This is a genomic window from Tannerella forsythia, from assembly GCF_003860135.1.
Classification (GTDB): domain Bacteria; phylum Bacteroidota; class Bacteroidia; order Bacteroidales; family Tannerellaceae; genus Tannerella; species Tannerella forsythia_A.
In genome coordinates this window covers 1-57,671 of the sequence record NZ_RQYN01000006.1, presented here as the reverse complement: position 1 = coordinate 57,671, position 57,671 = coordinate 1, and the positions used below count along the sequence as shown (strand labels likewise).

General features: G+C 50.1%; 43 protein-coding genes, 1 tRNA gene, 1 pseudogene and 1 riboswitch (1 of these 46 running past the window's edge). Of the genes and pseudogenes, 21 read left to right on the top strand and 24 right to left on the bottom strand.

Annotation, left to right across the window (positions count from 1 at the left end; genetic code table 11):
* The 6 genes and pseudogenes from EII41_RS03140 to EII41_RS03115 all read left to right on the top strand — a co-directional run.
* Nucleotides 1–1,359 carry the 3' portion of a sulfatase gene (locus tag EII41_RS03140; RefSeq protein ID WP_124789384.1) on the top strand. 183 nt of this gene lie to the left of the window's left edge, so 1,359 of the gene's 1,542 nt are visible here — the last part of the coding sequence; its start codon lies off the left edge, out of view; it ends in the stop codon at nucleotides 1,357–1,359.
* 635 nt (nucleotides 1,360–1,994) lie between these two features.
* Nucleotides 1,995–2,198 carry a hypothetical protein gene (locus EII41_RS03135; protein ID WP_124751429.1) on the top strand — a complete coding sequence of 68 codons (204 nt, stop codon included), beginning with the start codon at nucleotides 1,995–1,997 and terminating at the stop codon, nucleotides 2,196–2,198.
* A 148-nt stretch (nucleotides 2,199–2,346) separates the two neighbouring features.
* Nucleotides 2,347–5,364: a SusC/RagA family TonB-linked outer membrane protein gene (locus EII41_RS03130; RefSeq protein WP_124789383.1), complete on the top strand. Its 3,018-nt coding sequence runs from the start codon at nucleotides 2,347–2,349 to the stop codon at nucleotides 5,362–5,364.
* A gap of 18 nt (nucleotides 5,365–5,382) precedes the next feature.
* A complete protein-coding gene (locus EII41_RS03125) occupies nucleotides 5,383–7,035 on the top strand; it encodes a SusD/RagB family nutrient-binding outer membrane lipoprotein (RefSeq protein WP_124789382.1) in 1,653 nt (550 codons plus the stop codon).
* 440 nt (nucleotides 7,036–7,475) lie between these two features.
* Nucleotides 7,476–7,979: pseudogene (locus EII41_RS03120) on the top strand (RagB/SusD family nutrient uptake outer membrane protein); the annotation flags it as partial.
* A 428-nt stretch (nucleotides 7,980–8,407) separates the two neighbouring features.
* Nucleotides 8,408–9,907, top strand: coding sequence for an arylsulfatase (locus tag EII41_RS03115; protein WP_124751435.1), 1,500 nt, complete (start codon nucleotides 8,408–8,410; stop codon nucleotides 9,905–9,907).
* 51 nt (nucleotides 9,908–9,958) lie between these two features.
* Here the strand turns inward: EII41_RS03115 and EII41_RS03110 are convergent, their stop codons facing one another.
* Nucleotides 9,959–12,934: a PEP/pyruvate-binding domain-containing protein gene (locus EII41_RS03110; protein ID WP_124789380.1), complete on the bottom strand. Its 2,976-nt coding sequence runs from the start codon at nucleotides 12,932–12,934 to the stop codon at nucleotides 9,959–9,961.
* A gap of 109 nt (nucleotides 12,935–13,043) precedes the next feature.
* Here EII41_RS03110 and gdhA point away from each other — a divergent pair, with 109 nt between their 5' ends.
* Nucleotides 13,044–14,378, top strand: a complete 1,335-nt coding sequence (gdhA, locus tag EII41_RS03105) for an NADP-specific glutamate dehydrogenase (protein WP_124751437.1) — start codon at nucleotides 13,044–13,046, stop codon at nucleotides 14,376–14,378.
* 40 nt (nucleotides 14,379–14,418) lie between these two features.
* Here the strand turns inward: gdhA and ruvC are convergent, their stop codons facing one another.
* Nucleotides 14,419–15,000: a crossover junction endodeoxyribonuclease RuvC gene (gene ruvC / locus EII41_RS03100; protein ID WP_124751438.1), complete on the bottom strand. Its 582-nt coding sequence runs from the start codon at nucleotides 14,998–15,000 to the stop codon at nucleotides 14,419–14,421.
* The gene (locus tag EII41_RS03095; protein ID WP_124789379.1) at nucleotides 14,997–15,311 is read right to left on the bottom strand and encodes a DUF4286 family protein; all 315 of its coding nucleotides are present in this window, start codon (nucleotides 15,309–15,311) and stop codon (nucleotides 14,997–14,999) included. Before EII41_RS03095 ends, ruvC begins: the two co-directional genes overlap by 4 nt.
* Before the next feature lie 72 nt (nucleotides 15,312–15,383).
* Here EII41_RS03095 and EII41_RS03090 point away from each other — a divergent pair.
* Nucleotides 15,384–15,457: transfer RNA gene (locus EII41_RS03090), tRNA-Ala, on the top strand.
* A gap of 174 nt (nucleotides 15,458–15,631) precedes the next feature.
* Here EII41_RS03090 and EII41_RS03085 read toward each other — a convergent pair.
* Complete coding sequence (locus EII41_RS03085; protein ID WP_124789378.1) at nucleotides 15,632–17,287, bottom strand: phospholipase D-like domain-containing protein; 1,656 nt, start codon at nucleotides 17,285–17,287, stop codon at nucleotides 15,632–15,634.
* Nucleotides 17,288–17,849: 562 nt separating this feature from the next.
* Here EII41_RS03085 and EII41_RS03080 point away from each other — a divergent pair.
* Both EII41_RS03080 and EII41_RS03075 read left to right on the top strand, forming a co-directional pair.
* The gene (locus tag EII41_RS03080; RefSeq protein WP_124789377.1) at nucleotides 17,850–21,614 is read left to right on the top strand and encodes a hypothetical protein; all 3,765 of its coding nucleotides are present in this window, start codon (nucleotides 17,850–17,852) and stop codon (nucleotides 21,612–21,614) included.
* Between the two features lie 190 nt (nucleotides 21,615–21,804).
* Entirely contained in the window at nucleotides 21,805–22,587 is a 783-nt protein-coding gene (locus tag EII41_RS03075; protein WP_124789376.1) for an alpha/beta fold hydrolase, read from the top strand.
* A 69-nt stretch (nucleotides 22,588–22,656) separates the two neighbouring features.
* On the opposite strand, the gene EII41_RS03070 is transcribed toward EII41_RS03075, so the two are convergent.
* The 5 genes from EII41_RS03070 to lptB form a co-directional block, all read right to left on the bottom strand.
* Nucleotides 22,657–24,045, bottom strand: coding sequence for an alpha/beta hydrolase family protein (locus EII41_RS03070; RefSeq protein ID WP_124789375.1), 1,389 nt, complete (start codon nucleotides 24,043–24,045; stop codon nucleotides 22,657–22,659).
* An 856-nt stretch (nucleotides 24,046–24,901) separates the two neighbouring features.
* Nucleotides 24,902–25,351 (bottom strand): YqaA family protein, encoded by a 450-nt coding sequence (locus tag EII41_RS03065; RefSeq protein WP_124751444.1) that lies wholly within the window; start codon nucleotides 25,349–25,351, stop codon nucleotides 24,902–24,904.
* A complete protein-coding gene (locus EII41_RS03060) occupies nucleotides 25,339–26,355 on the bottom strand; it encodes a DUF6427 family protein (protein WP_124789374.1) in 1,017 nt (338 codons plus the stop codon). The genes EII41_RS03065 and EII41_RS03060 overlap by 13 nt, the downstream gene beginning before the upstream one ends.
* Before the next feature lie 12 nt (nucleotides 26,356–26,367).
* On the bottom strand, nucleotides 26,368–27,642 hold the full coding sequence (gene purD / locus EII41_RS03055) for a phosphoribosylamine--glycine ligase (RefSeq protein WP_124789373.1): 1,275 nt from the start codon (nucleotides 27,640–27,642) through the stop codon (nucleotides 26,368–26,370).
* A gap of 178 nt (nucleotides 27,643–27,820) precedes the next feature.
* Complete coding sequence (gene lptB / locus EII41_RS03050; protein WP_124789372.1) at nucleotides 27,821–28,570, bottom strand: LPS export ABC transporter ATP-binding protein; 750 nt, start codon at nucleotides 28,568–28,570, stop codon at nucleotides 27,821–27,823.
* A gap of 97 nt (nucleotides 28,571–28,667) precedes the next feature.
* Here lptB and EII41_RS03045 point away from each other — a divergent pair, with 97 nt between their 5' ends.
* On the top strand, nucleotides 28,668–29,144 hold the full coding sequence (locus EII41_RS03045; protein WP_124789371.1) for a PaaI family thioesterase: 477 nt from the start codon (nucleotides 28,668–28,670) through the stop codon (nucleotides 29,142–29,144).
* 92 nt (nucleotides 29,145–29,236) lie between these two features.
* Here the strand turns inward: EII41_RS03045 and EII41_RS03040 are convergent, their stop codons facing one another.
* The 9 genes from EII41_RS03040 to EII41_RS14090 form a co-directional block, all read right to left on the bottom strand.
* On the bottom strand, nucleotides 29,237–30,244 hold the full coding sequence (locus EII41_RS03040; protein WP_124789370.1) for an electron transfer flavoprotein subunit alpha/FixB family protein: 1,008 nt from the start codon (nucleotides 30,242–30,244) through the stop codon (nucleotides 29,237–29,239).
* A gap of 21 nt (nucleotides 30,245–30,265) precedes the next feature.
* A complete protein-coding gene (locus EII41_RS03035; RefSeq protein ID WP_124789369.1) occupies nucleotides 30,266–31,048 on the bottom strand; it encodes an electron transfer flavoprotein subunit beta/FixA family protein in 783 nt (260 codons plus the stop codon).
* Nucleotides 31,049–31,052: 4 nt separating this feature from the next.
* A complete protein-coding gene (locus tag EII41_RS03030) occupies nucleotides 31,053–32,201 on the bottom strand; it encodes an acyl-CoA dehydrogenase (protein ID WP_124751451.1) in 1,149 nt (382 codons plus the stop codon).
* Between the two features lie 23 nt (nucleotides 32,202–32,224).
* Complete coding sequence (locus EII41_RS03025; protein ID WP_124789368.1) at nucleotides 32,225–33,583, bottom strand: aldehyde dehydrogenase family protein; 1,359 nt, start codon at nucleotides 33,581–33,583, stop codon at nucleotides 32,225–32,227.
* Between the two features lie 12 nt (nucleotides 33,584–33,595).
* Nucleotides 33,596–34,711, bottom strand: a complete 1,116-nt coding sequence (locus EII41_RS03020; RefSeq protein ID WP_124789367.1) for a 4-hydroxybutyrate dehydrogenase — start codon at nucleotides 34,709–34,711, stop codon at nucleotides 33,596–33,598.
* Nucleotides 34,712–34,742: 31 nt separating this feature from the next.
* Nucleotides 34,743–36,035 carry an acetyl-CoA hydrolase/transferase family protein gene (locus EII41_RS03015; protein WP_124789366.1) on the bottom strand — a complete coding sequence of 431 codons (1,293 nt, stop codon included), beginning with the start codon at nucleotides 36,033–36,035 and terminating at the stop codon, nucleotides 34,743–34,745.
* Between the two features lie 13 nt (nucleotides 36,036–36,048).
* A complete protein-coding gene (locus EII41_RS03010; protein WP_124751455.1) occupies nucleotides 36,049–36,354 on the bottom strand; it encodes a NifU family protein in 306 nt (101 codons plus the stop codon).
* Between the two features lie 4 nt (nucleotides 36,355–36,358).
* On the bottom strand, nucleotides 36,359–37,819 hold the full coding sequence (locus EII41_RS03005) for a 4-hydroxyphenylacetate 3-hydroxylase family protein (RefSeq protein ID WP_124751456.1): 1,461 nt from the start codon (nucleotides 37,817–37,819) through the stop codon (nucleotides 36,359–36,361).
* 266 nt (nucleotides 37,820–38,085) lie between these two features.
* A riboswitch (cobalamin riboswitch) is annotated at nucleotides 38,086–38,296 on the bottom strand.
* A gap of 109 nt (nucleotides 38,297–38,405) precedes the next feature.
* A complete protein-coding gene (locus EII41_RS14090; protein ID WP_185711813.1) occupies nucleotides 38,406–38,576 on the bottom strand; it encodes a hypothetical protein in 171 nt (56 codons plus the stop codon).
* A 6-nt stretch (nucleotides 38,577–38,582) separates the two neighbouring features.
* Between EII41_RS14090 and EII41_RS03000 the strand changes: the two genes are divergently transcribed.
* The 3 genes from EII41_RS03000 (at nucleotide 38,583) to EII41_RS02990 (ending at nucleotide 42,444) form a co-directional block, all read left to right on the top strand.
* Nucleotides 38,583–39,053, top strand: coding sequence for a hypothetical protein (locus tag EII41_RS03000; RefSeq protein ID WP_124789365.1), 471 nt, complete (start codon nucleotides 38,583–38,585; stop codon nucleotides 39,051–39,053).
* 439 nt (nucleotides 39,054–39,492) lie between these two features.
* The gene (locus EII41_RS02995) at nucleotides 39,493–40,143 is read left to right on the top strand and encodes an HAD family hydrolase (protein ID WP_124789364.1); all 651 of its coding nucleotides are present in this window, start codon (nucleotides 39,493–39,495) and stop codon (nucleotides 40,141–40,143) included.
* 81 nt (nucleotides 40,144–40,224) lie between these two features.
* Complete coding sequence (locus EII41_RS02990; protein WP_124752429.1) at nucleotides 40,225–42,444, top strand: RelA/SpoT family protein; 2,220 nt, start codon at nucleotides 40,225–40,227, stop codon at nucleotides 42,442–42,444.
* Here EII41_RS02990 and EII41_RS02985 read toward each other — a convergent pair.
* From EII41_RS02985 to EII41_RS02965, 5 genes are all read right to left on the bottom strand, one after another.
* Nucleotides 42,433–43,860, bottom strand: a complete 1,428-nt coding sequence (locus EII41_RS02985; protein ID WP_124789363.1) for a CCA tRNA nucleotidyltransferase — start codon at nucleotides 43,858–43,860, stop codon at nucleotides 42,433–42,435. The genes EII41_RS02990 and EII41_RS02985 overlap by 12 nt on opposite strands.
* A 114-nt stretch (nucleotides 43,861–43,974) precedes the next feature.
* Complete coding sequence (locus EII41_RS02980; protein ID WP_124752427.1) at nucleotides 43,975–44,448, bottom strand: GAF domain-containing protein; 474 nt, start codon at nucleotides 44,446–44,448, stop codon at nucleotides 43,975–43,977.
* Nucleotides 44,449–44,510: 62 nt separating this feature from the next.
* The gene (locus tag EII41_RS02975; RefSeq protein ID WP_260425456.1) at nucleotides 44,511–45,143 is read right to left on the bottom strand and encodes a class I SAM-dependent methyltransferase; all 633 of its coding nucleotides are present in this window, start codon (nucleotides 45,141–45,143) and stop codon (nucleotides 44,511–44,513) included.
* Between the two features lie 358 nt (nucleotides 45,144–45,501).
* Nucleotides 45,502–46,251: a nucleotidyltransferase family protein gene (locus EII41_RS02970; RefSeq protein WP_124789361.1), complete on the bottom strand. Its 750-nt coding sequence runs from the start codon at nucleotides 46,249–46,251 to the stop codon at nucleotides 45,502–45,504.
* Nucleotides 46,248–47,681, bottom strand: a complete 1,434-nt coding sequence (locus EII41_RS02965) for a phosphotransferase (RefSeq protein WP_124752425.1) — start codon at nucleotides 47,679–47,681, stop codon at nucleotides 46,248–46,250. Before EII41_RS02965 ends, EII41_RS02970 begins: the two co-directional genes overlap by 4 nt.
* A 595-nt stretch (nucleotides 47,682–48,276) precedes the next feature.
* Between EII41_RS02965 and EII41_RS02960 the strand changes: the two genes are divergently transcribed.
* The 7 genes from EII41_RS02960 (at nucleotide 48,277) to groL (ending at nucleotide 56,527) form a co-directional block, all read left to right on the top strand.
* Nucleotides 48,277–50,337 (top strand): dipeptidyl-peptidase 3 family protein, encoded by a 2,061-nt coding sequence (locus tag EII41_RS02960; protein ID WP_185711812.1) that lies wholly within the window; start codon nucleotides 48,277–48,279, stop codon nucleotides 50,335–50,337.
* 43 nt (nucleotides 50,338–50,380) lie between these two features.
* Nucleotides 50,381–50,878, top strand: a complete 498-nt coding sequence (locus tag EII41_RS02955) for a Fur family transcriptional regulator (protein ID WP_124752423.1) — start codon at nucleotides 50,381–50,383, stop codon at nucleotides 50,876–50,878.
* A 26-nt stretch (nucleotides 50,879–50,904) separates the two neighbouring features.
* The gene (locus EII41_RS02950; protein ID WP_124789360.1) at nucleotides 50,905–52,176 is read left to right on the top strand and encodes an adenylosuccinate synthase; all 1,272 of its coding nucleotides are present in this window, start codon (nucleotides 50,905–50,907) and stop codon (nucleotides 52,174–52,176) included.
* Between the two features lie 110 nt (nucleotides 52,177–52,286).
* A complete protein-coding gene (locus EII41_RS02945; RefSeq protein ID WP_124789399.1) occupies nucleotides 52,287–52,973 on the top strand; it encodes a zinc metallopeptidase in 687 nt (228 codons plus the stop codon).
* Nucleotides 52,974–52,976: 3 nt separating this feature from the next.
* Complete coding sequence (gene hisS / locus EII41_RS02940; RefSeq protein WP_124789359.1) at nucleotides 52,977–54,347, top strand: histidine--tRNA ligase; 1,371 nt, start codon at nucleotides 52,977–52,979, stop codon at nucleotides 54,345–54,347.
* 227 nt (nucleotides 54,348–54,574) lie between these two features.
* A complete protein-coding gene (gene groES, locus EII41_RS02935; RefSeq protein ID WP_124752420.1) occupies nucleotides 54,575–54,844 on the top strand; it encodes a co-chaperone GroES in 270 nt (89 codons plus the stop codon).
* A gap of 48 nt (nucleotides 54,845–54,892) precedes the next feature.
* The gene (gene groL, locus EII41_RS02930) at nucleotides 54,893–56,527 is read left to right on the top strand and encodes a chaperonin GroEL (RefSeq protein WP_124752419.1); all 1,635 of its coding nucleotides are present in this window, start codon (nucleotides 54,893–54,895) and stop codon (nucleotides 56,525–56,527) included.
* 720 nt (nucleotides 56,528–57,247) lie between these two features.
* On the opposite strand, the gene EII41_RS14500 is transcribed toward groL, so the two are convergent.
* Nucleotides 57,248–57,671, bottom strand: a 424-nt coding sequence (locus tag EII41_RS14500) for an Ig-like domain-containing protein (protein WP_260425455.1), incomplete at its 5' end; no start/stop codon positions are given.

Sequence of the window (57,671 nt, the reverse complement as noted above, 5' to 3'; positions counted from 1 at the left end):
AATATGGAACGCCTCGCACGGCAGGGCATGGTGTTCACGCAGGCGTATGCTTCGGCCATCAGTTCGCCCACGCGATGTAGCCTGCTCACCGGAGCCAACGCGGCACGACACCGGGTGACGAACTGGACGCTTCATCGTAACCAATCGACCGATGCTTCAAGCGATGTCCTCGAATTTCCGCAATGGAATGTGAACGGGATCTGTCAGGTGCCGGGCATCGAACAGACCTACTGCGCGACTTCGTTCGTGCAGTTGCTCAAAGAGCACGGATACCATACCATCCACTGCGGAAAGGCACACTTCGGCGCCATCGATACGCCGGGCGAAAACCCCGCGCATTTCGGCTTTGAGATCAACATTGCCGGCCACGCGGCCGGAGGGCTGGCCAGCTACCTCGGCGAACAGAACTTCGGCAATCGCATCGATGGCGGCGCACAATCGCTCTTTGCCATCCCGGGACTCGAAAAATATCACGGCAAAGACATCTTCGCCACCGAGGCGCTTACGCTCGAAGCCATCCGCGCCCTCGATAAGGCGAAGCGATACGGACAGCCGTTCTTCCTGTATATGGCACACTACGCCATTCATATCCCCGTCGATAAAGACATGCGTTTCTATGCCAAATATCTCGACAAGGGGTTAGACCCCAGAGAGGCAGCCTATGCCGCCCTGATCGAAGGGATGGACAAGAGCCTCGGCGATCTGATGGACTGGCTCGAAGCGAATGGCGAGGCCGACCGGACCATCATCCTCTTTATGAGCGATAACGGAGGGTTCAGTTGCGGAGCGAAATGGCGAGGCGGCACGCTGCATACCCACAACGCTCCCCTCAAAAGCGGAAAAGGCTCGGCTTACGAAGGCGGGATACGCGAACCCATGATCGTTGCATGGCCCGGGCAGGTGAAGCCTCAAACCCGTTGCAATGATTACGTCATCATCGAAGATTTCTTTCCTTCCATCCTCGAAATGGCCGGAATAAAGAACGATGAAATCGCACAACCCATCGACGGACGAAGCTTCGTCCCCCTCCTCACCGGCAAAGGCAAGAATCCTTCGGACGGCCGCGCGCTCTTCTGGAACTGCCCGAACCTGTGGGACGGCAGCGGGCCGGGAGTCGGCCCTTCATGTACCATTCGCGAGGGAGACTGGAAACTCATTTATTACTACGAGACCGGCAAGAAAGAACTGTTTAACATTTCCGAAGACATCGGTGAAGCGCAGGAATTGTCCGCCTCCTGTCCGCAACGTGTCACCGCCTTATCCGAAAAGCTCGGCACCTATCTACGCAGTGTCGATGCCCAACGTCCTTTGTTCAAGGCCACAGGTAAACCGTGTCCCTGGCCCGATGAAGAGAAATAACCATTAATGATCGATTTTGACCATTAAAAAGAGGCCATACATATAGTGCGGATCCGACCTTGTATCGTGTAATTGGGATAAAAACGGGAGTGAATTGCCTGAAATGCGAAAATTAGTGAATCGATGAATGAGCAAGCGGCTAAAATTGTTTGTTTTTAGGGCTGACAAATGCTGTGGGTTTTTAAAATCATTTATTTTTAAGGCTGACAAGTGGTATGAGTTATTAAAATCATTCGCTTTTTGGGCTGACAGGGAGTGTAAGTTACCAAAATCACTGCTTTTGAGTGCTAACCAATAAGCGTATTATCAAATTCGTTGATTTTAGGGGCTAACAAAGGGTGCGAGTTATTAAAATCATCTTCATTTAGCTTGTGCAGTCTTGAAAGTTCCAAAAATCATTGCTTTTAATGGTTGTCAAGCAATGAAAGCTATTAAAATCATCTTCTTTGAGTTCACGCAGTGATGAAAGTTCCTAAATTCAATAATTTTAATAGTAAACAAGTGATGAAAGCTCTTAAAAGCGTCTACTTTCAGTCCGCGCAATTGTGATGACCTCTAATGTCGTCTACTTTGAGTGCTAACAAGTAATGAAAGCTCTCCCAAACGCATGCTTTGCGTATTTATAAGCGGATAAGATGCTCGCGCAAGTTTGGGGCAGGCTGGAGCAAAGATCGTCAATGCTGAAAAATAAGTGTTTTGACGATCTAAAACTTTATACCGCAATTGAAAACCGGGATAAACATCAAGCAGAACCGGAAACGACTTTCGAAGTGCTTTCAGATTGCTATGAGAAAGGGCGGATGGCTTTCGGCCTGATACTTTTTTTAAATCCTCAATGACAAAATGACACTTTGTTATAAAAATTCTATTCCGAACGCCTTAAGCGAATTGTTAAAGGCAAGACAAAATGACATAAGATTGAAAAATGAATCTATCTTTGCGCGGTTTTTAAAATAAGTACATAATTAAAATTAATCAAAAGATCGTATGAATAAACATCTATTTATGTTTGTGCTGTTCTTTTTGTGCACAAACGTGCTGCTGGCACAAAAGAAAGTGAGCGGCGTCGTGAAAGAAGCCGATACGAACGAGCCGTTGATCGGAGCAACCGTTGTGGTGAAAGGAACGACGAACGGTGTCATTACAGACCTGGACGGTCATTATACTATTGATGTGAATGCGAACGATGTGCTACAGTTCGCTTATGTGGGTCTTGAAACTCATGAAGAAACAGTAGGAGAACGTACGGTGATCAATGTGTCGCTGGCTTCTTCGTCCATCAAAATTAACGAAGTGGTGGTTACGGCCATGGGTCTCGAGCGTAAAGCGAAGAGCTTGACTTACGCGACGCAGCAAGTAGGCGGCGGCGAATTGACCCGTGCTAAGGAGACGAATCTGATCAACAGCTTGCAGGGTAAAACGGCAGGTTTGGTCATCACTCCGAACTCTACCGGTGCGGGCGGATCGTCGAAACTGTTGATCCGCGGAAACAAATCGGCGCAGGGAAACAACCAGCCGCTGATCGTAATCGACGGAATTCCGATGGCCAACTCGACAACGACACAGATGGAAGGCGAGTATGGCGGACGTGATGGAGGAGACGCTCTGTCGAACCTTAACCCCGACGACATCGCGAGCATCAACGTCTTAAAAGGTGCTTCGGCTGCGGCTCTGTACGGAAGTATGGCGGCCAACGGCGTGGTGATGATTACCACCAAGAAAGGATCGGTAGGAAGCATGCGTGTAGACGTATCGAGCAATACGACGTTCGAAACAACCTTAGACGCTCCGAAGCTGCAAAGCACGTATGGAGCTGCCGTATCCGGTTCGGGCGCGCTGGCGCAAGACAGCTGGGGCGAGAAAATCAGCGGCGAAGCCAAAGGAGCGAACCGCCTCGATGAGTTCTTCCGCACGGGAATGACCACGATCAACTCCATATCCATCAGCGGAGGATCGGAAAAGACCCAAAGCTACATTTCGTATGCCAACACGTCGGCAAGCGGTATCATGCCGACTAATACGTTTACCCGCCACAACATGATGGCTAAAGAAACATTCAAGTTGTTTGACAACAAAGTAACGGTTAATGCCTCGCTGAATTACATCATCCAGAAAGGCCGGAACCGTCACGAGCCGGGACAATATCGCAACCCTTTGACCGGACTCTATACGTTCCCGGCTAACGGTGACTTCCGTCAATACAAAAACGAATTTGAAAAGTACGACGATGTGAAGGGTTATCCCGTTCAACAATGGTATCGCGAGGTAAATCAGGATTTCAGCGCCAACCCGTATTGGGTGCTGCACCGCAATCCGCATACCGAGAAACGCGACCGTATGATGGCTTCGGCAAGCATCCGCTACAACATTACGGACTACCTGAACGTTCAGGGACGTTTGAACTACGACCGCATTGCCGATCTTTATGAACGGAAGATTTACGCTTCTACTTCGACCACATTGCACAACGTAAACGGCGAATACCGTCAGGAACGCGACGACAGCCGCCAGTTCTACGGCGACTTGATGGCCAACTTCAACAAAACTTTCGATGCGTGGAGTGTGACAGCTTCGGTCGGAACGAGCTTTACAGACCTCAAAGAAACGGGAATCATCGCAGCCGGTGGCGGCGACATCTACATCCCGAACTACTTCCAGATCGCAAACGGATCGAAGAACGGATCGGAGAACAAACGTTGGAAAACGCAGAAACGTCTCAACAGTGTGTTCGGTACGGCACAGATCGGATACAAAGACATGCTTTATCTTGACGTGACGGGACGTAACGACTGGTCATCGACCCTTTCGTACACACCGAACGTATCGTACTTCTATCCGTCGTTCGGATTGACGGCATTGATCAACGAAATGACGACTCTGCCCGAAGCATTTAATCTGTTGAAGGCACGCGCTTCGTATTCTGTAGTAGGTAACGACATGCCTGCATATATCACCAATCCGACGCATAAGTTCCGTAACGGTTCGGTCGATTTCAACACAAGCGTTCCTTTTACCGAAATGAAGCCTGAGAAACTGAAATCGATGGAGTTCGGGTTCGATCTCTCGATGTTCGATAATCGCTTCGAGATGGATTTCACCTACTACAAGACGAACAATACGAACCAATACTTCAGTATGGAAGCTTCGTCCGCGACCGGATACAGCAACTACTATTTTAATGCCGGCGACATCCAGAACACCGGTTTCGAAACAACCATGAGCTGGAGACAACCCATTACAGCTGATCTCTCATGGAAAACTTCATTCAACCTCTCATACAACGACAACGTTATTAAGAAGCTGGACGACCGTCAAGACGTAGCGAAAGAAAACCGTCTGACTCACGTATGGCTCGGAAGCTTGAGAGGCTATGACATGCGTCTCGTAGAAGGCGGATCGTACGGTGACCTGTATTCGAAAACCGTCGTACGCGATGAAAATGGCGTGATTAAAGTAGATGAAAACGGTGTTCCTCTTGTTTCGAAAGATAAAGAGTTCGTCGGCAACGTGAATCCGAAGTGGAATCTGGGATGGAGCAACTCATTCAACTATAAAGACCTTCAACTCTACTTCCTCATCGACGGACGCATCGGCGGAAACTTTGTAGACCTGACGCAAGCTACGCTCGACGCATACGGTGTATCGCAGAACTCGGCCGACGCACGCGACAACGGAGGAGTAGACCTCGGTAACGGCACGAAAGTCGACGCCGGAGCATTCTATCGTTCCATCGGACAAAGAGAGAAAGGCGGAGCTTACTACGTTTATTCTGCTACGAACTTCCGCCTGCGCGAGTTGTCGATCGGTTACGCTTTCCGCAATCTGCTGGGTGCCGGCAAAGACCTTGGCGTAAGCTTGATCGGGCGTAACTTGTTCTTCCTTTACAAAGACGCGCCGTCCGATCCCGAAGTGTCGATGTCTACGTCAAACGGTTACTCCGGATCGAACTACTTCGCGCTGCCCGCTACACGCAGTTTTGGTATTAACTTGAAAGCAACATTCTAACATAAAGCAATCGTATATATGAAAACAATCAATAAATTCAATCTGAAGAACGGTCTGCTGGCAGCCGCCATCATGGTACTCGGCACAACGGCATGTACCAACAATTTTGAAGAACTCAATACAGACCCGACCGGACTGACCTCTTCGCAGGCTCAGCAAGTCGGCTCCTTCATGCAGGAAGCGCAGCGTTCCATCTATTACAATCAAACAAACGGAAACTGGGAATATCAGCTGATCCAAAACCTCAATGCCGACTTGTATTCCGGCTATCTGGCTATCCCGACTCCGTTCGCTGCGAATAATAACAACAGCCAGTACGTTATGGTGGAAGGCTGGAACAATCAGGGATTCAGAGATTATTTCCTGCACGTGATGAAACCGTGTGTGAATTTGCTGGAAACACAGACGGCCGATGATTACGTAGCCATCGCCAAGATCCTGAAAGTGGCCGGTATGTCGAAAGCCGTCGACACGTATGGCCCAATGCCATATTCGAAAGCCGTAAAAGGAGGAATCTTTATCGAATACGATTCGGAAGAGGCTATCTACAAATCGTTTTTCGAAGATCTGGCCGATGCGACACAACGCTTGACCGCATTTGTTCAGAAAAATGGCGATGTGGCTGCCCGTTTGAACTTCGACCTGATGTGCGGCAAGAGCCACACTACCTGGTTGCAGTTTGCCAATACGTTGCGTCTGCGTCTGGCTATGCGCGTCGTAAAAGTTGCGCCCGATCTGGCAAAGAAAGAAGCCGAAGCAGCCGTAGCTAACCCCTATGGTGTGTTGGAGAAAGTCAATATCGAAGTAAAAGACGAGAATACACGTAACCCGCTGATGGTAATCTGCCGCGATTATAACGACTGTAGCATTGGCGCTTCGTTCGAGTCGATCTTGAAGGGCTACAATGACCCTCGTCTGGTTAAAATGGCCTTGCCCGTAGGATGGATGAATAAGGGAGATATCAAAGACAAGGACGGCAAGGAAACGAACTCGATCGGCAAGATCTACGGCGTTCGCAACGGTTTCGAAGTTCCGTCGGCCGGTGAATATAAGATGTACTCGATCCCGATGGTTAGCACAGACGGAACCAACCCGATGTCGACCGACTATCCGCTACCGATTATGAAGCGTGCCGAGTCGTATTTCCTTCGTGCCGAAGGCGCACTGCGCGGATGGGCCATGAAGGGAACGGCCGAAAACTTCTACAAGGAAGGAATCCGTGTTTCGTTCGAAGACTATAAGGTTTCGGCCGATTATGAAACCTACGTTGAAGGCACCACACTGGCTGCCGACTACGTAGATCCGCATAACCCAGCCTTGAACATTAAAGGAATGAACGACGTTCCCGTGAAATTTATGGCCAACGGAACCAACGAACAGAAGCTGCAACAGATTATCACGCAGAAGTGGATCGCCGGATTCCCTGAAGGATTGAACGCATGGAGCGAATATCGTCGTACAGGCTATCCGAAGCTCTTCCCGATCATTGCGAACAAAAGCGCGTTCCCTGAGCTGACAACACTCGGTATCCGTCGTCTGCCGTTCTGCCAGAGCGAGAAAAGCTTTAACAGACCGGGATATGACTCGGGTGTAAAAATCCTCGAAGCACGTGGCGGCAAAGACAATATCGCTACGCGTCTTTGGTGGGATACCCCTGCAGGAAACTTCTAAAAGCTTTTTGGAAGTGTCGGAAATAAGAGAGCGGCCCCAAAACGAGGCGGCTCTCTTTTCTTTTTTCGTGACGGGGAGTGATTGTGAACGATCTGTTTTGAGGAAGTAGTAGAAGACCTAACAATTGCTATTTGTGTGAAGCGTTGCAGAGAGTAAAAAACACTTAAACATGATCGAGGTTAGCTGTTAATCATTCATGGCGATGCCCGATGCGCTCCTGTTTTTCTTCTATTTTTACGAATCAGAAACCTCAGGACGAATGGCAAACTCCTTGAAGTAAAATCAGAGATGATCAGTCTCTCTATTTGTAACACTCGTTTAAAATAACTAATATTGCATCTTATTTGCAATGGATCAGGTTCGTTTAACAAGTCTTTGTGTCGATACATTTGGCATTGTTTCTCTGACCGTTTCTAGGAGCCATGAAAGAGAAAGATACAATAGAAGAAGTACTCTTGAATTATGCCGAATGCAAATGGGAACAAGGGCAGTTTGATCAGGCGATTGCGGACAAGACGATCAACAAGCTTCGCAAAAGAGCCGGTGTGGCCGGTATGAACGTCGCCGAGATTGATGCGAACTTCGACCCCAAAAGAGATCCGAACGTGAATCCGGTTCTTTGGGAGATACGAAGAGAACGAATCATTGAGCTGATGGGCGAAGGATTCGGATTCGACGATATTCGTCGCTGGAAAGTCGCGCCTTGGTTCGTCAACAAACAACAATTGGGGATGTGGATCGAGCAATCACGGGTGAAAGAGTCGCTCTGGGACGAAAACACCCATCTGCCTACCAAATCGAAGACGGAAGGGTATATCTATCTTTGGGCAGACCCGCTGAAAGAAGGTAAAGGATGGTTAGACAAATATTACTTATATCAAGTGCCTACCGATGAGATCGTGTTAAATCCCGCGTTAGCGCCTAATAATCCCGGCTGGGAGTAGTCGGTCATTGCAAGAAGGTGAGGCTGTCTTTGCGACAGTCTCATTTTTTTATTCTTATTTCTTTGCCGCTCGATTATATTTCAGTCTCTCGGATACGGAATTTACGAGTTACGGAACGAGAGACCACACAACCGAGAGGGCGGTAAAAAGTGCCGTTGTTGTACAACAACAGGGTTAAAACTGCTGTTTAAGGGGCGTTGTTGTACAACAACGGGGCAAAAACTGCTGTTTAAGGGTCATTGTTGTACAACAACAGGGCAAAAACTGCTGTTTAAGGGTCGTTGTTGTGCAACAACGGGGGCAAAACTGCTGTTTTAAGGTCATTGTTGTACAACAACGGGTAAAATATGCTGTTTTGAATGCCGGAGACTCGGTTTCCGGAGCAAATTCAAGAAAATCCGCGATATTTGAATACAAATTTATTTCACATGCAAACAAAACTGAAAATATGGACAATGAGCTTCGCCGCTTGCGGTGCTCTTCAGGCTCAACAAAAGCCGAACATCATCTATATCCTCGCCGATGATCTGGGATATGGCGATTTAGGTTGCTATGGACAAACAAAAATTGAAACACCTCATATCGACCAATTGGCACGCGACGGCCTTCGTTTTACGCAACATTACTCCGGCTCACCGGTTTCGGCTCCTTCGCGATGCGTACTCCTGACAGGAAAACACAGCGGACACGCCTACATCAGAGGAAACGATGAAATGGGTGAACGAGGCGACGTCTGGAGTCACGAGGCGATGCTCGCCGACTCTACGCTCGAAGGCCAGCGTCCGCTACCGACAGGGACTGTTACCCTCCCCAAGCTGCTGAAAAAAGCGGGATACATGACAGCTATGGTCGGCAAATGGGGCTTGGGATATCCCGGATCCGAAGGTACGCCCAATAAAATGGGATTTGATTTTTTCTATGGGTATAATTGTCAACGTCAGGCGCATACATATTACCCTCCGTTCCTTTATCGAAACGAGCTTCGCGAATATCTACAGAATAAACTCTTATCGCCTCATACGCTGCTCGATGAAGGAACCGATCCGATGCTCGAATCCAATTACGATAAATATACCCAACAAGAATATGCTCCCGATTTAATGTGGAAGGAAATATGCTCTTTCATAGACGAAAATAAAAAGCAGCCGTTTTTCTTGATGTGGACAACTCCTATACCTCACGTACCGCTGCAAGCACCCCGCAAATGGATTGATTACTATGTAAAAAAAATCGGAGACGAAGAACCTTATTCAGGCAAGTCCGGTTACTTTCCGGCGCGTTATCCGAGAGCTACGTATGCCGCAATGATCAGTTATCTCGACGAGCAAATCGGCGAATTAATTACCGAACTGAAACGACAAGAAATTTATGAAAACACGCTCATCATATTTACCAGCGATAACGGCCCATCCTTCAACGGAGGAACCGATTCGCCTTGGTTCGACAGCGCACATCCGTTTAAAAGCGAACAGGGATGGGGGAAAACGTCATTGAGAGAAGGCGGTATCCGTGTGCCGATGATTGCGATGTGGCAAGGAAAAATCAAAGCCGGGACAATCTCCGATCATATTTCCGCCTTTTGGGATGTGATGCCTACGTTAGCCGAGATAGCAGGTGAAAAGCTCTCTGAAACAGACGGTATAAGTTTTCTGCCTGCTTTATTAGGTAAGAAGCAGAAAAAGCACGATTACCTGTATTGGGAGTTCCCTGAAAACGAAGGGTGCAAAGCTATTCGGATGGGAAAATGGAAAGGGTACATCGGTGACATCAAGAAGGGAAACCGCGGCATGGAAGTTTACGATTTAAGCAAAGACCCGTGCGAACAAAACAATATCGCCGACAAAAATTCGCGCATTGTCAAAGTGCTTTACCAGAAAATGAATGAAGCACATCGTGAGCCGGAAATAAAGAAGTTTAAAATGGAGTGAGTCTTCTCGCCCCCTGACTGAGACGGCAGGAAGATTCACTCCATGATGCTTTTAAGCTCCTTCCTCCGTGCAAGTCGGTTTCATCACGACGCCCAGCCCTTGGCGACCGTCTATTTTGATCGTTATCGGATGCTCGAAATGTACAAGCCGCAGATACTCTGTCTCGCGTACAGCCGGTTGCGCATTCAGAAACGCTTCGTCGAACGTCCCTCCGCCAAACGAGGGATGAATCGTAAAATAGCCTGCGCCGCACGATGTCAGATTCTGAAAGAAATGTGTTCCCTGACTCGGATCAATCCGGTAATGATCCAAACTGCACTCTACGATCACCCGCGCATGACTGATATGAGGCCATTTCACCGGAATACCGAGCCACGGGTCATGACTACCCCACCGACCGGGACCGACCAAGACATAATAGCATCCTCTCTCGGAGAATTCGCGATTGATCGCCTCGATTTGTGCTGCAATCGTTTGTGTCCGGGCCGAATCGAATGATGCCGTCTTGACATATAACACATCTTGCACATCGTTCGAGATACCGTGTCCCAGTGAGTTGGATGACCAGAGAATCGTATCTTCGGGTGCTACGCGCTTCAGGTCTTCGTCAATCATTTCTTTTTGATCGACAATCGGGCGGATTTGCAGCAGATAAAACGACGCACGATCACGTTTCTGCGGATGAATATTGACTGCGAATTCAATCTCGACCGGACGTCCCATTTCTTTCTGACCAATCTGGAGCAGGGTATCAAGCGTTTTAGCCAGCGGGAACATGTCATGTTGCAGAATATTCGCAAACGACAGGATTTTCCGTCCGCCGGGGTAATAGCCATCACGGATAATATGATCATGAGGCTCGTAAGTCGAGGTGATAAACCTCAATGCCCCGTCCTCATCGGCATCTTTAACTCCCAGACGCATCAAATTAAACGAGTCGTCGACCGAAAAACGGGTTGGCATATTCTTCATATCCAATGCCAGAAAACGCGTCTGCGTCTCCTTCAAGGCAAATTCGGTCGTGCTCATCTGCAAGATATTGCGAGGATGACGAGGCGAAAAGCGCAACGTAACGCCACCGTCGACGATGTATTTGCCCAATCCCAAAGCAATGTTGGCAATACCGTCTTCGGCCTTCTCCTTGCCGATGGGGTAAAAGTTCAGCGAGCGTGCCACTCCGCTAATCAACGGATAGAGACGGTCGTTAAACCGTACGCCAACGACTTCCTGAAGCACGACGGCCATTTTTTCCTGATCGATCAGGTTGCTGGTGGCTGTCATATAAGCCTTACTGTCACGATAAAACACAGACGCATAAACTCCTTTGACCGCATCGCTCACCGCCCGAAGCATCTCGTTCTTATCGTCCATATTAGGCACCATATACGTCGAATAGACACCGGCGAACGGCTGGTAATGGGCATCTTCGAGCAGACTTGACGAGCGCACCGCAATCGGACGCTTCACCACTTCGAAAAAAGCCATCAGATCGTCTACCAATCGCTGCGGAAGTTCCGCTTCCAAGAAACGGCTGAGGATTTCCTCGTTGCTGATATCACTTAATGCCAGCGGATATAGACGGTTGGTCTCCATAAACTCATCGAAAATATCGGTGCAGAGTACGACCGTTTTAGGGATGTTGACCGGAAAATTTTCTTGATCCAACATCGGATAGCGTTTGATCATCGCGCCAATAAAAGCCAGTCCGCGCCCTTTACCTCCCAGTGATCCTTCACCGATGCGCGCAAAGTTGCTGTACTCGTCAAACCGTTCTTTTTGATAAACAGCCACGACACCGGAGTTCTTCATCTGCCGATACTGCACGATGACATCGAAAATAAGTTGACGGGCGTCGTTCAAGTCCGTGCACATGTTCACATCAATATGTTTCAGCAGTTCAGCCGGTGGGAACATCGCGCGCGAATAGAAGAAACGAGAAAAATGATTGCGCGAAAGATGATACCGGAGCGAATGTTCCGGAATATTAAAGATCTGATGCTGTAATCCTTTCAGGTCTTTGATACGCATGATCTCCTCTTTCGTTTCAGGTTCCAGAATGACAAAATCGCCAAAGCCGAAGCGTCTCGTAATCTTTTCACGCAAATCCTGCGGATAGCTCTTGGAGTTCTTATCGATAAATGAAGCCCCCAGCTTCCGGGCGTATTCGCGATTGCTCGATTCGGACGATTCCATGATAATCGGCGTTACCGGCCCTGTTTCGCGCACATATTGCCCGAAACGGTACCCTGCCAGCGCATCTTTTTTTCCTTCACGGTTAAAGCTCATGTCGGAGACGATACCGAGAATATGTTCGCGATACTGGTCATAAATATGTACTGCTTCTTCGTATGTGCGTGCCAGCTTGATTTTCGGCCGCCCACGCATCCGGAGCGTCCGCTGATGGTCATTGAGTGCCTCCTTGGCAAATTCCTGACTTTGTTCCAGCACGAATTTGTAAAGATGCGGCAGCGCCGAAGAATAGAAGCGTATCGAGTCCTCGACCAGCAGAATGATCTGTACCCCCACACTGGCAGTATCGTCCGGCGCGTTCATATTGTCTTCAATCAGTTTGATGATGGCCAAAAGCAGATCCGAATTGCCCAGCCAGCTAAAGACGTAATCGATGACGCTTAAGTCTTCATTCGCCACACGCCTTGTTACTTCTTTCGAGAAAGGCGTTAAGACCACAATCGGGATGGATGGAAACTGTTGCTTAATTTCTTTCGGCGCTCCGAAGATATCGGCCTCCATCATATTCGGCATGAAAATGATCAGTTCGAATGTCCGATTGGCCAGCTCCCGCAAAGCCTCTTCTTCGGTCGAAACTTGTGTAAATCGCGGCGGATAACGCAGGCTCAGCGACATGTATTCATTAAAAATCTGCTCGTCTACTCGCCCGTCATCTTCGAGCATAAACGTATCGTATTCCGTTGCAATCAGCAATACATTATATATACGCTTATTCATCAGGTTTGCAAACGAAACATCTTTGAATGCAACTTTTTGAAAGTCCTTTATTTTACTCATACAATTGGGTTTCCCGACCTGTTGCGGGACAGCCCGCCAAAATTAAAGAAAAATATTTGGTATACCGTAAAAACTCCTTACATTTGTGGACTTTTAAAAATAAAAAAACATGAAGACCGAAGAAATCTTATTATCATTGGAAGCCAAGCATCCCGGAGAGAAGGAATACTTGCAGGCTGTCAAAGAAGTGCTTATTTCGATTGAAGATGTTTACAACCAACATCCGGAATTTGAAAAAGCAAAAATCATCGAACGGTTAGTAGAACCCGACCGTATTTTTACATTCCGTGTGCCCTGGGTCGACGATCAGGGCGAAGTACATGTCAACCTCGGTTACCGCGTACAATTTAATAATGCGATTGGCCCGTATAAAGGCGGACTGCGTTTTCATCCGTCGGTAAACCTCTCGATCCTGAAATTCCTTGGCTTCGAGCAGACTTTCAAAAATGCTTTGACCACACTGCCCATGGGAGGCGGAAAGGGAGGAGCAGATTTTGCATTCCGCGGACGTAGCGATGCCGAAGTAATGCGCTTCTGTCAGTCGTTCATGCTGGAGCTCTGGCGCAATATCGGTCCGGACACGGATGTTCCGGCGGGTGATATCGGTGTAGGAGCACGTGAAGTAGGCTACCTCTATGGTATGTACAAAAAATTAGCTCGTGAAAATACGGGAACGATGACCGGAAAAGGCATGGAATTCGGAGGATCGATCCTACGTCCCGAAGCAACCGGTTTCGGCGGACTTTATTTCGTACATCAAATGTTGCGTGAGCACGGACACGATATTCAAGGCAAGACAGTTGCGATTTCCGGCTTCGGAAACGTAGCTTGGGGTGCTGCCACCAAAGCAACCGAACTGGGTGCAAAAGTTGTGACGATCTCCGGTCCTGACGGTTACATTTACGATCCGACAGGGATCTCCGGCAAAAAAATCGATTATATGCTTGAGTTACGTGCTTCCGGAAATGACATCGTTGCTCCTTATGCCGACGAATTTAAGGAAGCGACGTTCTTCGCAGGCAAACGTCCGTGGGAACAAAAGGTTGATATCGCATTGCCGTGTGCTACACAGAACGAATTAGGGGCTGAAGACGCGCGTGCATTGATCGACAACGATACGCTTTGCGTGGCCGAGATCTCGAACATGGGTTGTACGGCCGAAGCAGTCGACTTGTTTGTACATAACAACCGTCTGTTTGCTCCGGGTAAAGCGGTGAATGCAGGCGGTGTGGCTACATCGGGACTGGAAATGACGCAGAATGCCATGCATATCTCTTGGCCGGCATCGGAAGTAGACGAGAAACTGCATCAGATCATGAGCAGCATCCACGAACAGTGCGTGCTCCACGGTCGCGAAGGCAAATATATCAACTATGTGAAAGGGGCGAACATTGCAGGGTTTATGAAAGTAGCCCGCGCGATGATGGCACAAGGCGTAGTATAACATTCACATCCGGTGATTGCGGAGGAAAGGAAGCAGCCGCTTATTTCCCCCGCACTTTGCCGGGATTTTTAGCAATGAAATCTTTCCAACCGGTGTATGCTTTTTCGGGCATGGGCCGGTTGGTTTGTAAATAGTGACAATAAGCCGCGGCCAGCCCATCCGTCGCGTCGAGTTGCGGAAGCATGTGCTCGTCGGGAATACGGAGGATATGCTGTAACATTCCGGCCACCTGTTCTTTCGCTGCTTGTCCGTTACCGGTGATGGCCATCTTGATTTTCAGCGGCGCATACTCGAATATCGGCACATCACGATTTAACGCTGCGGCAATGGCAGCACCCTGTGCACGTCCCAGCTTCAACATACTTTGTATATTCTTGCCGAAGAAAGGCGCTTCAATTGCCATCTCATCAGGATGATATTGATCGATCAGCGAAATAACACGTTCATAAATGCGGCGAAGACGTACATAGTGATCTTCATAACGGTCCAATTTCAACACGCCCATCGTTTCGAGAGATGCTTTTCGTCCGTTGATGGAAAGTACGCCATACCCCATCACGATCGTGCCCGGATCAATACCGAGAATAATCCGTTCTAAAGCCGTCGTCCCCTCTCTTTTCATATCAAATCAAGTTCTTCGAGCACAGTCGAGAACCCCGCCATCTCATGTCCGAATCGGGCGATAAGCTCCTGATGTAGCGCTGCCCCCTCGTCACACATCCAGGCTTGTAACGTCTTCTCATCGCTTACTCTGAACTGCACCGACACACTGACTCCTTCTGCACCTTCCACCTCATGAACGACTCGCTGCAAACGCGGCGATTGGAGTTGCCCGCTGCGCGTTGCCGCCGGAATGTAAACCGTCCGTAAATAAGCAAGTCCCTCCTCATATTTCTTGTGCGAGAGATGAAATGTCGTATAAAAAACAAGCATAGTCCGTAAATTTCCCGTCAAAGGTAGCGCTATTGTTGAAAAAAACGTTACCTTTGCCGCGAAATAATTCGAGGGGTATTAGCTCATCTGGCTAGAGCGCGACACTGGCAGTGTCGAGGTGAGCGGTTCGAGTCCGCTATACTCCACCTCTTTTGAAGGGTGTGTCAAAACATAAGGTTTGGGCACACCCTTTTTAGGTGTGTAAGAAAGGTGAAATTGGAGGGCTAAGGATAAGAGCGAGAGTGCATACTAAGGTGTGTGACCGAGCTCACATTCAGTAAGCAACGCAGCAGTTCGCCCGTTATGACACACCGCCTTTTTTATTCGCTGACCTGAGCGAAATATTTTCTCCGTGCTCCCCGTGCATTGTCCCGGAAATAGTCTTTCCACCAGTCGTCGGTTCTCAGGTACTTCGGTTTTTCGAGGGGGTCGCGCCATTGCAGCGATTCGCGGAACGAGTAGTGGCTGAACAGCCTCATGTATTCGCCCAGATAGATGTCGGCCACTCTCCGGTTGCCGCGGACGATCACCATATTCTCGTCGTTGTTCTTCGTGGAGGCGACGCTGAAATTGGCCGAACCGGTAACTACGATGGGATTCCTGCCCAGCGGATCGATGAGCATGAACTTGTTGTGGATGTATTTCACGTTGGAGTTCAATCCCGTGAGCCGCTCCCGGAGCCATCCGTCGAAACGATTCGTACGGATCGTATTGCCGATGGCGAACACATTCTCTTTCTTGCGCCGGATCGCTTCGATCTTCTTCTTCTCTCTTTCGAATTTCTCCCTGTCTTTCCCGGCCATGCACGCTTTCTCCATAAGTGCATAGCGCAATGAGGTGCGTGCGGTTTCATACACCTTCCTGAACTCTTCGTTCATCCCGAAAGCGAACGTCATAAACAACGCATGCCTGGCCGACCGTGCCATACCGGCATAATTCTCCAGCACCTCCAGGCCGGTGCGCGGGCTGAAGACCGCCGTTTCCTCCTCCCGGAGCGGCAAAGCGAACGCCGGCGTGATCTCTTCCACCCGTTTCTTCATCGGCCCGTTCTCGAGGTCGCTTCGCAACGCCTCCCAATAGCGTGCGTACCGCTCGGCAATGGCGGGATTGTTGACGACATGCGCCACGTTGGAATGTCCGAAAATGCCTCCTTCCGAAAAATTCATCCCGCCCGTCCATACCGACACCGGACGGCCTCTTTCGAGCTTCAGGATAAATTTATTGTGCGAGATGTAGGATTTGCCGTTGAGGCGGGGCGTGCAACAGGAGGCAAGCCCCGTTTCGCGGATGGCCGCTTCGTTGATCAGGCGCGGATACTCCTTCCGCCCGTCGTAAACAATCCGCACGTCCACTCCCCGCTCCATCGCTTTCCCGATCACTTCGAGAAAAGGCCGGTAATGAAACTCGTAGGCCGCAATCCGCAGGCTGTGCTCCGGCCCGCACGACTCCACAAAACCCACCAGCGCTTCGTAGGCCCCGCGCGAGAGCCATTCGAACGCCCGGTTGTCCGGCACATCCTTCGGCGACACATCGCCGAACCGCCGCACATATTCCTGCGAGGCGGCCGACCCTCTGTTGAAAAAGACATTGTGCCCCGCGCCCTCCTCTTTCTCCGTACGGACCGGCACCCGCACGGTGGCATAGACCGTTAAATCGGCCGGCGTCCCCTTCAGGGCAGATACCTCGTAGGTGTAGGCATATCCCGGCTTGGCCGAATAGTCGGCCCACTGGAAACTCTGAATGGGAAACTTGTGCGTGGAATACTGCGTGCCGGGTTTGAGCTTCGGGTCGGTCTCCTCAAAAACTTTCGACGCTTTCAGATAATACCTCTCCCCCTCGGTATGGTCTTCCCGCAAAACCGAAAAGCCGAGCAACCCCTCGCACTCCTCTTCGGGCAAATGAATGCCCAGCAAAACCACATGGCTTCCGGATACGGCATGTACCTTCAGCCCTCCTTTTTTTCTTTGTGCTCTCATAAGAATCTTTTTTTATCAAGTGATTTTCTTCAAAATATCATATTCAGCTTTTTTCGCTGTAAAAGTAAAAAAAAACAAGCAATTCGGCTTCCGTTCAAAATGAATTTTTATAGACAATAAAATTACGATTGCTTTTGTTCGGATTAACACTTTTAACCGGATAAGAGAAGCTCAATAACAACATATCCGTATACATCGTTTCCTTATTCCAATAAGCAAGAAAAATCTTAATTAGCTCTAAAGTTTGCGATTATCGCATTGAATAACTCTACGAATGAGTATAAACTGTATTTACCGAGATTGACCTCCCAAAAAGGCTTTTGAAGTCATTCAGACCTAATATGGCTTTCCGATAATGATAATAGTGTGCTCCCTCCATATTTTTACAACAGATTTATGCCTTGCATGTTAGATCATGCGAGCAAAGTGTGTAGAATAATATTGAACGTATACTATTTTTTTTGAAGAATATTTTTTTCTCTCATTATTTACTTCTAATTTTGTCGTGAAGCTTTAATGCTTTCAGTTTGCAAATCAGTTAAATTCTTCAGATGATAAAGACATGAAAACAAAATTACTTGGGATTCTTACTCTCTGCTTAGGGATAGTTTACACCGCACAGGCACAGTTCCGCATCGGAACGACGGACTACCCGACACTGAGCGCGGCCGTGGCTGCCGTCCCCACAACGGGAATCCCCACTACGATCGAAGCCACGACGAACCACAGTATGACGACGGCTGTAACCGTAAACAGCGGCCAGCACATCGTGTTGAAAAGCGCGGGAGGGAACTTTACGCTCAAACGCAGCGCAGCACTCCTGACGCATCTGGTTATCGTACAAAACAATGCCACCCTTATCATGGAGAACATTGTACTGGACGGAGGAGCCATCTGGGATAATCAGGAACTAACGGTACATGCAGATACAACCCGTATAAATAGCGGACTTATTGCAGAAAAACCACTTATCCTTGTGAATGAGGGTGCGACACTGACACTAAACGAAGGTACGGTATTACAAAACAACCACAACACCGGTTCGGGCGATTGTGCCGGTATACGAAACTCCGGAAAGTTAACTCTCAACAACGGCTCTATGATCCGGTTATGCTCTTATTATACATCCGGTCCGCTTTCAGGAACGGTCGCAGGTGGTATTTGTAGCATCAGACCCAACTCTATCGTCATAATGAATGGCAATTCGACCATCGCAGGATGTATGTCGAAATCAAGAGACAATGACGCCGGAGGCATCTTCAGTGGGCATGGATCAGAAGTAGTGATGAACGACAATGCTTCCATCTACGGATGTTACTGTACAAATGGAGGAGGAGGCATCACACAACGAGAAAGGAAACTGATCATGAATGGGAGTGCATCTATTCATCACTGTGCCGCAAACAATGGTGGCGGTTTTTTGGGCTATACCAACGCAACGATTGAAATGAACGGGAACTCGGCCATACATGATAACGAAGCGTTCGTGCTCGGAGGCGGAATCAGTTTATTCAGTAATAGCGCAAGTGGAGGTGCAAGCTCTAAACTTCTTATGAACAACAATGCTGCCATATACAACAATAAATCAAGAAAAGCGGCTGGAGGAGTTGCCAATCGGGGAGGATGGATTTATATGAACAATAATGCCTCTATCCACCATAATGAGTCCGGAACGTTTGGTGGAGGTGTCGCCCTCTCAGGAACATCGACGGCTCAAGGATATCTGTACATGAATGGCGGACGTATTAATCATAACGCAGCGAAAACGACACAGGGAGGTATTGCCATGGCATCGCACGCAACCCTACACCTCAAAGGCGGAGAAGTCAGTTATAATACAGCAGAAAGAGGCAGTGGCGGAATACATGCTTCCGGTCTGACCGACACCATCCGTATATATGGCGGACGAATTGCTTACAATAAGGCTCCGACAGCTGCCGGTATTGGTTTAAATAATCAGGCTGTGCTTTATATGACCGGTGGAGAAATCAGCGAAAATCAAGCCTTAAACAAGGGGGGAGGAATCTATATCGGATCACATGCAACAAATGCTCCGATCGTAAACATCCTCGGACGCGCAGCGATACATAACAACAAAGCAGCTGTGGGTAACGGCATATTCATGGCGGCCGACAAGAACGGCGGACCGGCCTCGGTGTTTAATCTCAGCGGTACGGCGCATATAAAGGATGAGATGTTTTTGGAGAAAGATTCCTTAAATCCTGCTCCTAACGGCGATCCATTGCGCAATAAGTTTATTACACTCATCAGTGAACCCGAACGGAAATTTAAAGTCAGTACGGACCCGCAGCATGACGCTCCTTACGGACGAATCGTCGTCGTACCGGGCACCGCAACCATAGACGGAACGACCTATACGCTGGCCGACGCGTCTTCTTATGCCGACAAATTCACACATCCGATAAAAGCTGTTGTCTCAGGACTTCCTACAACTCCTACAGCACAAAAACTTATCTTGGGATGTTACGACCCGGATATGATTACGATTCTCCGTACTCCTTTGGGCAAACCCGCTAAGATCAATGTGCCGCAGACTTTTGCCGTCAAAGATGCTTCATCGTCCATCTCCGGATATACATGGACATTCGCAGAAGGAACACCGGCCTCATCAACGGATGTCACTCCGAGTGTAACATGGACAACCATCGGCCAAAAACAGATTGAACTGAAAGTCTCCGAAAAAGGCGTCAGCTATGCTGCGGGCGACACGATGCGGTGCGAAATGATTGCGAAAAGAACGATCGCCGTACAAGGAAAAACAATCGACTTCTTCGTGAATAAACGATCAACCTCCGGACTACAGACCGGCCTTTCGTGGAAAGATGCCTTCCTGAACCTCGATACGGCTCTGGCAGCCGCCGGCAAGGGTGACCGGATATGGGTGGCCGAAGGTGTCTACACGCCCACCGGCGGATCGTATGTGATGGCTTATGACAGTGTGGAAGTCTACGGAGGCTTCGGTGGTACAGAGTCGGCGATTGAGGAGCGTAACTTTGTGGATCATCCGACGACCTTACAAGGAAAAGACTCTGCTGTTATCCGGATCAATGGAAACCGCTCTTATCCCGAAGGAGGCTGCGGAGTCAGTCGTGGTGCGCGCTGGGACGGTTTCATCATCACCGGAGGTATGGCTAAGCAAGGTGCGGGTATCTTTAACGACAACGGATCGCCGACGATTGTCAATTGTATCATCCGTGGCAATGCGGCGACACACGAAGGTGGCGGCGTATATACCTTGTCGCGCGGAACATGTGCAACAGGAAGCCCGTTATTTATGAATACCGAGATCAGTGGTAACAGAGCTCGTCGGGGGGGCGGGCTCTATAACGAAGGCGGAAAAACGGAATTACTGAATGTAACCATCTCCGGGAATCATGCTACAGAATCCGGAGCCGGTATATATAACGCTCAAACATCCGGAGTGAGATCTTTAAACACAATTATTTATGACAATCGTACGACGGCAGAGCAGATGTTGCCTAATATTGTGAATATGGGTGTTGGTACCGAATACCGCTTCTGTCTAATCGAAGGAGCGGATATTCCCAACGCATGGAACCTGATAGGTACCAATGCAGGAAGCAATGTCTACCAGAGACCATATTTTGTTAAACCGGGATTTAATAAGGAGGGAATCATGGTTGCTGGAAATTATCGGCTTGCGGATTCACGAAGCTCTGCTTGTAATGCCGGATGGAATCCTCCTGTGATTAGTGCCCGTCTAGTGAAAGATCTGGCAGGAGTTGAACGAATCGATGACAGTCGTGTAGATATAGGAGCCTACGAATTTATTCCGAGCAATATGCCTCCTATCCAATTGCCTCATAGCGTCATCGTGAGTGAATGTAAGCATGCGAAGACGAATCCTCCGAAAGGAATGTATTCGGTAATCTCAAAACAAGATTTTACGATAAAGATTACTCCTGACGAAGGATATACGCTCGAAGAACTGGAGATCACAACAGGTTCCAAATGGCAGGATAAAGAAGGCGGGATGAAGAAGACAAAGAACCCTGACGGTAGCATGACCGTCGTGTTCCGCTATGTAACGGAACCTCTGAACGTCCAATTCTCCGGTGTCAAGCCTACGGCGAACCAGTTGATCCAAGAATATGCGGCTGTATGGGCCAGCAAAGACGGTGTACATATTCGGACGGATCGGCCGGTCATGGTACAGATCTATACCGTAATGGGTACACTCTCTTACCGTCAGCAACTTTCGGCGGGCGAGATGATGCTTCCGCTTCCGAGAGGACTATATATCGTTAAGATCGATCAAATGGTACAGAAAGTTGTTGTTAAATAAGATTCAGAAATAAAGATGCTGTGTCACGGAAAGACGGGAGATCAATGTCTTTTCCGTGACACAGTTTGTTTTAGACTAAATGAGGAAAGAAAATAACACGGAAACGTATAAATCTGCTGAAGGCAGACGATTACTTCACAATTTATATCGTAAACATTTGCTGGCATTGGAAGTTCCCTTTTGGGAACAGATGGTGGAAACAAATTTCGGCGATACGCACGTAATGTACTACGGCTCTCCGTCCGGTATGCCCGTCTTGTGTTTCGGAGGAACGTGGATCACGAACCCATTGTCGATGCGTCCTTTTATTGAAGGTGTCGACTTAGACAAGATACGGCTTGTCGTGCCGGATGTGCCCGGAGGGATAGGATTTAGTGCGGAGCAGCAGCTTCATGCATCGAAAGGCGAATACGGACAGTGGGCTTTTCAAGTCATCGACAGGTTGGGGCTTCGGGAATGTACCGTATTAGGTTACTCCTTTGGAGCCAATATTGCGTTGCAACTTTGTCAGGAGGCCTTGCTATGCGTTCGTCGGCTTCTCCTTGTTCAGCCTGCCGGCATTGCAAAAGGTACATCCTCAAAAATTGAGAAGTTGATGCGTATGGCGGATAAAGAGGAGAAGCAACTAACGGAAGAATGGTTGAGAAAAAGCATGACACCGATGCTTTCGTTCGAACATGATGACCTGATGGAGATGGCTAAAATGTTCTTACTGCACGCGAAGATTGCTAAAGGAGATTGGAAAGAGCTTCGGAAGAAAGATTTGCATAAGTTTCGCGCACCCGTTGGCCTGATAGCCGATCAATCCGACAGTTTATTTCCGGGCGAAGAGATCATCAAACAGGCCCGTAAAATGATTCCATTCCTTGAAATGTCGAGTCTGACAAACCTCGGATGTCATTTCGGATTGTTTAAAAACGATGAACAGACAGCCGAAGTTATGAGCTCCGTCACCGATTTCCTGTTGCGGTAAGAGAGCATGATGAAAGTATTGTGTGAGATGAATCGTTATGGTGGAAGAAGCCTTTGTTGCCGACTTATTTCACCTCCGTTCCTTGATCCATGCGACGATGATTTCGAGTGCCGAAGGGGAAAACGTTTGTTCGATTGTAGCATATTCGTTGAGGGCTCCGGTCGTACACTCTTGGAAAAGATGATTCAACCCCGGGAGTTCGCGGACGGTGACATCGGTATTTCCTCCCTCTTCCAACGCTTTCCGGATAGCCGATAAATTGGATTGCGCGGCAACTTGCGTATCTTTCGTGCCATTGAGTGCCAGCACGGGACAGGTTACTTTTCGGAGCGTCGGGGCAGGATCATAGCGCAGAAAGTATTGCATCCACGGAGAGAGCATCTGTTTTACTTGGGATTGGATATACAAATCCTGCCTTTCCGGGGAAGAGCCCGGCAGAACGGTTTGCACGGATTGCTTCAGACAGGCTGTCAGACTGTCTGACAGATGCTCCTGATCGCTGCATGTAAGAATCAAGTCACATAGCCTTGCCATAAGGTCATTGCCTATCTTACGTGCGCTGTCCGGTACACCCGACGCTTTAGCCATATCCTCGACCTGTGTTTTCACTAATTCATGGCCGGGAACACCTACCCCGGCAAGCATCACGATAAACGACACGCGTTTGTTCCTCGCCGCGACCATCGGAGCGATGACGCCTCCTTCGCTGTGGCCGATCAACCCTATCCGGAGAGAATCTACCTCATGGCGGGTTCTCAAGTATTCGACGGCCGCTTCGGCATCGTTGGAAAAATCGGGCGAGGTAGCCGTAGAGAAACGGCCGCCGGACTGTGCCGTGCCGCGGTCGTCATACCGCAGCACTCCGATACCGTTTCGGGTCAGGTAATCGGCTATCACCAGAAAGGGTTTATGTCCCATCAACTCTTCGTCACGGTTCTGGGGGCCGCTGCCCGAGATCAGGACGACAACGGGATACTTCCCTTCCTTCGCAGGAAGCGTTAACGTGCCGGCCAGCGTGATGTTGTCGGTCGGGTTAACGAACGTGACCTCTTCGGTATGATACGGAAATGGCGGACGAGGCTCTTGCGGACGCTTGGACACAACTCCCGACGTATCGTTACGAACCATATCAAGCGGCATCTTCATCCCCATCTGTGAGAAGGTGCCTTTCAGCGTATCGTTTGCCAATACCGCATCATAAGAAGCTCCCAGGCTTCGCATAACGATACGAAGTGCAAAAGGATTGAATGTAACCGTATCGCACGGAATGCCTTTCGCTCCCTGATCGGGACTGTCGAGCGTGGCAGAAAGTCCCTGCTCGCTTTGCTGAATGTGAAACACGAGGCGCAGTTTGATACCACTCACGGAGATCCTTCCGCTCCATGATCCGGTAATCTCTTGTGCCGGGAGCGTGCCCGTCATGAGCATCGCTACCAGGCATAATATCATCTTTTTCATCGTAAAAAGTGTATTAACGTTTTAGATACAATTTCCGAATCAATCAGCCCGACCATAAAGCCGGCAATCCATTCTCCGTCCCGGCTTGCACCGACGACTTTCACGATATTCCATAATGCAACATCGTTCGGCAAGGCTTTTACGTTGAGAGGCGCCCAGCAGCCCGGACAGAAAACAGGCAACATGATTTGTTCTTCTTTTCGATTCGCTTTGCAAAAATAATGCTGTTTTTGAATAAAATGCGTGAATTATCGGATAATATGTATTTTTCAATTCATCTTCTTGTTTGAAAAGGCTCTTTGAAATGATCTTTTGCCATCAAACTCATTCATTGACGATAGGGGTTCTACGTTTTATCCGTATCGTAAGTTACGGACTTTATTCCGTGCGATATTTTCTCGACTTGAATAAAGAAACGCCTGATAACTTGTCATACAAAACCAGTCAACAAGACTTTTCCGTTGTCTCCGTATCACATTTTATGAGCTTCGACGAGTAAGATTGCGATAAATTGTCGCATGGAAGCAATCAACACAACTTTTTCTCTGCCTTCGTTTTAAATTTTGCCGACTCTGTAAAGAATTTTCTGACAACTTGTCGCACGGAGACAGTTTGCGCCATTTTGCAGCCCTCTCCGTGCGACATTTTACCAACTCCCACAAGCAGGTCGCTGACAACTTGTCGCAAGGAGGCTGTTCCGATGACTTCCCGATTGTTTCCGTATTGCATTTTGTCGACCTCCGGAGTGGTGAGGTTCATTTCATTGTTGATTTTTTGCCTGTGAGGATGTGTTCGATTGTCTCCGTGTGGTATTTTTTCGAGAAACGTGTTTTTTCAGTCCAAAGAAAGCGGAAATTCAGACAGCTCCCTGGACTTTATATACGAGCTCCATCCATACCCAATAGCGGATGGCTTTGCCAAGCAGCATCCAGAAAGCAACCCACCAGACGTTGGCGCGAAGAAAGCCCAGCGCCACGGCAATAAAATCGCCAATACCGGGTACGAATACGAAAAAAGCCGTCCACGAGCCTTTCCCACTGATCCACTGCTGTACTTTCAGCAACTTGTCGATATTGAGCCGAAGGTATTTCTTGATCCATTCCACCTTCCCGACTTTCCCGATCCAATAGCAGGTCATTCCGCCGAGAAAATTACCCATCGTCGCCGCGATCATACAGGGCAGATACGATGCGCCGCCCAGCAGCACTCCCGTGAGCACGACCTCGGAGCTGAAGGGGAGGATAGTTGCCGCGAGGAAAGAGGCAATGAAGACGCCGATGTATCCGTAATCGATCAGAAAGTCCATAAACGAACGAGCAGCAGGAGCACGAGAAAGATGACGATCAGGATATAGAACAAATACGTCAGCAGATTACGCCGGTCGGAGAAGAAATAGGCAATCAACATGGATGAGGGGACGTAGAAGAGGCAGAGGAAATCGGCCGAGTAGCCTTCGTAAAGGCCGAGCGGTACCAGCGAATAGAACGCGAAGACAATCAGAAAAGAAAGGTGTTGCCGCGTACGTATGGTATGCTCGAACTCATGCAGTAAGATATAGATATACGTGATGATGGTGAGGCAGACGACACATATCGAACTGAGCCATTCGATCCGTAGCGGGTCACGGAGAAAGACGGGGTTGACCGCCGTCAATTGTTCTTTTAGTATGGTGAAGAAGGTATAATCATGTTTCCAAAGACACCAGACAAGCACAAAGCCGAACGTGGTAAGGATGCCCAGGAGGGAGGTGAGCAGGTTTTGAAACGTCAAGGAATGGAGACGGTACATCCCAAACCAGAAAAGCGGTACCATCCAGAGCAGATGCGGCCAGATGAGGCTGCCCAGACTTAAATAAACGGACATGTTGAAGATACGTCCTGTCCGTTCGGGAGTTTGGTATGAGCGAAAAAGCTCGAAGAGCGCTCCCAACAGGAAGAAAAGTGCCAGTGAAGCGGGACGAAGGGGAAAGATGTCCGGATTCGTACTGACAAAGAGCAGGAAAAAGAGGAATGGCAACAGCGTTTTTCCTCGAACAATCACAGAGGAAAAATTGATGCGTTGTATAATAAAGGCAAGCAAACAAATCAAAGAGCATCCGATCAGGTAGGTGAAACGTTTTCCGGGCAGTATCGAACAGACGGCTTCCCACACGGGCGAGGCGCTCGCATCGCAAGCGACCGGATATCCGGCCGAGTATTGATAGCCTACCGTCCAACATACCAGACAAACCAGTACGGTAAGAATAAGGTTGGGCAGGCTCGACAGATGGATCCGTTTTTTACGCCGCAAGGCTTCTGATTCTCGTCCCATATCCGGTGATACTTACAGATCGAACCCGATATCGTGCCGATAGTATTTTTTTTCGAAATCGATGGCCTCTGCTCCGGCAAACGATTTCTCCAACGCCTCTTCTTTCGTTGTCCCATAAGAACTGACGGCAAGGACGCGTCCGCCCGACGTAACGACGGTTCCGTCTTTCCGGGCCGTCCCGGCATGAAACAAGATACGGTCGGGAGTATCGATTCTATCGAGTCCGGTGATGACTTTGCCTTTCTCATAGGCTTCGGGATATCCCCCGCTGACGAGCATTACGGTAACGGCAGCACGTTCATCTTGCGTCAGCTCGCATGTGGCCAGCGTGCCTTGCGCTACTCCTTCGAGGAGCTCGACCAGATCGCTTTTGATACGCAGCATCACCACTTCCGTTTCAGGATCGCCCATACGACAGTTGTATTCGATCACCATCGGATCGCCTTTGACGTTAATCAGTCCGAGAAAGATAAACCCTTTGTAGTCGATGCCTTCGGCGCGCAGCCCGTCGACCGTAGGGCGGATGATGCGCTCCTCCACCTTTTGCATAAAAGCGGCATCGGCGAAGGGAACGGGCGATACGGCTCCCATACCGCCGGTGTTCAAGCCGGTATTTCCTTCGCCGATTCGTTTATAATCTTTCGCCACGGGAAGGATTTTGTAATTGTGGCCATCGGTCAATACAAACACCGAGCATTCGATCCCGTCGAGAAACTCCTCGATGACAACCGTACGGCTCGCCTCACCGAACATGCCCTGCAACATCTCGCGCAATTCTTTCCGTGCCTCGTCGAGCGAATCGATGATCAGCACGCCCTTGCCGGCTGCCAGCCCGTCGGCTTTCAGCACGTAAGGAGGCGAGAGTGTTTCGAGAAAAGCCTCGCCGGCTGCCAGATCGTCGGCGGTAAAGCTGCGGTAGCGTGCGGTAGGAATATCATGTCGCATCATAAAGGCCTTGGCGAAGTCTTTGCTGCCTTCCAGCTGCGCTCCCTCACGACTCGGGCCAATGACCGGGATGCGAGTCAGCGCGTCATCGTCGCGGAAATAGTCATAAATCCCTGCCACCAGCGGATCTTCCGGCCCTACGACGACCATGTCGACGTGATTCGCCAATACAAACGTTTTGATGCCTGCAAAATCATTCGTCTGCAAGTCTACGTTTGTTCCCACAGTAGCCGTCCCCGCATTACCCGGGGCAATGTAAAGCTGACCGACTTTCGGGCTTTGCGCCATTTTCCATGCCAGCGCGTGCTCACGTCCTCCCGAACCTAAAAGTAATATATTCATCGTTCTTCGTGTTTATTCGTTTATTCATTCTCTTAACTCCGATGCTTTCTTCCCTTGTGCAAAGCCATCGGAAGGCTGTCTCAACAGCCTGATTTTCGCGGCGGCTTCGTACACACCTCCGATATTTCCCGCAAAGATACGGAAATATGACTTATGTGTTATAAAGCACGAAAGAATATCAGAGGTTTTTCTTGCGTAACTCAAAGTCTCGTCCCAGATACTTCTCGCGCACAATCTCGTTGGCCGCCAACTCTTCGGCCGTGCCTTGAAAGAGTACCTTTCCTTCGAACAGCAGGTAGGCGCGGTCGGTGATGCTTAACGTTTCGTGCACGTTGTGGTCGGTGATGAGGATTCCGATGTTCTTATGCCTGAGTCGGGCGACGATGGTCTGAATGTCCTGTACGGCGATAGGGTCTACACCGGCAAACGGCTCGTCGAGCATGATAAATTTCGGGTCGATGGCCAGGCAGCGGGCAATCTCCGCCCGACGGCGCTCTCCTCCCGACAGGCGGTCGCCCAGATTTTTGCGTACCTTCTGAAGACCGAACTCCTCGATCAGGCTTTCCATCTTCTCCCGTTGATACTCTTTCGGCTTGTCGGTCATCTCGAGTACGGAACGGATATTGTCTTCGACCGTCATCTTGCGAAAGATCGAAGCCTCCTGAGCCAGATAACCGATACCCAGACGAGCTCGCTTGTAGACGGGATAACCGGTGATCTCCGTATCATTCAGAAAGATTTTTCCCTGATTCGGTGTCACCAGCCCCACGCTCATATAGAATGTCGTCGTTTTACCTGCCCCGTTGGGGCCGAGCAACCCGACGATTTCCCCCTGCTTGACGTTGATCGATACGTGATTCACGACCGTGCGCGTGCGATATTTCTTCACCAAATCTTCGGTGCGGAGCATCATTTGTTGTTCATCCATCGGTTCTGTTTTTTTACCCGCTGCAAAGATAGAATATTTTTGTATCTTTCGGCCGTAAATCATACGTATCAACACGTATTCTATTGTAGGACTTATCATGACAAACCCCAAAGCATTTCAAGATTATTACCCCGAAGCCTTCGGGCACTGTTTCGGCTGCGGCGCGGAGAATCCCCACGGACTGCATATCAAAAGTTATTGGAACGACGATGCGGACGATGAGACCATCGCTTTCTACACCCCTCAGCCGTACCATACGGGCGGTTATCCGGGATATGTGTACGGAGGACTCATTGCCGCCATCCTCGATTGTCACGGCAACGGTACGGCGGCGGCAGCCGGTTACCGCTTTCACGGACGAGCGATGGGCAGTCAACCCGCACTCCGTTATGTGACGGCCTCTCTTCAGGTCGATTACGTGAAGCCTACTCCCATGGGGATGACGCTTGAACTCCACGCCCGCATCCTCGAAGTCACCGCCCGGAAGGTCCGCATGGAACTGTGGCTTACAGCAGCCGACGTGGTCACCGTTAAAGCACAAATGGTCTCGGTCGCCTTGCCGCCGAACTCTTGAAAAGTATTTGCCCCGGAAGCAGCAGATACGAACCTGTAAGTTCGTGTGCCGTCCCGGGGCAAAACCCAAATAAATAAAGAAGTCTACGGTTTTTACGTTTTCATCTGAGCCTTTTGCAGCTTCTGGGTAAGTAACGGCACGACCTTTGTCAGGTCGGCCACGATACCGAGGTCGGCCACGTGGAAGATCGGCGCGAACTTGTCTTTGTTGATGGCAATGATGTAGTCCGATTCTTCCATACCTGCCAGATGCTGGATGGCACCCGATATGCCGCAGGCGAAATACACGTCGGGGCGAACGGTTTTGCCCGTCTGTCCGACCTGTCTTTCATGATCGATCAAGCCGGCATCGACCATCGCGCGTGACGAGGAAACCTCCGCGCGAATGCACGAAGCCAGCCCTTCGAGCAATGAAAAACCATCCTTGCTGCCTACGCCCCGCCCGCCGGATACCAAGATTTTCGCTTCGGTAATATCTATCAGACTCTTTGGTTTCTTTTCTTTTCTGACCAAACGCACCTTGAACGCCGAGGTATCAAACTGCATGTCTACGTTTACGATCTCTCCTGTGCGGCTCTTGTCGGCCGGCCGGCGACGCATCACTCCGGGACGAACGGTCGATATCTGCGGACGATGCTCCTTGCAGACAATCGTCGCCATCAGATTTCCGCCGAACGCAGGGCGTGTCATCAGCAGGTCACGGTCGTCCGAAACGGCCAGCGCCGTACAGTCGGCCGTAAGCCCGGTCCTTACTCGTGCCGAGACACGCGGCCCCAAATCGCGCCCGATCGTCGATGCTCCGATAAGCAGGACTTCCGGCTTGTAGGTCCGGATCAGGTGGGTAACGGCTTGCGTGTAAGGCTCCGTCAGATAATCTTTCAGTTCGGGCGAGTCGATGATCAGCACCCTGTCGGCACCCGCCTCGATCAGGCTCTGTGCCAAGGGGGATACTTGATCGCCGAGCAACAGCGCCGTGACGTCTTCGCCCACAGCCTCGGCCAACTCGCGTGCTTTTCCGATCAGTTCAAAAGCAACGTTCTTGATTTCGCCTTCCCGTTGTTCGGCAAAGACGAAGATTCCTTTATATTCTTCCTTGTTCATGATGTAATCACAATAGCGGGGTTAGATGATGAATTTTTCCTGCAACTTCTCAAAAATAATCTGTGCGCCTTCTTCGGGAGATACTTCATGCAGCGCTCCCATCGCCTTCGCTCCCTTGGTGAACGATTTGGCCACCCTCGTCGGGGAGCCTTTGAGGCCGATCTGTTCTGCGTCCACACGGATGTGATCGAAGCCCCACACTTCAATTTCCCGCTCGTAGGCCGTCATGATGAGTCGTACATTCATATAGCGCGGCGGCTCGGCTGCCGAAATAACGGTGAACAGGCAAGGCTGTCCGACTTCGAGTATCTCGTACCCTTCTTCCGTGCTTTTGGTGACGGTGAACGTCTCGTTTCCGTCATATTCCACGTGTTCTACATAGGTAACCTGCGGCAATCCGAGATGCTCGGCAATCTGGGGGCCTACCTGAGCCGTGTCGCCGTCAATCGCCTGCCTTCCGGAGAAGATGACATCGAAAGGGATGTTTCGCAGAGCGGCAGCCAACGTGTAGGATGTCGCCCACGTATCGGCACCGCCGAATTTTCGGTCGCTAAGCAGGATGGCACGGTCTGCGCCCATGGCGTATGCCTCGCGAAGAATCGCTTCGGCCTGCGGTGGTCCCATCGTAAGGACCGTAACATGTGCCCCGAACTTGTCTTTCAGGAGCAAGGCCTGTTCCAGTCCGCACTTGTCGTCCGGGTTCATGATGCTCGGCACCCCGTCGCGGATAAGCGTTCCTTTCACAGGGTCGAGCTTGATTTCCGTCGTATCCGGAACTTGTTTGATACAAACAACGATATTCATAGTACTATTTTTTCTTTTTTAACAGGTTGGAGGCAATCACAAGTCGCTGTACTTCGGATGTGCCTTCGTAAATCTCGGTAATCTTCGCGTCACGCATCATCCGTTCTACCGGATATTCGCGGGTATAACCATATCCGCCATGATACTGGACGGCCTTGATGGTCATATCCATCGCTACCTCGGCACAATACAGCTTGGCCATGGCCGAGTCCATTGTATAATTCATCTTTTGATCTTTTTTCCACGAGGCCTTTCGTACCAGCAGGCGAGCCGCTTCGATGCGCGTCGCTAAATCGGCGAGCTGGAACTGCGTGTTCTGAAACTGACCGATGGACTTACCGAACTGCTTTCTTTCGGTCACGTATTTTACCGTTTCGTCCATGGCGCCCTGCGCAATGCCCAGTGCTTGCGAAGCAATCCCAATACGTCCTCCGTCGAGTGTCTTCATCGCAATCTTAAAACCGTTGCCTACGGTACCGAGCATATTCTCCTTCGGAACGATGCAATGCTCAAAGATCAGTTCGCATGTGGCCGACCCCCGAATCCCCATTTTCAATTCCTTCTTTCCAATGCTGAACCCGGGCATACCCTTTTCTACGATGAAAGCCGTGATACCTTTCGTGCCAAGACTTTTATCGGTCATGGCGAAGATGACATATACATGGGCATACTCGGCATTGGTGATAAATATTTTATTCCCGTTAAGGATGTAGTGATCGTCTTCCTCCTCGGCGAAGGTTTGCTGCGCGGCTGCATCCGTTCCGGCATTCGGCTCGGTTAGCCCGAAGGCGCCGATCCACTCGCCCGAGCAGAGTTTGGGCAGATACTTTTTCTTCTGCTCTTCGGTTCCGTGCTCGTAGATTGGGGCGGTGCACAGCGACGTATGCGCCGATAGTACAACTCCCGTAGTAGCACATACTTTCGACAGTTCTTCGACCGCCATGGAATACATCTGATTCGTGGCTCCCGCTCCGCCGTACTCCACCGGAAAAGGAATGCCCATCAGCCCGATCTTCCCCATCTTACGCACGGTTTCTATCGGGAAACGCTCCTGCTCATCTATTTCGGCAGCCAGCGGTTTCACCTCTTTCTCGGCAAAGGCGCGAATCATCTGGAGGAACAAGGCCTCCTCACGTGTCTGATTAAAATCCATACATTTATCTTGATCTGTTGATTTTATTTCATCGCCCAGATTTCATCGTCGGTCGGTACCTGAATATGCGGTGAGACTTGTGCCACGCGCGTGATATTGAGCAAATGTTTGTACGTAAAGTTTTCCGAGATGGAGTTATTTCCCCAGCTTCCGCATCCGAGCGTGGTAGTCACGGACAATCCATTCTGAATCGACCCGCCGGCTGTGATGGAGCAAGGCGCATTGACAATCAGGCGCGAGACGGAGATTTCCATTCCGGCTTTGATAATATTGGCCTGATCGTTCGAATGGATACCTGCCGTATGACCACTACCTTCGAGGTTCAGGTTTGTTTTGGCAATATCAATGGCTTCTTCAAAATAGTTGTAAGGGAAGCAGGCCATGACGGGACACATCTTTTCTTTACATATCATATCCGCCTTGCCGACTCCGTGAGCCTGCACGACTAGCACCCTTGTTCCTTCGGGGACGGAGATGCCTGCTTTGCGGCTGATCATTTCGACACTCTGCCCAACAATGTCACGACAAATGGCGCCGTCGTTAAAGATGGCATTCACTACTTTCTCACGGTCTTCTTCGGGTACGAAATATGCACCGTGCTTTACGAAAGATTCAAAAACTTCTTGTTTATCTTTCGCATGATAGATGAAGCTCTGCTCGCCCGAACAGATGATACCGTTATCGAAAGCACGCCCCGTGATAATCTTGTCGGCCGCTTCATCATAATCGATGTAACGGTCCAAGATCACCTGTACGTTGCCGGCCCCTACGCCGAACGACGGTTTTCCCGACGAATAGGCCGAATGTACCATCTGCATTCCTCCCGTAGCCACTACTACATCGACGGAAGCCATCAGTTCCTGTGTTTTTTCGATGCTCGGCTCTTCAATAATCTGGATCAGTCCCTGAGGCACATGGAAATTGCGCAAGGTCTCGATTATTTTGTTGACGGTGTAGGCGGAGCAATCCTTTGCCTTCGGGTGCGGCGCAACGATGATGGCATTCTTCGTCTTCAACGCGAAAGCGATATTAGCCATCGGCGTTACAATCGGGTTCGTCATCGGCGTGATGGCCGCAACGACCCCTACGGGTTTGGCGATTTTGATCAGCCCTGTTTGGTCATCGATTTCCATGACGCCCATCGATTTTTTGCCTTGCAGGTTACTCCATACGCCTTTCGCCTTGTTTCTGTTTTTGGCTACCTTGTGTTCGTACACACCCATTTGCGTTTCGTCGATTGCCATCCGAGCCAATAATTCGGCGCGGTCATACACGACTTTGGTCGCTGCTTTTACGACTTCGTCGACCGTGTCCTGATTAAATCTTTCCTGATACTCTTTCTGTGCCGCACGGGCGAGAGCAATCATTTCTTTAATTTCCATAGTGTTGATGATTTAGTATAACGTTTGATAAATGGTTGCTATTTCGTCTTGTGTGAGTGCCACGTAATTATTGACTAATAAACGTTGCTGTGTTTTCATGACCGATTCGGCGAAGCCTTTTATTTCTTCGGGTTTCATACCGTATTCCCGGAGTGGCCGCTTCTCGATCAGACAACCCAGCAACTTGTCTAACTCCTGAAATACTTCTCCCGGGCTACAGTTGAGTTGTTCCCCTATCTTTCGGTTCAGTTCCGCGATGCTTCCTTCCGGATTCTTTGCCTGATATGTTTTGAATACTTCGGTAAAGAACTGGTAATTCGCTTCGCCATGCGGCACATGATACGTGCCTCCGAGCGGATACGAGAGCGCATGTACGGCACCTACCCCGGCATTCCCGAAAGCGATCCCCGCGAAGTTACTGGCCATGATCATCTCGCCCATTTTCTCGAAACGGTAGTCCTGTCCTTTGGCTGCAATCTTCCGGAACACATCGAGGATGATGTTCCAGGCGGCCTCGCTGAAAATCCGCGTGTACGGGTTCGCTTTGGGAGAAACATAGGATTCGATGGCATGTATCAACGCGTCAATAGCACTGCACGCATAGAACTTGAACGGCAGTCCTCTCAGTAATTCCGGCAGGATAACAGCGTCGTCGGCCAGAATCGTATCGTCGGCCAGTCCCATTTTCGTATGACGGCTTTTGATTTCGGCAATGGAGAGATTCGTTACTTCGCTGCCCGTTCCGCAAGTCGTAGGAACGATGACCAGTTGTTTCTCTTTGATAAGCGGAATCTTACGGTCGAACGCATCCGATATGTCGTTGAGGCCTTGCAGCACGAAGAGCTTCGAGATGTCGATCACCGTGCCGCCTCCGATGGCAATGACGCGCGTATAAGGCAGGTTCGCTACTTCTTTCAGCATACGGTTCATCATTTCGTCCGAAGGTTCTCCCAAGCCGTACTTCTCCTGCATGATAAATCGGCAGGGAAGATTACACGATTTCATGTACGGTTCATACAGAAACTCGTTGGTAATAACAAGATCATTCTCGCCGAGGGCAAATGCCTTCGCAAAATCACCGAACGTTTCGAATCGGTGAATCGTTGTTTTTAATTTGAATAGTTGCATATTCGTAATATTTGGATGATACGTATCGGACTTAATGAAATCGTTGTTGATAAAATGCTTCCAATTCTTCCCTGAAATCGGGATGAGCAATCTTGATTAACGCCTTGGCGCGCTCACGGAGCGATAAGCCTTTCAGACGGGCGATCCCGTACTCGGTTACGACATAATCCACGTCGTTGCGAGAGGTCGTGACGGTGGTGCCCTCGGTCAGTGTGGCTACGATGCGGGAGGCTGTGCCGTTTTTCGCCGTCGAAGGCATCGCCATGATGCTTTTTCCTCCTTTCGACCAATTGCTGCCACGTACATAGTCGACCTGACCTCCCGTGCCGCTGATTTGTTGCAAGCCGATGCTTTCGGATGCCACCTGTCCGGCAAGATCGACCGAGATACAACTATTAATACTGATCATCCGGTCGTTCTGCGCGATCACTCGAGGATCGTTCACATAATCGGACGGATACATCTCCACGTCCGGGTTGTGATTTAAAAAGTCATACAGCGCCTGCGTTCCCATCAAGAATGTTGCCACCATCTTATTCGGATGTAGCGTTTTCGCTTTTCCGTTGATTACGCCGCTTTTGACCAGCTCCAGCACCCCGTCCGAGAACATTTCCGAATGAATGCCCAAATCTTTCTTGTCTTTCAGGAAAAGAAGCACGGCGTCCGGAATCGCGCCGATACCCAACTGAAGCGTTGCTCCGTCCTCGATCAGCGTGGCACAGTTTCTTCCGATGGCTTCTTCTACTTCGGTGATGCGAGGAGGCGCAATCGTATAAAGCGGATAGTCGGCCTCCACGATATAGTCGAGCTTCGACAGATGAATCAGGTTGTCTCCTCCGATATACGGCATCTGCTCGTTGATTTCGCCGATCACTAACCGCGCATGCTCGGTCGATGGCTTCGAATAGTCGGACGATATGCCGAAGCTGCAATTCCCGTCCTCGTCGGGAGGTGAGAGCTGTACGATGGCGACATCGACAGGAAGCAGTCGCTCACGCATCATCCGGGGCACTTCCGAGAGAAAAGCCGGAAGAAAATCGACTCGCTTCTCTTTGATCGCAGCCCGCGTATTCGCCCCGATAAAACTGGCGACATGGCGGAAAGCTTCTTCCATCCCGGGTTCCGTATATTTTGCTTCGCCCAAGACGAGCATGTGGTAAATGCTGACGTTTTTAAACCATTTATAGTTCCGTATCAGGGCATCGACACATCGCTGCGGTACTCCGGCGGCATGTCCCAACGATACCCATTCGTTATCGCGGATACGCCTGACAGCTTCATCGGCCGAGACGATTTTGTTACGATAGGTTGTTTTCCATTCCATTTGTTATATTCGATTAATGGGTTTTCCGAAGAATCCGTTTGGCTTCATCGAGCAGTGCCTCACTGACGCCATAGTCGGTTTCCACCCGGATCGTTTCGTCGCCCAGCGTTTCGCGAAGGATTTTCTGCACGACGTGTTCGAGCGTTTCGCAGGCCGAAGGACAATATTGGCAGGCTCCGGTGAAAGACACTTTGACGACCGACCGGGAGATCCCCGTCAAGGTCAAATCACCTCCGTGACTGCGCAGGAGAGGACTGATCTTCTCGCGCAGCACGGCAGTGACGGCCTCTTTTTCGATGAATCGTTCCGTTTCCTTCACGTTCTTATTGATCTAATGATTCGTCGATGCGGGCGATGGTACGCGCCATTTTCTTCTTGGCTTCCAAATCGCCTTGACGCGCAATCATGATGCGTTGCGCTTGCGGCGATCCGGCTCCGTGCAGCGACTCCGTACGATAGCCGACGGCGGCTGTCCCCAAAGTTAAATTCTCGATCAGACGCAGAATGCGCATCCGGTTGGTGGTGTCTTTTCCTTTTGCGCCGGCCAGATATTTGCGGACGATATCGCCCGTTTCTTTCGAGTGCAAGTCTCGTTCCGAGGGCATGGTGACCATCAGTCCTCCGGCAATATCTTCGGCCAGACGGGTGATTTCGTACGGGAAACGGGTTACATTCTGTTTGCAGACATTGGCCAGCAGCAGGTCGATCATATAATTCCCGGCCGGCATCTTTACACCTTCCGACGAGCAAGCGATCCCACAGGCATATAACGTCTCGTTCAGGTGAATCATCTCAATGAGTTTATCTTTGATATGCGAGGCTTTGGGTACGCCGTTATAATCGGCAGCCAGGGCGGCCGCACCGATCAGGACATCGCCCACACCGACCTTGCATCCTCCGTACGACTGGCGGTGATACCCGGCGAAACGTTCGACCATCATACCGGCAAACTGATATTCCTTACACATGAATACCCGTTCGTTCGGGACGAATACATGGTCGAATACGACGAGCGCTTCGTGTCCTCCGAACATCGGATTGCCGAGGTCGATATCGGCGCCTTCTTCCATCTTGCGCGTGTCGCACGACTGGCGGCCGTAGATCATCGTGATTCCTTCGGCATCGCTTTCGATGGCAAACGATACGGCGTAGTCGGCGTCGGCTTCTTTCATAGCGATCGTCGGCATGATCAGATGCTCGTGCGAGTTTACGGCTCCCGTCTGGTGGGCTTTGGCACCCGTCACCACGATGCCGTCGGGTCTTACTTCGTTGATATGAACGTATAGATCGGGGTCTTCCTGTTGCGATGGCGAGAGACTCCGGTCGCCTTTCGGGTCGGTCATCGCTCCATCGACGACGAGGTCGTTATCCTGTACATATTTCATGTATTCCACAAAGCGTTTGTGGTATTCCGTGCCGAGGGCTTGATCCATCTCGTAGGTCGTTGAATAGATGGCATTGAAGGCGTCCATTCCGACGCATCGCTGGAAGCAACTGGCTGTCTTTTGTCCGAGCAGGCGTTGCATTTTTACTTTGTTTTTCAAGTCTTCGGGGCTTTGATGCAGATGGCAGAACCGATTGACCGTTTTGCCGGTCAGGTTCGATGTCGCCGTCATAATATCCTTGTATTCCTCCATTTCGGCCAATTCATACGTCATGGCGATGGAGTTGAGCGACGGCCTGATTACCGGATGATCGACCGGATTATGAATCCGTTCACCCATAAAATAAACCTTCAGATTCAGCTTCCTGAGGCTTTCCACGTACTCTTCTCTTGTCTTCATGTATATTTCTTTTTATAAGTTAAAAAAATGTCCGGTTTGCCCAATGTTTCCATTGCGAAGAAGAACAAAAAGGATATACTTCGCCCCCCATACCGATTCCGGAACGACGCGCCACTTCTTTACGTCGACACAGAACAAGGTCTGTTGCGTTACACATCCCTTCGAAGACCTCGTGTACACACCACGAACCTGTCTTCTCGCAATAGATCTATCAATTACATCTATTTAAATACGTTGCAGTCTTTTCCATTCCCTATTCCCCAAGAATGAAAAAAAGTCGCCCAGGCAGGTCTTCTGACTTTTTCAAGGTTTTGCGATCTTCCCGTTGCCTTGATGCGGCTACAGTGATCAAAAAAGAATGCAAAACCATTCTACTGAAATTACAGCTGAGGGTACAGTTCCGGACTCGCACCGGATTCCCTTTTCAACCCATCATCCATGAACGGATGATGAATCACCTGTGACGGGGGCAAAGGAAATCAGTATTTTCTGATCGGACAAGAATAAATGAAAAAAAACGACATCCAACGCTCTCTTTTAGACCGATTCTATATTCGTGTTCTGTCTGAAAGAGGATGAAAATGTGTTAATAAACAGGCTTTTGTAAGCGGGTGTAACGGAGCGGAAGTTGCTCGTTGAGGATAGTGTCGGCCGGTGCTATCGTTGTTCCGGACTGTTCTTTGCGGTTCATCCGCCGTGTCCGGTAATATACGGCTCTGCCGGTTTTGCATCCGTCGGAAGGCGCTATATAAAGCACTGAGGTGTGGAAACCTCGCTTTCTATGGCGGAAACCTTGCTTTCCGTGGCGGAAACCTCGCTCTCTGCGACGGAAACCTTGCTCTCCGTGGCGGAAACCTCGCTTTCCGTGGCGGAAACTTTACTTTCCGTGGCGGAAACCTCGCTTTCCGTGGCGGAAACTTTACTTTCCGTGGCGGAAACCTCGCTCTCCGTGGCGGAAACTTCGCTTTCCGTGACGGAAACTTTACTTTCCGTGGCGGAAACTTCGCTTTCCGTGACGGAAACTTTGCTTTCCGTGGTGGAAACTTTGCTTTCCGTGGCGGAAACTTTGCTTTCCGTGGTGGAAACTTCGCTTTCCGTGGCGGAAACTTTACTTTCCGTGGTGGAAACTTCGCTTTCCGTGGCGGAAACTTTGCTTTCCGTGGCGGAAACTTCGCTTTCCGTGGTGGAAACTAAACAACTCAACAACTCAACAATTCAACCCCCGAAGGACTGAACACTGAATGACAATTAACCATTGACAATTAATTTAATGTCAGGCTTTCAGCCCTCTGCCGAGGAGATCGTCTTTTTTCCCAACGCTTCGCTACGCTTCACATTGGGCTGAATTAATACGCCCCTGCGGGGCTGTTACAGCGTTCAGCCATCAGCGTTCAGCATTCAGATTTAACCACAAGTTGCACAAGTTTATGACAAGTTTTACAAGTTTAATTTGCGTTGATTCGCGGTTATTCGCGGTTATTTGCGTTCGGATAAACAACTCAACATTTCAACAACTCACCGCCCGCAGGGTATCACTTTTCACTTTTCGTTTTTCACTTTTCGTTTTTCACTTCGTCGGCCTTTTCAGAGTAGAAAAGAGATAGGGGAAAAACCCGGAAAGCCATAAAAAATAATATCTTTGTACTCGGATTTTACGCGAAAACGTGATCAAGATGGACAAAACGAAACCGATAGCCGCCCTGTTCGATCTGGATGGGGTTATTTTCGACACCGAAACGCATTATACACGTTTCTGGGGAGAGCTGGCGCCGATACTTCAACCCGATATACCCGACTTCGGGAGCATTATCAAGGGGCAAACGCTGATACAGATCTTCGAGAAGTATTTCAAGGATCAGCGCGAAGCGCAGCAATTGATTCTCGATCGTTTGGCGGAGTTCGAGAGCGCCATGCGCTACGATTATATTCCGGGCATCGAGACGCTTCTCGAATCGTTGCGACTCAACGGGGTGCGTAAGGCGGTGGTGACGAGTTCGAACCATGCCAAGATGACGTATGTTCACCGGGCTCGTCCGGAGTTGCGGCAGACTTTCGAGCATATCCTGACGGCCGAGATGTTTGTCCGCTCCAAGCCCGCTCCCGACGCTTATCTGCTGGCTGCCGAGACGTGCGGTACGGTGCCGGAGAACTGCATCGTTTTTGAAGATTCGTTTCACGGTATCGAGTCGGGGCGCCGGGCGGGCATGAAAGTGGTCGGGCTGGCTACGACGAACCCGGCCGAAGCTATCGCCGGGCTGTGCGATCTCGTGATTCCCGATTTCCGCGGCTTCACTTACGAACAGATGCTTGCGCTGCTCGACTGAGAGGAGCGCGTTGCCGGTCGCACCGGCCATATCGGATTCTGATCCGAATCATTATTTTTACGAATTTACAGACTCATCGTTATGGATAAGACAACGCCTTTTTTTACGCCGGAAGAGAAGAAAGAGTTTTTCACGACCTATCGTCTGTTGTTTTCACATTTGTCGTATTGCCTGCAAAAAGAGGACGCGCCGAAGATGAAAAGCCTGATGAGAAGGGTCGTCGCACTCGACTGTTACGGACGCGACCGCAACGGAATCAACGGTTTGTTGCGCAATATCAACACGGCGCTGATCGCGACGAGAGATATCGGACTGAAACGGACGTCCGTCATCGCTCTGTTACTTTATCGGCCGGTCATGAAAGAGGCTGTCACGCTCGATGAGGTAGAACGTACCTTCGACGATGAGGTGGCGCTGATGATTCGCCGTCTGCTGAAGACTTCCGACCTCTATGCCCGTAATACGGCCGTCAACTCCGAGAACTTTCATCACCTGCTCTTCTCGTTTGCCGAAGACGTGCGCGTCATCCTGATCATGATTGCCGACCGTCTTTGCATGATGCGTATGGGCAAGCAGATCAGGGACGATAAGGATCGCATCCGATTGGCTACGGAGGTGTCGTATCTTTACGCGCCGCTGGCGCATCGACTCGGTCTCTATACCATCAAGAGCGAGTTGGAGGATTTGTCGTTGAAATACATCGATCCGAAAAAGTATCAGTACATCAAAACGAAGCTGAACGAGACGAAACGTTCGCGCGACGAATATATTGCCGAATTCATCCGACCCGTACAGGAGAAGCTCGAAGCGTCGGGGCTGAAATTCGACATCAAAGGACGCACGAAGTCCATCCACTCGATCAATAATAAACTGAGGAAACAAAACATCGATTTCGAAGGAATCTACGATTTGTTTGCCATCCGTGTCATTCTCGACTCGCCGCTCGACAAAGAACGTTCGGAGTGTTGGCAGGTGTTCTCGATCATTACCGATATGTATCAGCCGAATCCCAAACGGATGAAGGACTGGATTTCCGTTCCTAAGAGCAACGGCTACGAGAGTTTGCATATCACGGTCCTCGGGCCGAAGAACCGGTGGGTCGAAGTGCAGATACGGACACGCCGCATGGACGAGGTGGCCGAACGCGGGTTGGCCGCGCACTGGAAGTACAAAGGAATCAAGGAAGAGCATGGGTTAGACGAGTTTCTGAGCGATGTCCGCGCGATGCTCGAGACCCAGACATCGAACCCGATGGATATGATGAAGGAGTTCCGGATGGACCTTTATCAAGACGAGATTTACGTGTTCACCCCCACCGGCGAGCTTATTAAACTGGGAAAAGGTGCCACGGTGCTCGATTTTGCTTTTGCCATTCATTCGAAGGTGGGCAGTCGGTGCGTGTCAGGGAAAGTGAACGGCAAGAACGTGTCGATTCGTCACCTGTTGCGTAACGGCGACTCGGTCGAAGTCGTCACCTCTCAGACCCAGACACCGAAGCGTGACTGGCTCTCGTTCGTGACGACCTCGAAAGCGCGTTCGAAAATCAAACAGGCTTTGCGCGAAGAATCGGCCAAGGCCGTCGAATATGCGAAGGAATCGTTGCAGCGACGTTTTAAGAACCGGAAGATCGAGGTGGAAGAAGCCCTGCTGATGCGTTATATCAAAAAGAGCGGTTTCAAGACGGTGACCGACTTCTACATCCATCTGGCCGAAGGGAAATCGGACGTGAACAAAATCATCGACGATTACCTCGATTTCGGACGGAAAGAGCGCGAAGCGGCCGAACACATGGAGAATCGAAGCGCGGAAGAGTACATCACGACGACGGAGGCCGAAACGATCTCTTCGCATCAGGATGTACTTGTCATCGACAAAGATCTGACGGGTATCGAATACAAGTTGTCGAAATGCTGTAATCCGATCTTCGGCGATCCGATCTTCGGATTCGTCTCCACACGCGGTATCAAAATTCACCGCACGAACTGTCCGAATGCGCAGGAGATGTTCAGCAAGTTCGGGTACCGTGTCATTCAGGCGCGCTGGAGCGGCAAAGGAACCGACGGATACGCGGTTACGTTGCGGATTATCGGGAACGACGATATTGGGATCGTGACGAATATCACGTCGGTTATCGGTAAGGAAGACGGTGTTTCGTTACGTTCGCTCCAGATCGATTCGGTCGACGGACTGTTTCAGGGCAACTTCACCGTGATGGTCAAAGATACTTCGGCACTGAACATGCTGACGAAGAAAATCCGGACAGTCAAAGGGGTAAAGAACGTGGATCGGCTAAACACGTGAAAGCCCCATCTTGGCAGCTTTCTCGTGCATGAAACGTACCGCGGCCTCGTACTCGTTGGGGATGACCCCGTCGAGGATCGCGTTTTTAATCGCTTCCTTGAGCACTCCGACAGGCTGCGAGGGCGGTAGGCCGAACGTCGCCATAATCTCCTCGCCCGAAACGGGCGGCTGAAAGTTCCGTACCCGGTCTTTCTCCTCGATCTGCGCCATCTTTTCACGCACCAGACGGAAATTATTCAGGAAACGGCGCACTTTTTCGGGGTTCTTGCTCGTGATATCCGCTTCGCAGAGTTTCATCAGGTCGTCCACATCATCGCCGGCCTCGAAGAGTAATCGCCGGATGGCCGAGTCGGTCACCTCATCGTCTGCCAGACTGATTGGGCGCATGTGCAGCGAAACAAGTTTCTGTACGTATTTCATCTTCTCGTTCATCGGCAGTTTCATTCGCCGGAAGATGCCGGGTACCATTTTTTCGCCGATGAAATTATGGTTGTGGAACGTCCAGCCGAGACGGTTGTCAAAACGTTTGACAGCCGGCTTGGCAATGTCGTGCAGCAAGGCTGACCAGCGCAGCCACAGATCGTTCGTCGTACGACTCAGCCGGTCGAGTACCATCAGCGTATGAGCGAAATTATCCTTATGCCCGATGCCTTCTTTCGTTTCGACGCCTTTGAGGGCACACAGTTCGGGGAAGATCAGTTCCAGCAATCCGCATTTGTCGAGCAGTTCGAACCCGATCGAAGGCTTGGGCGACAGCACGATCTTATTCAGCTCGTCGGCGATACGCTCTCTCGAGATGATACCGATACGTTCCCTGTTGCGCGTGATGGCGTCGAACGTATCGGGATCGATAAAGAATCCGAGTTGCGATGCAAAACGCACGGCACGCATCATGCGCAGCGGGTCGTCGCTGAATGTCGTGTCCGGGTCGAGAGGCGTTACGATGCGCAGGTTTTCCAGATCATCTAATCCGCCGAAGGGATCGACCAGCTCGCCGTAGCGATCGCCGTTCAGACACAACGCCAAGGCGTTGATCGTAAAATCGCGGCGATTCTGATCATCTTCGAGTGTGCCGTCTTCGACAATCGGCTTGCGGCTGTCTCGCCGGTACGACTCTTTGCGTGCTCCGACGAACTCCACTTCCAGCTCTCCGTGCTTCACCTGCGCCGTACCGAAATTTTTAAACACCGACAGATGTGCTTTTCTGCCTAACCGTTTCGCAACGGCCTTGGCCAGCTCGATGCCGCTCCCTACCGTCACCACGTCGATGTCTTTCGACGGACGGCGCAGGAAAATATCACGCACATAGCCCCCGATAACGTATGTTTCCAGCCCCAGCTCGTCGGCTGTTTCCGAAATCAACGGGAAGGGCTGTCCGGAAAGGACTCTCTCTATATCTGCTTCGTAATAAAACATGATCCGGTTGCTTTTGAGCGTGCAAAGATAGTGCAAGTCGGTTGTAGAACAAAACCGCTTCTCTCTTTTTATGCTCCTGTCCCGAATGTTTCTTCTTCGACTCGCCGAGCGATATTACCACGGAAAAGCCTGCACGAGCTTCTCCAGCCAGACCACGTCGACGTTGTCGAACATCGCATACTCGTCGCTGTCGATATCGAGCACCGCCACGACTTCACCGTCGCGTATCATCGGAACAACAATCTCCGATTTCGAGGCGGAACTGCATGCGATGTGTCCGGGAAAAGCATCCACATCGTCGACCACCAGCGTGCGCCGTTCTTTCCAGGCGGTGCCACATACCCCTTTTCCGTGACGGATACGCGTGCAAGCTATCGGCCCCTGAAAAGGCGCCAATACCAACTCCTCTTCACGGACGACATAAAAACCAACCCAGAAGAAGCCGAACGTCGTTTGGAGAGCGGCCACAAAATTGGCCATATTGGCCACCCTGTCACACTCTCCCGAGAGCAAGCTTTTCATCTGCGGAAGTAACGTTTCATACTTCTCCGACTTCCCTCCCTGATGAATGATTATTTCTTCAGCCATAGTAAAATAGTCTTATAAACGGTTACATAATCGAGCTGCAAAAATAATTTTTCTCTTTCAAATTATGTTATAATGACACTGTAATCCATCACAAATCCGAAAAGACGGTTGCCTTTGATGGTGACGTTTTGAGCACCGGATTCCCGACACAAATCCATGATTCGTCTCTTCGACAATAAGTACATGTAGTCTCCTGCCGCCCATGATTTCCCGATACGCCTTAAATACCGGTCGAAAAAAGTCTTGGGTAGCCAGTGTAGAAACAGCGTCCGGGTGTGCAGTTCGACAGGAAAATAAACGTTCGGTGTCGTGAAATAAACCGTGCGACACGTACGCAGTAATTCTTTCAGGAATAAAAGTTGCCTGTCTTTTCCCCCGACATGTTCGATAACAGCGTTACTCCACCCGATGTCGAAAGTTTTCTCCGCAAAAGGGAAAACTTTTCCGTCATAAAGTACGGCCTCGACATCCGGATAGTTTTTTGTAAATTCGTCTTTGCCTCCTACACCGAGCGCCGTTATATTCGCCCGAAAGGGATAATGCTTTTCCAAGTAATTGTCGATCGGTGAGAATTCATGGTTGGCAAACCCTACATCCAACACTTTTGTGTCGGACGTAAATCCGATCTTCTCTTTAAAATACCTGTATTTGCGATCTCTGTTCTTTTTGCTGATAGCATTTGCGATTGATTTCATGATTTTTAGTAGGCTATAAACCTTTTAAAAAGAAACAAAGAGCAGTAAAATCGGTCTTTGTTTCTTGAAAAGCTTTATTTGCCGGTTCAATAATTGTTATACCTTATCCAAGATATTCTGCTTTAAAATTATACAAAGCTATATGTTTGGAATAAGAGAGCCAATGCAAAAATAGTTAATAATTGCTTTGGGCAAGTTTTGTGCAAATTGAAAGAGTCAGTTGAATTTTCTGAAATCTTACCTCAAAAGCATTCCGTTAAAATCGGTTTCGTTAGCCTTTTTCTCTAATGCGATACAAAAGACGATCCACACGAAAAAAAACTTAATCGTATTGTCCGCAATAAGGTGTTTTCTCGGCCTATAACAAACCGTTATCGCGTAACCATGTTGCTGCGTTGGCAAGCGCTTCGGGCTTGCCGATGTCCATCAGCCGAAGGTCGTCCTGCACATAAGGGCGGATCGGAGCTTTGGCACAGACCGAAAGATAGAAGTTGATGATCGAGAACTTGCCGGTCCATTCTTCCATCAAGTCGAAGATTCTTGGCGAGATCACATGGATGCCTCCGAAAGCATATTCCAAGTATTTCGACGGGTCGAACTGCGGATAGTGCGAGCGTATTTCGCCTGTGTTGCGGTTACGCCAGCCGTAGAGACGATTGTCTTTTTCCTGTCCGAAGAGCAGTCTTCGTGCGGCCTGGCGGTGACTTACCACAAGCGTGGCCAGCGCATCCGACGTCAGATGATGACGATAGAGCGCTCCCGGATCGATATTTGAGAAGATATCTACATTATGCACCAGAAACGGTTCGTCGCCTTTCAGAAACGATTGCGCCTGTTTAATTCCCCCTCCGGTATCCATCAGATAGTCGCGCTCGTCCGAGATGTCGATATGAAGTCCGAAATGATTTTTGGAAGCAAGGAATTCAATGATCTGTTCGCCGAGATGATGAATGTTCACGACGAGATGGGTGAATCCGGCAGCTTTCAGCTTCAGGATAATATGTTCGAGCATGGGCTTCCCGCCGACGGGCAGCAATGCTTTAGGAGTCTCGTCGGTCAGCGGTTTGAGGCGCGATCCGAGTCCTGCGGCAAAAATCATAGCTTTCATTTCTCTTTGGCTTCAAAAATCTCTTCGATGTTTTGCTCACGATGGATCAGTCGTACTTTGACATCGTACTTCTGATGCAAATGTTCGGCCAGATGTTGGGCTGAATAGACGGAACGATGCTGTCCGCCCGTACATCCGAAAGAAACCATCAAATTTGTAAACCCACGGTCTATGTATCGTTTGACGGATGCATCGACCAGCGAGTACACGTGTCCGAGGAAAGTGGTGATTTCGCCGTCATCCTCCAAAAAACGGATGACCGGCTCGTCCAGACCCGTGAAATGATTGAACCGTTCGTACTTACCGGGGTTATTGATTGCCCGGCAATCGAAGATAAAGCCTCCGCCGTTGCCGCTCGGATCGTTCGGGATTCCTTTTTTGTAGGCAAAGCTCACGATCTTTACTTCGAGCATGCGTTTGCGGCGTTCTTCCGAAAACTGTTTCAATTGGATCAGTTGTTTCAGAATGGAGCAGAGGTACGGATATTCCGGATAATCTTCGTGCAGCAGTTCGCGCAGATTCTCTAACGCATATGGTACGCTTTGGATGAAATAAGGTTTCTTCTCGAAATAGCCACGAAACCCATAGGCTCCCAGTACTTGTAGGGTGCGGAACAATACAAATTGTTTGAGTCGGTTACGGAATGCCGCCTCATTCACGTCCGTATATTTCCGGAGCGCCTGAATATATTCGTTGAGCAGTTCTTCCCGCAGCTCGTTCGGATACCGCGCCTTGGCCTGCCAGAGGAACGATGCGACGTCGTAATAGACCGGTCCTTTGCGCCCTCCCTGAAAATCGATAAAATAAGGCTCTCCGTCCTTGATCATTACATTGCGCGACTGAAAATCGCGGTACAGAAAGGTTTCTTCCGAGTCGCGTAGCAACATCCGGCACATCTGCTGAAAATCGTCTTCGAGTCGTGCCTCCTGAAATTCGAGACCGGTAGCTTTTAGAAAGCAGTATTTGAAATAGTTCAAGTCCCACATGACCAGTCGGCTGTCGAACTCGGGCTGTGGGTGGCATCGCGAGAAATCGAAGCCTTGCGCACCAGTGTACTGAAACGCCGGCAGCATCCGGATCGTCTTCTTCAGTAGCGCTCGTTCTTCCGGACTGAAGACACTGCTTTGCCGTCCTTTCTCGATGGCATGAAAAAGCAGCGTGTCGCCAAGGTCTTCTTGCAGATAGTAACGCTTATCGTCGGAATGAATATAGATTTCGGGGACAGGTAATCCCTGCTGCCTGAAATGATGCGCCATATAGATAAAAGCTGCATTTTCTTCGACGGACGTGCCGCATACTCCGATCAAGGAGTATTTGCCTGCCAGCCGGAAATAACGCCGGTTCGAACCCGACGACGGGAGTTCTGTCATCTCTCCGGCTTCCGTGCCGGTTTGCAGGCGATATAGTCGTTTTAATTCATCTGTTATCATTACGGGACACGAAGGTACGGCAAATTATTGGAAAAAGAAAACAGACCGTATGTTTTTCAACAGCAGATGTTGGGGTAGGGGGGATGAGGTGTACGGTAACAACGCGGTAGCTGTTTTTAGATATTTTTGTTTGCGAGTCCGGGGCTGCGGAAGAATAGGTTTTCATCATCATACGGAATGGTAACGAATGAAGATCATGAAGGATAGGTACGGATACTTCCGTCCGTCGTCGGAAAGCTTGGCGAGTTTCGTGGAAATCTCCGCGCGTTGTCGAGAGGTCTGGCGAGTTTCGCGGTAACTTCCGTCCGTCATCGAAAGGCTTAGCGAGTTTCGCGAAGACTTTCGTGTATTGTCGAGAGGCTTGGCAAGTTTCGCGGAAACCTCCGTCCGTCGTCAGAAAGCTTGGCGAGTTTCGTGAAGACTTTCGTGCATCGTCGGCAAGGTATACATAGATAAGCATATATCCATATCCTCTATTTCTCAACGCCATTGCAGTAATGTCATTTTAATGCGTCAGCCCTGATTTGTCGTTACGAAAAAACGGACGTTTCCAAATTAATCATTAACTTTGCACGTCTTGAAAAATAATGACTCGATGAAAAAGTTAATTCTATCACTTATGACAACCGTAATGTTTACTGCCTGCGGCAACAAATCGCAGACTGTTCATGATGAAGCTGCAAAACAACAGGAAATCGACTACACGGTCGATCGTTTTGCCGACATCGAAATACTTCGCTACGAAGTCCCCGGATTCGAAGCCTTGACTTTGCAACAAAAACAGTTGCTTTATCATCTCTCGGAAGCCGCGTTGATGGGGCGCGATATGTTGTTCGACCAGAATTGCCGTTACAACCTTGCTATTCGTCGTGCGCTCGAAGCCGTTTATCAGGAATATAAAGGCGATCGGAACGATGCGCAGTTCAAGGCGCTGGAGACATACCTCAAACGTGTATGGCTGGCTAATGGGATTCACCATCATTATGCCGAAGATAAATTCGAACCGACAGGTCTTACACCGGAGTTTTTTGCCGAATGTATTCGTCAGGTCGATGTGGCCCGCCTACCCCTTCGCGAGGGGCAGAGTGTCGAGCAATGGCTTGAGGAAATCACGCCGGTTATCTTCGATCCGAAGGTGATGCCCAAACGGACCGTACAGAGCGGTGAAGGCGATATCCTTCTGGCTTCGGCGAATCATTACTACGAGGGAGGTATCACGCAGAAAGAGGCCGAAACGTTCTATGCCCGCATGCGTCTCCCGAACGATACCACGCCTGTCTCCTACGGCCTCAACAGCCGGTTGGCCAAAGTAAACGGAGAGCTTGTCGAAAAAGTCTGGAAAGTGGGCGGATTGTATACGCAAGCGATTGAACGCATCGTCGACGAGTTGCAAAAAGCCGTTGCCTTTGCCGAGAATGACGCGCAGAAAGCCGTTATCGAGAAGTTGATCGAATATTACCGCACGGGCGACCTCAAAACGTTCGACGCCTATGCCATCCTCTGGGTGAAAGACCTTGCGTCGGAAGTAGACTTTGTCAACGGTTTTACGGAGACGTACGGCGATCCGCTGGGCATGAAAGCAAGCTGGGAGTCGATTACGAACTTCATTAATCGGGAGGCGACGAAGCGTACAAAAATCATCAGTGAAAACGCGCAATGGTTCGAAGACCATTCACCGATGGACAAGCGTTTTAGGAAAGAAGAGGTGAAAGGCGTCACAGCGAAAGTTATCACCGTAGCGATGCTTGGCGGCGACTGTTACCCGACAACGCCGATCGGTATCAATTTGCCGAATGCGGACTGGATCCGCAAGCACTACGGCTCCAAGTCGGTGACGATCGAGAATATCACGGAGGCTTACGATAAAGCCGCGAAAGGAAACGGGTTTAAGGAGGAATTTGTCATCAACGATACGGAACGCGAACGGATCGAGCAATACGGTTTTATCACCGACAATTTGCATACCGACCTGCACGAATGCCTCGGGCACGGCTCGGGACAGCTGCTCGAAGGTACAGACCCCAATGCGCTCGGAGCCTACAGCTCGACCCTCGAAGAGGCGCGTGCCGACATTTTCGCGCTGTATTATCTGGCCGATAAGAAGCTGCTCGAACTCGGCCTGTTGAGCGATCCCGAAGCTTACAAGGCGGAATATTACAAATATCTCATGAATGGTTTGATGACTCAGCTCGTTCGCATAGAGCCGGGCAAAGACATCGAAGAGGCGCACATGCGAAACCGGCAGCTGATTGCCCGCTGGGCTTACGAAAAAGGGAAACCGGACAACGTCGTTTCGTTCGAGAATCGCGACGGTAAGACGTTCGTTTCCATCAACGACTACGAAAAGTTGCGGACGCTCTTCGGCGAGCTCTTGGGCGAGCTTCAACGCATCAAGAGCGAAGGAGATTTCAATGCCGGCAAGCAATTGGTAGAAACGTATGGCGTCAAAGTAGACCGGGCTCTTCACGAAGAGGTGCTGGAGCGTTATCAGCGTCTGAACCTTGCTCCATACAAAGGATTTGTCAATCCGGTCATGAAGGAAGTGAAGAACGCGCAGGGCGAAGTGACGGATATTACACTCGACTATACCGAAGGGTATGTAGAGCAGATGCTTCGGTATAGCAAGGAATATTCTTTCCTTCCGACATACAATTAAAATCGACGGATTATTTAACGTCAAGAACAGATAAGAAAAAGAGATGAATCCAGACCTGTATGACTTTGAGAAAATGAAGGCCCGGTTTTCACGCTATCTGATTGAGAAGGGGATGCGTAAAACAACGGAGCGTTTCATGATCTTGGATCATATCTGCCGGATTCAAGGACATTTCGACGTCGAGATGTTGCACAAACAACTGGACGACGATCATTTTCATGTCAGCAGGGCTTCCATCTACAACACGATCGAGACCCTCATGGACGCGCATATCGTGATCCGTCATCAATTCACCGCGCAACTGGTGCAGTATGAGTTGCACGAGGTGGCGGCAACACATCATCATGCGATATGTAATTACTGCGGAGCGGTGAAGGAAGTCAAAGACGAGCGTCTCTCGAGGGAGATAGAGCGCTTTCGTACTTCGCGGTTCACGTACGAGTATCATTCGCTCTACGTCTACGGCATCTGTTCGAAGTGCAAATTCCGGATGACACACCGGAACAAGCGGTCGGCGGCTGCTCGGAAGACCGAAAAATAAACGAAACAAAAAAATAATACAAGAAGATGAAAGTAGATGTTCTCTTAGGTTTACAATGGGGCGACGAAGGCAAAGGAAAAGTTGTCGATGTATTGACACCATCCTACGATGTGGTTGCCCGTTTTCAGGGAGGCCCGAACGCCGGACATACGCTCGAGTTCGAAGGAAAGAAATACATCCTGCGTTCCATTCCGTCCGGGATTTTTCAGGGAGGTAAAATCAACATCGTCGGAAACGGCGTCGTGCTCGACCCGTTATTGTTCAGAGAAGAAGCCGAATCGTTAGCCGCCAGCGGATACGATATTCGTAAACAGCTGCGTATCTCGAAGAAAGCTCATCTGATCATGCCGACGCATCGAATCCTCGATCAGGCCAATGAAGCAGCCAAAGGCACCGGTAAAATCGGTACGACCGGCAAAGGCATCGGCCCGACCTATACGGATAAGATCAGTCGCAACGGCTTGCGTGTCGGGGATATTCTCCACGATTTTGAAAAGAAATACGCCGAAGCCAAACGCCGTCACGAAAATATGCTGCGTGCCATGAACTACGGATACAATATGGCCGATCTGGAAAAACCGTGGTTCGAAGCGCTCGAATACCTGAAACAGTTCGAACTGATCGACAGCGAACATGAGATCAACGAATGCCTGACCGAGGGTAAGTCGGTACTGGCCGAGGGTGCGCAAGGCACGATGCTCGACATCGACTTCGGTTCTTATCCGTTCGTTACGTCATCGAATACCGTCTGTGCCGGTTGTTGTACGGGGCTCGGCATCTCTCCGCGAAGTATCGGCGAAGTGTACGGTATTTTCAAGGCCTATTGTACGCGTGTCGGAAGCGGTCCGTTCCCGACAGAGCTGAAAGACGAAACGGGCGAAGAAATGTGTCAGCGCGGACGCGAATTCGGATCTGTGACCGGGCGTAAACGTCGTTGCGGATGGATCGATCTCGTAGCGTTGCGGTATGCGATTATGATCAATGGCGTTAGCCGGCTCATCATGATGAAGAGCGATGTGCTGGATACGTTCGATACGATCAAGGCATGTGTCGCCTATCGGATCGACGGGAAAGAGGTTACGCGCTTCCCTTTTGAAGTGACGGAAACATCGACGACTCCCATTTATACGGAGCTTCCCGGATGGAAGACCGATATGACAAGGATGAAAAGCGAGGACGAATTTCCGGAAGAGTTTAATGCCTATCTGTCCTTCCTTGAAGAAGAGCTGGGCGTTCCCATCAAGATCGTATCCGTAGGGCCTGACCGTGAGCAGACGATTATCCGGTATACCGAATAACCGTCGTGCATGTGTTTTCGGCAGATGACTGACATTTTGTCGGCTGGCACTGTTTTTGCAGCAGAGCCGATGATATAGTATTAACTTTAATAGTAGTAGAAACAATGACTATGTATTCTTTATATTGGGTGCTCTTTATCGGCATCGCCGTCATCAGCTGGATTGTATCGGCCCGGATGCAGAGCAAGTTTAAAAAGTATTCTCAAATCCCGATGCCCAACGGCATGACGGGACGCGATGTGGCAGAGAAAATGCTGCGTGAAAACGGGATTACGGATGTGCGGGTGATCTCGGTTGCCGGACAGCTGACGGATCATTACAATCCGGTGAACAAGACGGTGAACCTCAGTGAACCGGTCTACGCGAGCAACAGCATTGCCGCCGCTGCCGTAGCGGCGCACGAATGCGGGCATGCCGTACAGCACGCGACGGCTTACGGTCCTCTTAAGATGCGCTCGGCGCTTGTGCCTATCGTCAGTTTTTCTTCCAATATCGTGCAGTGGGTACTGCTCGGAGGCATGTTGATGTTGAAAGCTTTTCCCCAACTGCTGCTGATCGGCATTCTTCTGTTTGCCGTGACGACGCTGTTTAGCTTCATCACCCTGCCCGTCGAAATCAATGCCAGCCGTCGGGCTTTGGCATGGCTGAAAACAGCCGGTATCACGAATTATCAGACGGACGGAATGGCCAAAGACGCCTTGCGCTCGGCAGCCTATACGTATGTCGTTGCCGCACTCGGCTCGCTGGCGACCCTTTTGTATTACATCATGATCTTTTTAGGCGGAAGACGAAACTAACGCATGGCACAGAAACCTTCTATTCCGAAAGGAACGCGCGACTTCTCGCCCGAAGAGATGGCCAAGCGCAACTATATTTTCAATACGATTCGCGACGTTTATCACCTCTACGGCTTTCAGCAGATCGAAACGCCCGCCATGGAGAATCTTTCCACCTTGATGGGGAAGTATGGCGAAGAAGGCGACCGCCTGCTGTTTAAAATTCTGAATTCGGGCGATTGTTTGTCGGGCTTTACGGACGATGAACTGCGTGAACGAAACGCGCTCAAGTTTGCGGCGAAAGCCTGTGAGAAAGGATTGCGTTATGATTTAACCGTGCCCTTCGCCCGTTTTGTCGTGCAGCATCGCAACGATATTTCCTTCCCGTTCAAGCGCTACCAGATACAGCCCGTATGGCGTGCCGACCGGCCGCAGAAAGGTCGCTATCGGGAGTTCTATCAATGCGATGGCGATGTGGTCGGGTCCGATTCGTTGCTGAACGAGGTGGAATTGATCCAGATCATGGACGAAGTGTTCCGCCGTTTCGGCATACGGGTGTCTATCAAGATGAATAACCGTAAAATTCTGACCGGTATTGCCGAGATGATTCGCGAGGCGGATAAAATCACGGACATTACCGTGGCGATGGATAAGCTCGATAAGATCGGCCTCGACGGCGTCAACGACGAATTGCGGAGAAAAGGCATCTCGGAAGAAGCGATTGCGAAGTTGCAACCCATTATCGTGATGAAAGGCGATAACCGCGAGAAGATGGCTGTGCTGAAAGAGATGCTCGCCGGATCCGAGACGGGTCTGAAAGGGATTGAAGAAACGGAATACATTCTGGATCATATCGAGCAACTGCCGCTTACGGCTGCGCTCGAAACCGACCTGACGCTGGCGCGCGGACTGAATTATTATACCGGCACCATCTTCGAGGTGAAAGCGCTCGATGTAGAGATCGGCAGCATCACCGGCGGAGGCCGGTATGACAATCTGACGGGCGTATTCGGGATGGACGGTATGTCGGGGGTCGGCATCTCGTTCGGAGCAGACCGGATCTACGACGTGCTCAACCAGCTCGACCTCTATCCGGCCGATTCGCTCCAAACGACGCAGGTCATGTTCGTCCATTTCGGCGAAAAAGAAGCCGCATATCTGTTACCGGTTATGGCACAGGTGCGTGCGGCCGGCATACGTGCCGAGCTTTATCCCGAAGCGGCGAAGATGAAGAAGCAAATGGGCTATGCCGATGCGAAAAAGATTCCGTTCGTGGCGCTCGTCGGCGAAAACGAAATGGCCGAAGGAACGATCAACCTCAAGAATATGCAGTCCGGCGAACAGGAATCCGTCGGTAGGGACGAACTGATTGAACGGCTGCTCGCTCACGGGTAAGCGTCCCGGAGAGTGATCGGAAGCATCGGCGGAACGAATGGCCGAAAAAGGTGCCGAGTGAGACATCTTGTCATATCCTTGGGTCGAATCTCTGACGTATTGTCGGCAAACGTGACAGATTGGTGGGATAGATTGCATTTGGCACGGTATTCGCATTCGCATGGGCAGCAGATCAAAACAAAATAGAAACAAATAAATATAGCATTAACAATTAAAACGTAGAAAACATGAATGTTAAACCATTAGCAGACAGAGTGCTGGTTAAACCGGCAGAAGCTGAAGAGAAGACGGCGAGCGGAATCATTATCCCGGACTCGGCCAAGGAAAAACCGTTGAAAGGCGAAATTATCGCGGTCGGTAAGGGTACGAAAGACGAAGAGATGGTGTTGGCTCAGGGCGACCGTGTGCTGTATGGCAAATATGCCGGTACGGAAATCGAGCTCGACGGAGAGAAATACTTGATCATGCGTCAGTCCGACGTTTTGGCTATCATCTGATCAACCCAACGAAATATTAACGAATCAAAAGATTAATAACAAAATATCATGGCAAAAGAAATTAAATTCGACATGAATGCCCGCGACCTTTTGAAGAAAGGTGTGGACGAATTGGCAAATGCCGTTAAAGTAACATTAGGCCCGAAAGGTCGCAATGTCATTATCGAAAAGAAATTCGGCGCGCCGCAAATCACCAAAGACGGTGTAACGGTGGCGAAAGAAATAGAGCTCACGTGTCCGTACGAGAACATGGGCGCGCAGCTCGTGAAGGAAGTGGCTTCGAAAACGAACGACAAAGCCGGCGACGGAACGACGACCGCTACCGTTTTGGCACAGGCCATCATCGGCGTAGGGCTGAAGAACGTAACGGCCGGAGCCAATCCGATGGACTTGAAACGCGGGATCGACAAGGCGGTATCGAAAGTAGTAGAAAGCATCGCGTCGCAGTCCGAAGCGGTAGGTACGAACATGGACCGTATCGAGCATGTGGCTAAAATCTCGGCCAACGGCGACGAGAGCATCGGCAAGTTGATTGCCGAAGCGATGCAGAAGGTGAAGAAAGAAGGCGTTATCACCGTCGAAGAGGCCAAAGGAACGGAAACGACGGTCGACGTGGTGGAAGGGATGCAGTTCGATCGCGGTTATATCTCCGCTTATTTCGTGACCGACACGGAGAAGATGGAAACCCAGTTCGAAAATCCGTACATCCTGATCTACGACAAAAAGATTTCGGTATTGAAAGACCTGCTTCCCATTCTGGAACAAGTCGTTCAGTCGGGTCGCGCCTTGCTGATCATTGCCGAGGACATCGACAGCGAAGCGTTGGCTACGCTTGTGGTGAACCGTCTGCGCGGTGGGCTGAAAGTATGCGCCGTGAAGGCTCCGGGCTTCGGCGACCGTCGTAAGGCGATGCTCGAAGATATTGCCATTTTGACAGGCGGAACGGTGATTACCGAAGAAAAAGGTATGAAACTGGAAGATGCCAAGATGGATATGCTAGGATCGGCCGACAAGGTCACGGTGAACAAAGACAATACGACGATTGTAAAAGGGAACGGCGACAAGGCCGCTATCGAATCGCGTATCGGCCAGATCAAGGCTCAGATCGAAACGACGACGTCGGACTACGACAAGGAAAAACTGCAGGAACGTCTGGCCAAGTTGGCAGGCGGAGTAGCGGTACTCTACGTCGGCGCTCCTTCGGAAGTGGAAATGAAAGAGAAGAAAGACCGTGTAGACGACGCGTTGCATGCTACCCGCGCGGCGATCGAAGAAGGTACGGTGCCCGGTGGCGGCGTGGCATATCTCCGCGCTATTTCGGTACTCGAAGGCCTCAAGGGTGAGAACGAAGACGAAACGACGGGTATCGAAATCGTGAAACGCGCCATCGAAGAGCCGTTGCGTCAGATCGTGAACAACGCCGGTAAGGAAGGCGCCGTAGTGGTGCAGAAGGTAAAAGAAGGCAAGGGCGCTTTCGGATACAACGCTCGCACAGATGTGTACGAAGACCTCTGCGAGGCCGGAGTCGTTGACCCTGCCAAAGTGACACGTATCGCGCTCGAAAATGCCGCGTCGATCGCCGGCATGTTCCTGACTACCGAATGTGTCGTAGCCGATAAGAAGGAAGAAACACCGGCTCCTCCGATGAACCCGGGCATGGGTGGCATGGGCGGAATGATGTAATTCCCGATCGCTATCGCAAAGTAATTAAATATAGGTATTAGAAAAGGGCTGCCCCCCCGACGGAGTCATCGACTCCTCGGAAGGGGCAGCTTTCTTTTTCGGGGCGTTGAGCCTCTGCGGGCGTTGAGGTGTTGAATTGTTGAGGTGTTGAGGTGTTGGCTACAACAATTACGAATGACGAATTACGATGTCCGAACGCAAATGACGCGAATAACCGCAAATGAACGCAAATGAAAACTTGTGCAACTTGTCATAAACTTGTGCAACTTGTGGTATTAAGTCAGGCTTTCAGCCCTTCAAACAAGGAATGGGCGTCGATCCCCCACCCTGACGGGATGGGGCTGAAATAGATCGGGCTTTCAGCCCTTATAACCCCCTTCGGGCGTTGAGGTGTTTAGTTGTTTAGTTGTTGAAATGTTGAGGTGTTTGCCCGCCATGGTGTGGATATGAACATCCCCCTTGCCCCCTTCAAAGGGGGGAATCCGTGGTACCCGCCGAACCATGTACCCGGTATAACCATTGAGAACTGACAACAGACAATTAAATTCGCGTTCATTTGCGCCCATTCGCGTCATTCGCGTTCGGACATCACCAACATGACAAAAAATAAGGGCGGACACAAGGCCCGCCCCTACATTGACTACTCTTGACTACATTGACTACCTTTGACTACATTTTTCACTTTTCACTCTTCACTTTTCACTTTTCACTCTTCACTTTTCACTTCACAAGGATTTTCCTTACCCTTTCTCCTACGCGCACCAGATACATGCCGTCGGCTAACGGCTGAACGTGGTCGTTTACTATCGCGCCGTTTACATTATATATATGTACCGTCGCGGCGTTGGGCAGGGTGAGGTGCAGCGCTCCGCCGTGTGCCCACATGCGCAGGCCGTCGATCGTTTCGTTGGCCACGGTCATGATCACGTTGAAGTCGCACGCGTCGCTCCGGCCGCTGCCGTCGTTGGCAGTCGCGGTGATGGTGGCTTTGCCTTTCTTATGGATCGTCACTAATCCGGTGGCATCGACCGAGGCGACCTGCGGATTGTCGCTCGTCCACGTCAGCGACTTATCCGTGGCATTCGACGGGGCGACGGTGGCCGTGAGCTGCACCTCTTCGTAATCGCCGTTGACCGTAAACGTG

Excerpts from the sequence above, each read along its gene's own strand:
- EII41_RS02980 (WP_124752427.1), bottom strand. The coding sequence starts at position 44,448 with ATGGCTGAAGAAATAATCATTCATCAGGGAGGGAAGTCGGAGAAGTAT.
- purD (WP_124789373.1), bottom strand. The coding sequence starts at position 27,642 with ATGAATATATTACTTTTAGGTTCGGGAGGACGTGAGCACGCGCTGGCA.
- EII41_RS03075 (WP_124789376.1), top strand. The coding sequence starts at position 21,805 with ATGGTGGAAACAAATTTCGGCGATACGCACGTAATGTACTACGGCTCT.
- EII41_RS02955 (WP_124752423.1), top strand. The coding sequence starts at position 50,381 with ATGAATCCAGACCTGTATGACTTTGAGAAAATGAAGGCCCGGTTTTCA.
- EII41_RS03040 (WP_124789370.1), bottom strand. The coding sequence starts at position 30,244 with ATGAACAAGGAAGAATATAAAGGAATCTTCGTCTTTGCCGAACAACGG.
- EII41_RS03035 (WP_124789369.1), bottom strand. The coding sequence starts at position 31,048 with ATGAATATCGTTGTTTGTATCAAACAAGTTCCGGATACGACGGAAATC.
- EII41_RS02945 (WP_124789399.1), top strand. The coding sequence starts at position 52,287 with ATGTATTCTTTATATTGGGTGCTCTTTATCGGCATCGCCGTCATCAGC.
- groL (WP_124752419.1), top strand. The coding sequence starts at position 54,893 with ATGGCAAAAGAAATTAAATTCGACATGAATGCCCGCGACCTTTTGAAG.
- EII41_RS03135 (WP_124751429.1), top strand. The coding sequence starts at position 1,995 with ATGCTCGCGCAAGTTTGGGGCAGGCTGGAGCAAAGATCGTCAATGCTG.
- EII41_RS03130 (WP_124789383.1), top strand. The coding sequence starts at position 2,347 with ATGAATAAACATCTATTTATGTTTGTGCTGTTCTTTTTGTGCACAAAC.
- EII41_RS03115 (WP_124751435.1), top strand. The coding sequence starts at position 8,408 with ATGCAAACAAAACTGAAAATATGGACAATGAGCTTCGCCGCTTGCGGT.
- EII41_RS02990 (WP_124752429.1), top strand. The coding sequence starts at position 40,225 with ATGGATAAGACAACGCCTTTTTTTACGCCGGAAGAGAAGAAAGAGTTT.
- ruvC (WP_124751438.1), bottom strand. The coding sequence starts at position 15,000 with ATGAAAAGAGAGGGGACGACGGCTTTAGAACGGATTATTCTCGGTATT.
- EII41_RS03015 (WP_124789366.1), bottom strand. The coding sequence starts at position 36,035 with ATGGAATGGAAAACAACCTATCGTAACAAAATCGTCTCGGCCGATGAA.
- hisS (WP_124789359.1), top strand. The coding sequence starts at position 52,977 with ATGGCACAGAAACCTTCTATTCCGAAAGGAACGCGCGACTTCTCGCCC.
- lptB (WP_124789372.1), bottom strand. The coding sequence starts at position 28,570 with ATGGATGAACAACAAATGATGCTCCGCACCGAAGATTTGGTGAAGAAA.
- EII41_RS03110 (WP_124789380.1), bottom strand. The coding sequence starts at position 12,934 with ATGAGTAAAATAAAGGACTTTCAAAAAGTTGCATTCAAAGATGTTTCG.
- groES (WP_124752420.1), top strand. The coding sequence starts at position 54,575 with ATGAATGTTAAACCATTAGCAGACAGAGTGCTGGTTAAACCGGCAGAA.
- EII41_RS02960 (WP_185711812.1), top strand. The coding sequence starts at position 48,277 with ATGAAAAAGTTAATTCTATCACTTATGACAACCGTAATGTTTACTGCC.
- EII41_RS03045 (WP_124789371.1), top strand. The coding sequence starts at position 28,668 with ATGACAAACCCCAAAGCATTTCAAGATTATTACCCCGAAGCCTTCGGG.
- EII41_RS03085 (WP_124789378.1), bottom strand. The coding sequence starts at position 17,287 with ATGAGAGCACAAAGAAAAAAAGGAGGGCTGAAGGTACATGCCGTATCC.
- EII41_RS02970 (WP_124789361.1), bottom strand. The coding sequence starts at position 46,251 with ATGAAAGCTATGATTTTTGCCGCAGGACTCGGATCGCGCCTCAAACCG.
- EII41_RS02965 (WP_124752425.1), bottom strand. The coding sequence starts at position 47,681 with ATGATAACAGATGAATTAAAACGACTATATCGCCTGCAAACCGGCACG.
- EII41_RS03095 (WP_124789379.1), bottom strand. The coding sequence starts at position 15,311 with ATGCTTGTTTTTTATACGACATTTCATCTCTCGCACAAGAAATATGAG.
- EII41_RS03125 (WP_124789382.1), top strand. The coding sequence starts at position 5,383 with ATGAAAACAATCAATAAATTCAATCTGAAGAACGGTCTGCTGGCAGCC.
- EII41_RS02975 (WP_260425456.1), bottom strand. The coding sequence starts at position 45,143 with ATGAAATCAATCGCAAATGCTATCAGCAAAAAGAACAGAGATCGCAAA.
- EII41_RS03005 (WP_124751456.1), bottom strand. The coding sequence starts at position 37,819 with ATGAAGACAAGAGAAGAGTACGTGGAAAGCCTCAGGAAGCTGAATCTG.
- gdhA (WP_124751437.1), top strand. The coding sequence starts at position 13,044 with ATGAAGACCGAAGAAATCTTATTATCATTGGAAGCCAAGCATCCCGGA.
- EII41_RS03030 (WP_124751451.1), bottom strand. The coding sequence starts at position 32,201 with ATGGATTTTAATCAGACACGTGAGGAGGCCTTGTTCCTCCAGATGATT.
- EII41_RS03020 (WP_124789367.1), bottom strand. The coding sequence starts at position 34,711 with ATGCAACTATTCAAATTAAAAACAACGATTCACCGATTCGAAACGTTC.
- EII41_RS03080 (WP_124789377.1), top strand. The coding sequence starts at position 17,850 with ATGAAAACAAAATTACTTGGGATTCTTACTCTCTGCTTAGGGATAGTT.
- EII41_RS03025 (WP_124789368.1), bottom strand. The coding sequence starts at position 33,583 with ATGGAAATTAAAGAAATGATTGCTCTCGCCCGTGCGGCACAGAAAGAG.
- EII41_RS03060 (WP_124789374.1), bottom strand. The coding sequence starts at position 26,355 with ATGGGACGAGAATCAGAAGCCTTGCGGCGTAAAAAACGGATCCATCTG.
- EII41_RS02950 (WP_124789360.1), top strand. The coding sequence starts at position 50,905 with ATGAAAGTAGATGTTCTCTTAGGTTTACAATGGGGCGACGAAGGCAAA.
- EII41_RS02995 (WP_124789364.1), top strand. The coding sequence starts at position 39,493 with ATGGACAAAACGAAACCGATAGCCGCCCTGTTCGATCTGGATGGGGTT.
- EII41_RS02985 (WP_124789363.1), bottom strand. The coding sequence starts at position 43,860 with ATGTTTTATTACGAAGCAGATATAGAGAGAGTCCTTTCCGGACAGCCC.
- EII41_RS03065 (WP_124751444.1), bottom strand. The coding sequence starts at position 25,351 with ATGGACTTTCTGATCGATTACGGATACATCGGCGTCTTCATTGCCTCT.
- EII41_RS03070 (WP_124789375.1), bottom strand. The coding sequence starts at position 24,045 with ATGAAAAAGATGATATTATGCCTGGTAGCGATGCTCATGACGGGCACG.